The following is a 57,671-nucleotide window of genomic DNA, read 5'->3' as shown; positions in this document are numbered from 1 at the left end:
ATCATCCAGATCGGAGGAATCGATTGAGCCTTGCATTGCAAGGCGTTCGTAAATTTCTGATTAGGCATCCTGTAAATCTCCGGTCCATTGGTAACCGACCCCTCTCACGGATCGAATCGCGTCTTCGCCTTTGTCTCCGAACGCTTGCCGAAGACGTACAATGGAATTATCTATCGTTCTATTTGTGGGGAATTTTTCCTCTCCCCAAAGACGGTCCAAGATTTCGTCTCGGCTTACCGTTCTTTGTCGCTCTTCCACCAACATATTCAGCAAGGCGCAATCCCTCTTAGAAAGATGTATCTCTTCTCCCGAAGGCGTATGGATGGAATACCCCGAAAAATCCAACGTAAATCCTTCATAAGCATATTTAGTTTTCTTAAACGAATGTTTATGAGATTCTAATACGTGTCTTACTCGAATCAAAAGTTCCTTTAAGTGGAAGGGCTTAGGAATAAATTCCTCCGCTCCGAGTTCGAATCCTCGTAATCTCTCCGGTGCGCCCGAATGTGCGGTTAAAAAAAGAAAGGGGGGACAATCTTTGCGAGTTCGCAATTCCGCTGCCAATTCGAATCCGTCTCCGTCCGGCAATCTTACGTCCAGAAGAATCAAATCCGGTTTAGATTCCAGAGCCAAGGCTCTTGCGGATTGCGCGGATACGGTCCAAATCATTTCGTATCCTTCCTTCTCCAACCGCTCTTTTAGGGTTTCTCCCAGGGACCGATCATCTTCCACCAGTAAAAGTTTTGCCTTCATGTCGATTTAGTCCCTTTTCCGGAGGCGGAAAGGGTCCATTCCGCCTTAAATCCTCCGGATTCGGAGGCACGTAAAACGAAATTGCCGCCCATTTTCTTGATAAGATTCTTAACGATATATAGGCCGATACCGGTACCGCTTGTAGAAGTATGTCGAATAAACGGTCTGCCCAATGTGCGAAGATCGCCGCGAAAACCGATCCCATTATCTTGGAACTCAAACTTAACTCTTCCGCCTGGAACCTGCTCCGTAGATATTTTAACTTTCGTCGCTTTGCCGTGCTGAACCGAATTTTCTAAAAGATTTCTGAAAACGCTTTCTAAAGCTTTGCGGTCAGCCTTGACTCTTGCACAGGTCCAGTCGGTTATCAAAGTTAATTCCGACCAGTCGTCCTTAAAACTTTCCTCTAGATCCGGAAGATTAGTATCTTCCAAGTACAATCCCTCGGAGCGCATCAGGCTGGCGAGATAGAGAGCTTTCGTCATTTGGGATTCGATCCGTACGGAATCTTTGAGAAGCCTATGCAGAAGTTTATCTGTCGAAGGATTAGGACTTTCCTCCAGCAGACTTTCCACTTGCAATCTCAAACTCGCCAGCGGAGTTTTCATTTCATGAGTGACGGTGGAAAAGAAATCCTGAATGAGTTTATTACGTTTATATTCTCGGAACGTCAGCCAAACCAAAGTGATCCCGCCTGCAACGAGCATTAAGAGGAAGAACGTTCCTTCCATCTTAATCATAAGACTTTGTCTTTCTAACTTATCCAGAACCTCCTGCTCCGCGACACCGCCGATTCTAGACGCTAATTCCATAGCCATGCGATTTTGACGCAGCCCCAAAAAAAGCCACCAACTTCCCAGCGAAACCGTAATCGCTATCCATGCGAGCGGAAGGAGAATTTTCTTGTATTTAAAGGAGTGCATAAGGTTTACGATCGATTCTTTCTGAAGGCTTCTTCGGCCAACTCCAAGGTTTTCGCGATTACTTCCGTAGTGTGTGCAAAGCTCGTAAACCCAACTTCGTAACCGGAAGGAGCCAGATAGATTCCATTCTCCAATAATAAGTGAAATACTTTCGCAAAAGATTCCTTATGGCCCGCAGGGATCGCATCGACGGTTCGAACGGAGGAGGACGTCTTTTTATGGAACCAAAATAAGGATGCGTGAGTTTCTGCCGCCCAGTCAGTTCCAGGATCGTACTTTCTAAAAATTGAAAGTAGCCCCTCGGATAATTGCCTTGTTCTTTCTTCTAAGATCGAATACACGTTTTCCCGTTCGCATTTTATAAGGGTCGACAATCCGGCTCTCATGCCGAATGGACTCGCGCTTAATGTACCGGCTTGATAAACGGGCCCCTGAGGAGCGACTAAATCCATAAGTTCTGCGCGTCCCGCGTAAGCGCCGACCGGGAACCCTCCGCCGATGATTTTGCCATAAGTCACTAAATCCGGGCGAATTCCCAATTCGCCGCTCATCCCGGTAAGACCGACGCGAAATCCGCTGATTACTTCGTCGAACAAAATCAAAGTTCCGTATTTTCGAGCGACTTCCGCGATTTTTTGCAGGAATTCCTTTCGCTGTATCAATAATCCGTAATTTGCGGGCAAAGGCTCTATCACAAGAGCGGCAATATTCTTCCCTTCCGTCTCGAATAGATTCTCCACAGCTTTCTCGTCGTCCAAAGGAAGGACTAACGTGTTTCGTATAAGTTCCGAACCGATCCCGGCGCTATCCGAAGATGACTCCCCGGCCAAACCGGAGCCGGCTTTTACCAAAAGGGCGTCTAAATGCCCGTGATAACACCCGTCAAACTTCAATATTTTATTTCGACCGGTCGCGGCACGGGCCACTCGCAATGCGCTCATGACGGCCTCAGTGCCGCTATTCACAAAACGGATTTTCTCCACCCAAGGGATTCGCGCGACGATCCATTCGGCAAGTTCCAATGAATAAGGCTCGGCAGCGCCAAAACTCCATGCGAGCGAGGCGGTCTCCAGGACGACTTCTTCCACTTCAGGATCCCGATGACCCAAAAGCAAAGGGCCGAAGCTTAAACAATAATCGATGTATTGCTTTCCTGCCACATCCGTTAATGAGGCGCCTTTTGCGGCTTGAAAAAATACCGGCGTTCCGCCCACGGATCGGAAGGACCTTACAGGAGAATGAACTCCCCCCGGAGCGACCTTTTTAGCACGATCAAAAAGTTCCGAGGAACTACCGTATGATTTCAAGAAAAGATCTCCTTTCCGCGTCTTGCGGCGTACGTAATCAAATACGAAGCCCCGGCCCGACCGAACACTTGCCAGGTCTCCTTCAGAACATCTTCGAATTTGCAAAACCCGTTTTCCGCCAGAAGGGATAATGACGCATATTCACCACTTACCTGGTATGCCCCTACAGGCAACCCGGTTGCGTTGCGTATCGGTTGAATTAAATCAATTGCGGTCAGACCCGGTTTTACCATAAGCAAATCCGCTCCTTCTTTAGCGTCTCTCAACGAGGACAGGAGAGAATCCTCCTTATTACGCACATCGATTTGGTAGGAAGAACGGTCCCCATGACCCGGTGCGGATTCCGCGGCCTCTCGAAACGGACCGTAAAAATTACTCTTAAATTTGGTCGAGTAACTCATGACCGGTAAGGTTTCGAAACCGTGCTCGTCCAAAATTTTGCGATGGCTTGCGACTCGACCATCCATCATATCCGAGGGGGAAATTCCGTCCGCTCCGGAATTCGCATAACAAAGAGCGATCTCCGAAAGGCGACGAACCGATTTGGCGTTATCGATTCTTCCCTTGGCATCCAATAATCCGCAATGCCCGTGGGTAGTTAACGAACAAAGACAAGTATCGATCCAAAGAAAAGTCTCCGGAAAGTTCCGCTTAATTCCCCCTATGACTTCTTCGTAAAATTTCGTCGGAATGGAATCGTTCGACTTATTGCCCGGAACTAAAAAAAGTAAGAAATGCTCTACACCTGCTTTCGAATCGGACTCTATTTGTTTTAAAACGGTCTCCTTCGTATCCCGGAAAACTCCGGGCAGGGAAGACATGCTTTCCCGATCCTTTAGCGATTCCGCGACGAATAAGGGTTGAATCATTTTTTTTGCATTCAAGGATTCAGAAGAAGTCAAATTCCTAATCGCTGGCGAAATCCGATTTCTTCGGAGTTCCATTCCGTAAGATTCTCTCATAAATGTCCTATTTCCTTTTTCAGAAAGTCCGGGATCTCTCCCTTACAAGCATTAACCCAAGACTCATAATTCGGAAATGCGTATACCTTTCCGATCGTTCCTAAGATATTTCTAATATATGAATACGTCGCGCCTGACCCGGTCGCGTGTATTTTCTGTGCGATCGACGGGTCCTTCCTGTATGCACGATCAAACTGAGTTGCGCTCATCCAAAAAAAATGGGAGTACCTTGATAAGTCCCGCAATTGAGTTTCCCATTCGACTTTATATGTGGGCAAACGATCCCAAGTTCCCTCGACGATGCCGCTTTCTTCGTGGGTCAGTTTAACGAAGTTCGGAATTTCTCCCAATAGGGTCCCGAGATTTTTCGCATCACCTTCGCCTAATCCGTCCGTAGACGCGTGCACCCATAGATCGCGGGACGCTAACTTCTCCCAAGTTTTAGTGCCAGCCACAACCAAAATCGTATCGGGCTCGGGATTGGGCCAAGACTCCGGGAATGCATCCGCTCTTGCCACAAACCAAAATCTGCCCGTCGGCGGAGAAGAGGGGAGGGGAAGTCGGGCTCTACCTGAAGTCTGTAGTTTTGTAGGGAAAACATGCGAATCGGAAATCGGACGAGGGAAATCATCGCCTTTCCAACGAATAGCGGAATCCAATTCCTCGCCTGAATCCGTTTTTCCCCGCAGAAACAGCACGGTTCCCGACTCTCCGGAATGGACGGCGACTCCTATTTTTTGATGGCAACCTCCGCCGAATAAAGAGAGCAGCCTACGTTCATCGGCGACATTCCTTTCTTCCGATAGGCTCCGCAACGGAGAGAGAATCTCTCGAACGCAGTCGTCACCCGCTCGAAATTCCGCAGCCAACGCGCCTTGGGCCGGTGCATTCGGATTTTTTGATAAAGGAAGAACCATGAACAATTGCTCGTTCAAAACGGAGCGTAAGTGATCCCGAACTTCGGAATATTCGGGCTGCTCCGCAAAGGAAAATTCCCGAGACAAGAGACGGTCCAGAGCCGCTTTCGCCACGACTATGCCGGAAATAGAATCATCTTCCAACCATTTCCTAACTCTTGTTTGCACATTACCGCGTACAGGGTGAAAATAAATCGGCTTTCCTTGATGACGACGAGGAAGAGCGAGCGGTAAAAAAGCGGAAAGATTATATTCCCTTCGCGGACTAGAAGAATGAATTTTGATTTCATTCGGGGGATTGTCGAATGCTGAACGTTTCCAAAGGAGAACATCCCGTTGGTCCGCTCGCGGAAGAACCATCACCGTCTCCGTTCCGGCATGACCTTCCAAGTCCAAATCCTTATAAGAGTGAATGACTAGATCTACATTTCTGTCCGTTAATTCTTTCGTTAAATCTTGAGTGAATACCCCGCGAGTCGGCATCTTCCAGAGTGGCGTTACCAAATCTTGGTCTCCGCTGGCCTCTTTAAAAAATAGTTCGACGTTGAGGTTCGGATGCGCTCTTAGTAAGGCATCGCGTACGAGACAAGACTGGAGTTTTGCGAGAGAACTTTTTCTAGAGCCGATTCTTAGAACGAAGGACAAGGCAGGTCTTCCCAACCGAATACGAATTGATGCGCTTCTAACTCTCTTTCTTCCAAAAGTCTCGCTAAAACAGAATCCAATTCTTCGCGAACTTTACGAGTACGTTCTTCGGTTTCCTTTAAAGAGGACATCATATCGGCAAAGGAAATATATTTTACGCCTTCGGGTAAGTGAGATTCCAAAGCCTCCTCCCTAAAATCCAAAACCAAATCTCCCGGAGATAGTTTATTCATCCAAGGCTCTAAATTTACGGGAGCAGCGACAATCCAAGCTTCCCCTTTAGGGGACCAGTCTTCCCAAAACGACGTCGAGGCGCCGGAAGAATTTCCTAAGAATTCCAAACGTTCTAGATTGCGACCAACGATACGAACTGTGCGATCCACTCCCTTCAACCAAGGTAGCATTTTTTCGGCGAGCTGTCCTGTACCTAAAAGGGCCACTTCACTTACCGGGCGTGCGGAACTTGCTAAATATTTTTGAGCCAACCCACCGTAGGATTGCTCTCCCAAATTCTGCAAATATCCTGAACGCAATGATCTACAATCTTCGATTAAATTATCTCGCAAACGAGCGATATATTCTCCGAACGCCGAAGCAGGAAGTTCTTGAAAGCGTTGCCTAAACTGGGCCAGCACCTCGGTCTCTCCGAATAATTTAGAACGAAGGCCGGAAATAATTTCTAATAAGAGGCCGTAAGCTTCATACCCCGATTTTACTTCCCATGTATCGGGAAGATCCAAAAACTCGGGATGAATTCTGGAATCGGTAACCCACACAGTTCTCATACAAGTCTTCCATTGAAATGAATCAGACACGGCAAACCCGTCTCTATGGCTAGCTTCGGAATGGAAAACCTTCAGTGTGGACCACATCTTTACCAAATATCATACAGAGTTTCCGCTTTGTTTTGTCAAAATACTGTCAGCGGATTTGGAAAATATTCGAGTTGCCGCAACTGAGAACCATTTTCAAAATGGTTGTATGACCTGGGACACTCGCATTCAAGATTATATCGTTTATGCAATCGTAGGAGCGACCGCAATTTATCTCCTTTTTCCGTTTGTCTCTTCACTCAAAAGCCTTTTTGGAAAATCCGCTTCGGAAGAAATTCGTTATGGATGCTACGAGGACGCCTGCGCATCCTGCAGAGTCGTACCAGTAAAAAAAGAATCCTCTTTAAGGAAAGCGAAGCGCGCCTAACTCCAAGAGAGTCATTGCGATCGCGTCTTCGTCGTTGCTATACCGCGTAATGTACGGAGCGTGATCTCTTAGATAGGAAATCGCGTTCTTCATCGCAAAACCGAATCCGGCATGCGAAATCATTTCCCAATCGTTTTTTTCGTCACCAAACGCGACAACTCCGGCGGAGTCCAACTGGTTGGCTCGTAAAAAAGTGTCTATTGCGGACCATTTAGAAACGTTCTTTTCTAAAACTTCCAAACAGTACGCAACTCCATGGATTCTGGTGATTACAGTTCTGAATTGAACAGATTCCGGCAAAGAAAGCAAATTACTTTCCAATTCGACCAAGTGCTCCTTTTGCTGGGATAAAAAGCAGGCTACCAGAATTCTATCGCTACCGTAATCCAAACAATTTTTCACCACACGACTTCGTTTTAAATCTCCGCCGGAGTAATTATGAAATTTAGGGTCCGTAATCGGCGACTCTGCCAGGATATCGACGCCTTCTTCATAATGATCCACATGCAAAATCGGATCGAACCCGGATTTTTTTCCCGAATCCAAAACGGCAGCCACCGCATTCGGGGAAAGATATGTTTCGGCAACCCTAACCCCGGTCGGGCTGGCCCGCAAAACTTGACCGTTATTAGAAACAACGAATAAGTCTCCGCTAAATTCCAGGGCAAAGGGGAGGGTGGAGGAGAACCTTCTCCCGGTTGCAATGATTAAGCGAATTCCCTGAGAAAGGGCTGCGTTCAACACATAATGGTTCAAACTAGAGATGCATCCGCGAGAATTCAGGAGAGTCCCGTCCAAATCCATCGCAATCGTATGTATTCCCTCGAGCTTCTTTCCGTCGGGAAAGCGCGCTAAACTAGATTCCAAAAAAGCCCCTCTTTACGAAGTTTTCCTATTTTCGAACCGGAAGGCGTGCTTTCTTCCTTTTTTCGTTTTCAAAGAAGCGGAAAGTATTTGGCTGGGAGTATGAAACTTAGCCTCGCGTATTCTCCCTGCCCGAACGATACTTTCATTTTCTATCATTTAATCGCAGGCAAGACAAAGGCCCCGTTTTCCATCCAGGAAGAATTGCATGACGTGGAGCAACTGAACCGGTTTGCAAAAGAAGGAAAATTCCACTCCTCGAAACTTTCATTTGCGGCGTTCTTTCAAGTTGCGGACCGGTATTCCTTACTTGACTCCGGTTCGGCGCTCGGGAGAAATTGCGGACCACTAATCGTAAAAAGGAAGGGGAATCTCGCCTCGAATCCTAAGGGAAAAAAAATTCTCGTTCCGGGCGCCTGGACTACGGCAAACCTTTTGACTCATTTGTATTTGGAAGGCGATTACGAGGCGGTCCCGATCCGCTATGACTTGATTCTGAATCAAGTATTGTCGGGAAAAGCGGATTTTGGAGTCGTCATCCATGAAGAAAGATTCACATACGAAAAACGCGGCCTGGAAAAAGTTCGAGATTTAGGAGAATGGTGGGAAGAAATGAGCGGGGCGCCGATTCCGTTAGGCTGCATCGCAATCCGAAGAGATTTGGAAAAAAGCCTAAAAGAGGATTTGGATTTCTCAATTAAAGAAAGCTTATCGCTTGCGTACGAAAATCGAGAAGATACATACGATTATATTTTCCGCCACTCTCAAGACACGAGCAAAGAAGTCGTAGATGCTCATATCGGCCTCTATGTTAATGAGTTTTCCCAAAGTCTAGGAGACGAAGGTCGAAGAGCGATTTCCACACTTTATAAGGAAGCTCTACGCACCGGCCTTGTGCCGTCCGGGCGAGAAGCCGAACTTTTCACATAGTGGAAGAGAAATACTAAATTATTTCCCTTCTCCCCTAAGTTCCCTCACAATATCGTAGCTAGCGTGGGATTGGTTCAGGGTGTACAAATGAATTCCGGGAGATCCCATTTCGATCAGTTCTCTACACTGTTCCACGCTAAAGTTCAAACTTCTACGGTAAAATTCCTCGGGACGATTTTGCACTTCTTCCAGGTCGGTCAAAAGCTTATCCGGGAATTCGCAGGCAGCCATGCTTCTAAATCTTTCGATTTGCGAGAACGACGTGATAGGCATGATCCCGGGAACAACCGGCACTCGAATTCCCTTCTTTCTAACTAGATTTAAAAAGGATTCGAAAATCTCGTTTTTAAAGAAGAGCTGAGAAACCAAATACTCCGCTCCTGCATCGACTTTTTTCTTCAGATTGTCGACGTCCGTCTCCAGATCGCTTGCCTGCGGGTGCTTTTCCGGATAGCATGCCCCGCCCATACAAAAATCGAAACCCTCCGATTTAATAAACGAAATCAGCTCGCTCGCGTGCTCGAAACCGCCTTCGACTTTTTTAAAAACGCCTTCCCCCTTTGGAGGATCTCCCCGGAGTGCCATTAAATTGCGGATCCCGGAGGATGCGATTTCCTTTAGAATATTATGTATTTCTTCTTTATTTCCTCCGACGCAGGTAAAATGCGCGGCGGCGGCCAGATTGAACTTTTGGGCCAGGTCGGAGGTCAACCGTATCGTTTTGTCCCGAGTGGATCCTCCTGCTCCGTACGTAACCGTAATATACCCCGGATTGACTCGCGAGAGTTCCTTAACGGTTTCGTATAATTTAGCTTCTCCTTCGATTGTCTTGGGAGGGAAGAACTCGAAGGAGTACACAGGCTCCTTGGCATTAGTATATATTTCTAGAATTTTTTTCATATTTCCCTTTCTCCGAAATTTCGGAGGGTTGTATCAACCGCAGCTTAATAAGACCGGAACTATGCCCCGGCCATTTCTTTGCGCGCCTAAGGCCTTGGCAACCAAGGCGCCGGGCTTTAGATTTTCGGAAGTGACTCGAACTGCGTGTCCTCCCGTCAGACCCACAGAAAGCAGATCGCCGGGCAGGATAGGGTGGGACTGGGCCTCTACGTTTGCAAGAACCACTCCCGAGATCGCCACTAACCATTGGCCCTCGACATGCGGCTTTTCCCCCAACACAATCGCTGCCGATTTTACGGCAACTCCGACCACATTAGTGGCGCTGGGATTTTTAGATTTATGAAGCTTTCCTTCTTCTCCCATCACCAACCAATCTCCTTCCGCAATCACATCACCGGACTGGACCGGAAAAAAGCGGGCAATGCAATCGGTGCCTTTTCCTGTCTGCACGTAAATAGTCCCGATAAAATCGGCTTCGCCTTCCGCGAGTAGTGCCTTGCCGGATCCGGTTTCATTTAACTGTGGAATTCCCTTCCCGCTCGCATACACTGCGTATCCGGAACGAGAATGAAACCAGCCTCCGAACCCTCGCTTTGCAAGCCCTAAAATACCCGCCGATTCCCGGTCGCCCGAAGAACTATCCCCGCGAGCCCCGAATTTTTCTCCGTATGCAAGAACTCCAACATGCCGTCCCGATCCTACGATACCGGAACCTTTCTCGGCCTCATTTCTTGCGTAGATAAGCCCGTTATTTTCGGGAGGAGGAGAGATATTCAAATATGGCGCCTCGACCGTTCCCTTTACTCTCAAGAATCCGCTATGCGAACTAAAGTCGTGTTCCAAAGGAGCATACTCATGACTGTGAGGTTTCGGAGTTCTTGCGTCGGACAACCGAGGATCGTCCGCTGATACCGCGTGATTCGGAACCGATTTGCCCTTAGGGGCCAATGCGATAATTCCGGGATATTCCGTACTCGCATTTCTCAATCGTTCATCGTTTCCTTGAACGACTACCCCTTCCTTCGATTCGCCGGATCGCCCAAGTTGCACGATTCCAAAAGTTTGAGTGGTGGCCGATTTTAGGCGTTTATCATTTCCCTGAACTGCGGCTTCTGCAACATCTTCCCCACTGGAAGCAAATCTGAGAATTCCAGGCGTCTCCGTTGTTGAAGCTCTCAATCGAGGGTCATCCGAAGTTACCACCTTCCCTGGAATCGCTTCTCCGGGAAGAGCCAATTGAACTAAACCGAATCTATTAAAGTTAGCATGCTTGAGACGATCGTCGTTCCCCTGGACTGCAACTCCTTCTTTTGTCTCTCCGTTCTCCGCAAGTTCCACGATTCCTTGCGCCTGAGTAGTCGCCGATCTCAGCCGCTCATCGTTTCCTTGAACGACTCGATCCGCTCGGTTCTCGCCGTTCATCGCTAACCTGACAAGACCGAATGTGGTCTCACTTGCATGCTTCAAACGACGATCGCTACCCTGAACTGCAACACCTTCCTTATCCTCACCGTCGGACGCCAACTCTACGATCCCTTTATATTCGGTCGAAGAATCTCGCAAGCGGCGATCATTTGCCTGAACTGCGGCACCTTCGGAAGTTTCGCCGTCGACTGCAAGCCGGACCAAACCCGCGCGAAGAACCGTAGCATAAGGAAGAGGTTCGGCCGTAGGCTTATGCGTTAAGTCGCTCAAATAAGGAGCTGCGTAAAGCTCGACTTCCACAACGCGAGTCACATAGGACTCTTGATTCGTCTTTTTTTGCGGCCGAGACACGAATTTTAAAAATCGAATATTTGCCGGTAAAAATCTCCATTGATACCAAACTCCGAGTTCGGAAAGAAACTGATTTTCCTCTAAAAGCTGATTCCAGGTCAGATCATCTTCGCTATAGTAAACAGTAAACGTTTCTGGAAAAAAAGACGGGGCCTCTTTGGGGGAAAGCAATCGCAGCTCGTTAACCCTACTAATGGATCCTAAATCCACTAGAAAAAATTCCTCTTTAGGCTGAGGCGATACCTGGGAAGACCAGCCGTAATCCGCACGTTGATCGATTAAGTTTTCCTTAACCCAAAACCGATCTCTCTCCGAACTTACGTCCACTTTAACGATGCCGGAAATTCCGACCTCCAGATCTGCGATTGCCACTGTCCATTTCGAACCTTCTTTCTCGGAAACCTTACTGACTAATTTTAGAAAGTTAGCGCGCACCAGAGAGAAGTTCCAATGCCCGATCTTCTTATTGGAACGTCGAAATCCGGCCTCTTGCAAAATAGGCTCCCAAACTTTCCCATCTAACGAAATTTCAAATCGGAACGTATCGGGGAAATAGGCCGCTTTTGATTCGGAGGAATGAACTCGAATTTGATTAAAACTGGACCCTTCTCCCAAGGCTAACGTAATGACTCCGATTCCGGGAGAATCTAAACTCTCAGAATACCCACGGAGTTTTCCTTCTTTTAGATCGAACGTCCCTTTGGTTCGAACCTCGCGAATTTTTACAGGTTGGGGATGACTGATCCGGATGGAGTCTTGATTCATAAAGTTTGGATTGATCCTTTGTTATTACCGAAAAATTGAATGCGAGATGTCAAATCGTCGGCAATCAATCCCGGGTTGTTTTTTTCAAAAAGAAACATCTGAAAAAGCCGCAATACATTCGGTTTCATACTTTTGTACGATTCTCCTCTTGCTTCGCGGAAAATATAACCAGTATCGATGGGTGGATTGTGTCTGTGAAGTACTTTGTAACGATTGTTCTCAAGGCAACTGGCACCGGGTCGACAATCAACAAAGTTCGACCGTCCGGTTCGACTCGAATATTTTGCAATGCCGCAACGCTAGAAGGGGAGAGTAAATCCTTACACCAATCTAAAAATCCCTGCCATGAAGCTTCGTAACCGGGCGAGGAGTTCCGGCTTTGCGAAGGCATTCCGGAGCGGTGCTCAAAATTCGGCTGTTTACCATCGTTTGAAAGATTTCGGCAAATCCCTCGAATATAGTACAAATTTCCTTCTTGGTTCTGGGTCTTAGCGATCTCCATTGCCTCTGCAAGAATACCAGGCCCATATTCCTTCGAGAGGAAGTCCAAAGACAATTTCTGCGCCTCCTTGCGCGGATCTGGTTTTTGGTTTTGGGTATTATGGATGGTTATATTAATATTGTTTGGGGGTATCTCTCGAACCCCCTCGGGGATGCCATCCTGAACCCCTGGGGTCCCCATTCCGGTCCCTCTGGGGTTTCCAAAAATAACCCCCTGGGGTGGAATTTTAGAACCGGGGTAATTGAAACAGAAATAATACATAGTGTTCTTATGCCCGGTGCCTGGTACAAATTGGAGGAGGCCTGCTTTTACCAGGTCTCTCTTGCCCTCGTTAATGGATTTCTTCGTTTTTAGGCCTGTGAGCCTTAATAGGATTTCATTACTAGGCCAAACCGGTTTAAAATTCTGGTCGCTAAATTTAAGCAATACCAAGTATAGAGTCTTCCCAGCTGCAGAAAGGCGAGCCCAAACCCCAGATTCAATGATATCTGATAGGAATTTAATATATGGATAATGCTCGCCCATAGCTCGGATCCTTTTGCTCCCGGAAGCAAAAAATTAATTTTAAGCAAAAAGTCCGAAGGTAGTTGACATTATCTGACATAAGGTTACTTATGTCTCATCCAACAACATTCCTTCGGGAAGGTCCGGCCCCTGGAAATCTCCAGGGGAGTTTTTTTATATCCGGACATAGGACATGCTAGTGCCTTTCTCCACCGGGATGGGAAAAAAGTACTACATTTCCGTTTAGAATATTATGTCACATAGTATTTCCGTTTTTTTCTCTGTCAATCTCATTGACTAGATTCATTTTACTTCTTTAAAAAATCTTTTGCTTAGTACATGTTTGTACTGCAATGACTTCGCTTAACAATAAGGGATAAGAGAAATAGATTCGAAGAGTAAGGCGGAATTTTTAAGAAGATTTTCCGAATTTTTTAGGGATTTCTTTTCGCAGAAATTTATACATTTCCTGGAGAAATTCTTCGTCATCGGAAGATAATAGAATCGAATTTCCTTTTTTTCCTAGCTTATAAGGATGAAGGGAATATTCCTGGGCGGTGGTTGAATCATGAGGCTTCGCTAACGTAGGGAAGAGGGTATCTTCCGATCTGTTAAAAGACTTTGCATCTTTTACGGTTTTGAGTTCACCCGAATTGAATCTTTGGATAAAATCCTGAAATGTCCCTTTTTTGGAGGCACTAGCGGCTTGGATGAGTAAGTTTTTAGTTTCAATTCCGGAATCTTTACAAATTTTTAATTCTTCTTTATTTAATCCGGAAATTCCTAAAAGTTCAGTCATATAGCTCCTGCTTTTTCCGAACAAATTTCCGAGCTCCAGATCGGTATAAGAGAAGGTCAATTTTAAGTGGCTCATGGCTTCTATTTCCTCATAAGGAGATAGGTTTTCTCTTTGAAGGTTTTCTATAATTGCTAACCGGAAGGTTTCTTTTGCATCCCGGTCTAAAATTTTACATTCAACCTCGGCCCAGTTCAGGAGAGTTGCAGCATGAAATCTTCTTTCGCCTGCAATGATAGTATAGTATTCATCATTGGATTGTTTTGTGACTAAGATCGGTTGAAGTAGACCGTCTTTTTGAAGGCTTTGGGCGAGTTCTTCCACTCCCTTTTTTCGTTCCTGTCTAGGCTGGCTTTCCGAAGGCCGAATCTTATCTAACCTTATTTTTCGAATTGTGCCTTCTAGCTTTTCCGCTTGAAAGACATCCGCTAGCGACCCAAGGCGTTTACTTTTTGAGCTCATTCAGGAACTCCTCTACAAAACCTTCATATTCCTGCGCTTGTCGACTTGCCTTATTGTATTCGAAGACCGATTTTTTGGCCAAGTGGGATTCGCCCACGGCTACGCCGTCAGAAATACTGTTTTCAAAAATTCTAAAATATTTTGTAAGAACAGGAACAATCGTTTTGGTCAACAGGGTTTGAGGTTTTAGCTGAGTTACTAATGCTCCCAGGATTTCTAGACCCGGATTAATCCTTTTTTTTATACTATTGATTGTCTGTTGTAATCCGAGAATTCCATCTACAGAAAACTTTTCCGCCTGCAAGGGAATGATCACATAGTTGGAAGCGACTAGTGCGTTAATTGTGAAAATGGAAAGGCTCGGAGGGCAGTCGATAATACAAAAATCCAAATCCTTTTCAAGATCGGCTAAAGCGTCTCGAAGAATATATGGGGCATCTACGATGGCTGCGACGGTCTCCGCCTCTGCGAGTGCGAGTCTAGACGGCGCGATGCTGAGATTTTCCACATGTGTAGGAACCATAACGTCCCTTACTTTTGCCTTCGCTTGAAAGATATTATGCATGGATTTTTCAAGACTGTCGGGATTCAAAAAAATTCCAGTGGAGTTTGCCTGAGGATCGATGTCTATGATAAGAGTTTTTTTACCACGGCGCGCGAGGCCCCATGCGAGATTCAAAGAGGTGGTCGTTTTGCCTTCCCCTCCCTTTTGATTTGCGATAGATACTACGATCATTCTGGTCCCTTGTATTTCAATTGTCGGATGTCCGACATCCAATCCTTTACTAAGAGGTAGCCACTCTTTCTTTTAAATGGAGGTTATAAGGAAAAAAGTGAAATCTTAGTGAGTGCGATTGCTGTTTGTCGATCACACTGATGGCGGCTTAAAAAATCAATTGCCTTCGAGTTCCATTCAACCTAAAGGCCGGGCGGGTTCAACTCATTCTCCAAAAAAAAGAAATTTAGCATCGTTTTTTAGAGAAAGCGCACTCGAAGAAAATATAATGTCGGATGTCCGACATCTTAGCAGAAAAACGACGGTACATGGTTGACGCCATGCTTAATTTTAAACAATCTCCCTTCATGGAACCGGCCATACAGGAGATATTTTACGGAAAACCCACTACTGCGGATCTCCGCCTCCTCCTCCCTTTGGCCTTTCCATTTCTGCTCAAGATTTTAGGGAGCGCCGCAGGTTTGGCGACACTTCCGGCCGAGGGCGAGCAGGACGCCCTAGAGGAGGTGGCCTCCTGGGGATATTCTGAAGAGGGGTTCTTCTATTCTTTTTTGGCCAAAGGTTCCGAGACACGGAAAAAATTGGAATCCGGTTCTCCATTCTATCTCTCAAAATCGGCGACAGCCGAATTCTTTTTGCCCGATTCGTCCGGTGGACTTTTGGGCAGTATTCTGGTTCAGGGGAAAGTTCAGGGGTTCTTGCTTTTAGAATTGGAGAATCCTCCGTCCGAATGGCAATCGCTATTCTTGGCTTTGTTTTGCCAGAAGCTATCTTCGATTTTGGAAGATGCGCCAAGTATCCCTATAGCCTCAAAGGGCGAGGCCGGCTCCGAAGATCGAAAAGATCGGCTCGGACAGATTCTTTTCCGTTTAAGTAACAGCGGAGACGCGGTCTGGGAATTATATCGGAAATTGGGTATTCTTAAAATTCGAGGCCCAAAAGGATCCGGCAAAAAAACTTTGGCTAAATGGGTGCATCGAAGGGAGTCTGCCGGCCGTGGATTATTAGTGATCGGTGTGCTTCCTGAGCACGGGGGCAAGCTTGAAAAATCACTGGAAGAATGGGGTGCTATGGCTCAAGGCGGGACCCTCGTTTTTGAAAGGATTCAAGAATATTCTGCTCTGCAGCAGAAGCTTTTATATGAATACGCAACGAGTGAAAGAAGTCGCCGTCCAAGATTAATTTTCTTAGAAAATTCCGAGAGTTCGCCTGCCGAGGAGCTCGTTTTCTTTCGAGCTTTATTGGAGTCTAATTCTCTCGAGATTCCTGCATGGAAGACCTGGTCAACGGTAGATAGGCGGAATGCAGTTTCGCTTATCTTCGAAGATGTCAGGGAAGCCCAGGGAAGGCTTGATTTAAGTCTTTCAGAAGAAGCGGGTCGATCGCTGGCGACTTCGGAATTAGATCGTAATTTAGAAGACCTTAGGAATTCTATAGAGGAAGGAGTATTGCATTCCTCGGGCAGAGAAATCCGAGAATTCGCAATCCAATCGGAGCGACCCCAGGGGGTTTCGATGCCGGAAGCGGACGATCTGGATCTTCGGAAAGCCGTCGAAGCATTGGAACGTCAAAAAATACTTTTGGCCTACAAACTTTTTGGGGGGAACCAGATTCGCATGTCCAAGGCGCTTGGAATATCAAGAGGTTCGCTCCAATATAAATTAAAGAATTTGGGATTAGGATAGAATTTTGGAATTAGATTCCTTATACGAAGAGAGAAAAACTCCAGCAGGGTTTCTCGTAAAGGTCAGGTTGGCAAAAATGACCTATGTAGTCTTTACTACGAAAGGCCCCGAGATTCCAAAGGGCGCCAAAAATCAATCCATAGTTGTGCCTGTTCCTCGCGTGGCTTTTTTGGGGGAAGAATTCGATCTCTCACACTTCCGCTTAGGGGAGCTCAGTTTTGTAAATGTTCGGCAGGGAAAACTGGTAATCCCTTACCAACATACTAGCTCCGGCAACGAAGTTCGAACTATTTTTTTAAATAGCGGAAGTGAGTGCGATATCCTTCCCGTAATTATCTTTCACTATAAGGAAGTGGAAGAATTTCTGAGAGCCAAAGAAGAGGGCGTGGAATTACACCATTTGGTTTTGGATGAGGAGTTCCCACGCCAGGATCTGGTGACCCTGAAAATCAGATTTCCTTCCCTCAACATGTTGATTATTAAAAGGAAAGTCGCTCAAAAGCTTGAGGCACCGGGCGGAGTTATGCCGGGCAAAGAGGAGCTGGAAAGGAGCCTTCGGGAAGAGTCCAGTATCGTTGATTTTAATAAAGTTCGGGCTACGGACCTTCTCGAAAAAGGAAACTTAAATATGCATTCCATGAACCCGGTCTTTTTGGCTCGGGTTCATCTCAGAAAAGTAGAGTTAGAGAAAGTAAAACAGCTCCTGCTCGATTTTTCTCTCCGTCCCGAAGAAGTGGTCTTTATAAGAACGTTTTTGGAAGTGATGATCCGAAACGATGAAAAAAAAGAAGAACTCGTAAGTTGGAAAGTCAAACTGCAGAATCTCGACGAAGGGTTTCGCTTAGCCGGACTTATTCTCGAGATGAAAGAGATGGAATTCGAAGTTGAACTCGATAAAGGCTTTTCGAAAGAAATAGCAAGCATGGTCTATGCGCTTTTAGAGAAGGAACAGTCGGAGGCCGATACCAAGGAGAAAGAAATCATTCTCTGGGAGTGGAAACTCAGGACAAAGCGGCTCTTCCGAAAAATGGCTTAAAATTCCTAAAAAAGGGGAAAAAATGCTTCCTTTTTTAGCAAAAAGGGGTGATTCTCACTTATAAACCTATGATTTTCGGGGACAAGAATAAAAATCTGGCACAGTTCTTGCTTATCACAGCTCTTTTGACTGTGAGCTCGACCGCTTTCGCTCAGACCGAAAATTTTATGGCCAACGGAGATGAGTCTCTCGTTTCTGCGAACTTGGACTTATCTCAAGAAGGTATTTTAGATTCCTCTAATATTCATCAGGCGGAAGTGGACTCGGTTCTTGCCGAGCAGATATCTTACTCGGATGCCGAGCGTGAAGCGGACTTTCCCGGCCTAATCGATTTATTGAATTCGAAAAGAGTGCAGAATAAGAAAATTTTCGCATCGAAATCCGGACAACAAAGGCTTGAATCCTCCCAAGCTGAAATTATTAACTCCGCTTTTAATAAGAAAAATGGCTGTGAGGTTTCGCAGCAGTTTGCATTCGAAAATTCGGAGTTAGAAAGACGCTTCTGCTCGGAGCATTTTATTTACGATAATGATAGTTTTGATTCTTTAGCGGATAGCGGTTCCTCCCGTAAAAAAAGGAAAAAAACAACGATTCTTACTCTGAATCAACCGCTCGCTACTAGTAAGGGAAGTTCTATCATATGCCCTGCATCCATTACCGTTCCTCAAGGCTCCGAGCTTTCCTATGCAGATTTGTATTGGGAAACTAGATCTACTTCTACTGTGCATTCTCCCGAGGGCGGGGTGACCTCAACTGCCCGGCGTCAATGGTTTAACCTCGAGAAGAATGCATTTGCTAGAGTGGCTGCGATAGGGGCCGGCCGGAATGGGGCAATATCTATCGGAAGCCGTCTATCGTCGCCAGAGGGCTTGATTCTCCCTCGGGCGCAGCAAGCGGGGTCTCCGATTGTGACCGCGGGTGTGATCGGACAGCATGGAAATAGTCGCTATGGATTCTGCTCTCTTGTCTTACCTTCGTCCGTAGGTTTGCTATCCTCCGAAAATAAGCGGATGGGCATTTTCTCCAAGATAGGAGATCGTTTAAATTCGGGAAGTTCCGGTAATCATAGTATAGCTTAAGCGCTCTCCATATCTCTCCCGAAAATTCTAGAAATTCTTGTGATTTCCGACTCCTTTGAAATTCTAAGCCATAATATGGCTGCCAAAATAAAGCGGACTTCCTTTCAGAAGCTTCTTAATGCGATGAAAAAACTTATTATGGAAGTGAATGATAACGAAATTCTGCGTAGGCTTGAAACCCTTATGGCTACGAGCAAGGAAGATCTGAACCAGGCGGTTGTTCGTTCTCTTTTGGAAAATCCTCTGGAATTCGATCCAAAATCAGTGCCGGAACCTTATGCCCAATACGTCCGACACTTCGTTTATATGGTTAAACGAAATAAAAAGCGAGGTCTAGATGTCACGTTTGACGCCGGCAACCTCGACTCCAAGAGCCTAAAAAAATCTCCGTCAGTTAAGCCGCAGGAAGCGGCGAAAAAAAGCCCACCGAAACGCAAACGAGCCTAAAAATCGAAAATTGCCCTGTATGTAGCACAGGGTGATTTTTCGCTGCAGAAAAGCGGCAACCATCATCACTAACTGCCGAATATCCGGCTGTTACGTTCAAATATTGACATATCATGCCTGTAATAGGGCAATGGCGGCCATGCGACGGGCGTTTACATAACTGACTATTTTTAAGCAATACCAAGCGCCTTCTGCCATTCGAATTTTATTTCATCTTTCTCCGAATATTTGCCAGAGCTTCCCGAAGAGAAAGCTTTTAAGGATGAAGTAAATATGTGAACGCCTCGATTTGAGCAGTTATACGGAGATTTGAGGGCCTTTCTTTGGGGTAGAAAAGATTAAAAATCAGCATTTTTTGGATTCTATCTGCCCATTGCGCTATTTTCTGCTGCCGCACACAGGGCTTTATTTGGAAATACGCAGCGTGGCGTAATAGGGCAAAAAGGAGGTATCTGGCGAAAGGTTAGGAATCAATCGTCCTTTGCAAGTTGCCCAATATAGCCTGTAGAAGATTTTTCAGTTCTCTTTCTCGGATGCCGGCAATTCTATGAAAGATGCAATGCCCCGCCTGTGAATGGGCGGTAGTGTCCATTCACAGATAGTAAATAACGCAAGATCGCTTTTGGCCTATTTTGCCTTGAGGCGTTTTTTCGATGGGGAACTCAGTTCGACCAAATAACTATTCAAATTCTGCAGTATTGTCATGTGTAGGAATATTTCCTTAGCATGAAGGAATGTCGCTCTGGGCCTATGCTTTCTGCTTGCCTATGCGGCATCACGCTTCACTATGATCCCTATGGCCGAGGTAATTAAATTAAGAGTAAAATGCCATGCCTGCTCAAATTTAATCGAGGGTTCCGCGAAATACGGAACCGGTCATTATGTTCCCGAGGGAGTGGACTTCGAGTTTGTCGCAATTGGTAAGATTGAAACGCCGAAAGGAAAGAGAGTGAAGGCCGAAATCATCGCAATTTGCCCCAACTGTGGCGTAAAATGCAAATGGACAATATAAGATTAAAAATAATCATTTTTAATAGATTTAAATTAATCTTTATTTGATAAAATACTTAAAAATAATCTTTATGGCTCAGTAAATTTGATTAAAATTTATCTTATATTGAATTTTATATTTATGCTTAAAAATAATCGTAAATTTTTGGAATGAATTTTACCACTTCGCTTTATACTCTTTTCTTTGTTTTTCTCTTTTTATTGAGATGGCTCCTTCCTCGATTTCGTTTTTTTCCGGAATGGATTCCATTTCCTTTCCTTCTAGTCGGCAGCTATTTATTCTATTTTTCCTGGAGTCCGAAGTTTGGGAGTTTAATATTCGCGACTACGATTTTGGATTATTCCGTCGGTAAGGCCATGGGCGGGTCTTCTTTGGGAAAAAGAAGGCTTCTTTTGCTTCTCTCACTTACTGGAAATTTAACCGTCCTAGGTTTCTTTAAGTATTTCGGCTTTTTTGTGGAGAATGGAAATGCCCTTTTATCGGCACTTGGATTGGACTCTGCTATCCCGTCTTTAAAGGTTGTCTTACCTGTCGGCATTTCCTTTTACACGTTTCAATCTCTTAGCTATACGATTGATGTTTACCGTAAGGAAATACAGCCCGAGCCAAGTTTTTGGAGATATGCGCTTTTTCTTTCTTTTTTTCCGCAGCTGGTTGCAGGACCCATTGTTCCTGCGCGTGAATTTCTTCCCCAGCTGAAACAATGGGTGGCCTGGGAAAATTTAGCGTTTCGAGAAGGTATCGTACTGCTACTTGTTGGATCTTGGAAAAAGGCAGTTCTAGCCGATAATATTTCAATTCTGCCGGACACACTGTTCCAATCTCCTGCTATCGTATCTCAATTCTATGCTTGGATAGGAATATTTGCATATGCTCTCCAAATTTATTTTGACTTTAGCGGTTATACGGATATTGCCTTGGGTTCGGCATTGCTATTAGGGTTTCATCTTACTGAAAATTTTAGAATGCCTTACCTAGCTTCAAGCTTTTCCGATTTTTGGAAACGGTGGCATATCTCTTTGTCTTCTTGGCTGAAAAACTATCTCTACATTTCTTTGGGAGGAAACCGGAAAGGAGAGCTTCGGACGTACGTGAATTTATTTATAACCATGCTATTGGGCGGTCTTTGGCATGGGGCTAGTTGGAATTTCGTCGTATGGGGCGGGATTCACGGGGCTTTACTCGCGATAGAAAGGGGGTTTGGCTATTTTTTTAAGACGAAAGGAGCCGGGCTCGAGATCCCTAGGATCTTCTCATATGCCTACCGAATATTCGTCGTTCTGGCGATCGTATTGGTTTGGGTCTTTTTTCGATCTCCTAGTTGGGAAAAATCCGAGATCGTATTCGCGAAATTATTTTTCGGTTCCGGCGGAATCAATCCGGGAGACCCAGCCCTAAGGATATTTTTTCTTTGCGTTTTGCTCTTTTTCGTCTCAACCTGGATCGGCCAAAGGGATGAAGCATCAGGAGTTTTTCGTCGTTGGGTTGAGAACCTCCCTGGATGGGCCTTTGCCATTATTGCGAGTTTGGGGTTCCTCTTAGCGGTCTTACTGTCGGCCGAGTCTCAGCCATTTCTTTATTTCGTTTTTTGAAAGGGTCTCTGTAGGAGTGTCCGAATTTTTGCAGTATCTTCGTAGAGCAAAACGTGCTTTTTTGTGTTAGGGCATTCCAAAATTTTCGAGGGTTCTCCGTAAAAAGAACGGATTCTTGCTTCTCCCAATCCTTCTGTTAGAACCGCAAAAGGGCCCTCGGGTGGAAAAATATACCATTCCCGATTGGAAAGTGAATGAGAGCCTTCCAGCGTACTAAAATCTACCGAAAGCGCCCTTACGTTCTTTTCCGAATAGACTAGGATCCTCTTAGCTTTTTTACCATCCGTCAAAACTAAAACGAAGCTCTCCGTTGAAGAGAGGCTGTCCACGCATTTTGCTTCCGGCGGTTTTGGAATTCCTTGAAATCCCCAGCTTCCTTCCGGAATCAAGGGGCCAAATAATGCGAGAGAGCTCAATCCTAGGATCATTCCCAACATTGCGAAATTTCTGGAATTCTTTCTCTTACCCAAATCTCTTGAAAGGATCAATGTTCCGAATAGAGCTGGGGCCAAATAGAAAGCTGGAGCACAGTAACGTAGGCTATATTCGTCGATATATAGCCCCGCCATAGGCGCGATTCCGAGCAAAATCAGTTGCAAATACGCCACGAAACCGAAGCTAAATCCGCGCTCTTTGCCCCTAAACAGCGCCCAAATACCCGCAATTAGGGCCAAAATGAAGAAAATGCCGGGCAGATCACCCTTGGATAACCATCCGATTAGGTCTTCCGAGATTCTTCGGAATGATTCGATTACGGATATTTTGTTGGAGGCTTCCATGGATAGGAATGTTCTTAGAAACGTATGAAGTCCGAACCCTATCACGCCTGAAAAAAAGAAACGCAGAGAGAGCTGGGGGAAAATCGTTCCCCATCTTCCGTATCTTCGAGTCCAGGCTAGAGCCGCTGTAAGATATAACTCTAAAAGTAGGATGCGATCGGACATGACAAGCAAGCAGAGAACCGGGAAGAAAAAGAAGCGCGGAGTCTTTTCATTGTATAAGTAAGGCCAGGCCCAAAGAGTCGCCAGAAATGCGCTCGTATGCATTGCGGGAAGTAAGAATAAATACAGGATCGGAAACTTTTCCGAAACTAACAGAAGAAACGAAGCTGTGAGAAGTGAGAACGAGTAACTATACCTTGCTGGAACCTGGGGCTCCAACGTTCGTAAAAATCTTCCAAGCGCCCATACAAAAAACGAGGCCTGAAGAACTGAAAACGACACCAGAGCCCAGAAAGGTTGTTTGGTAAATAAGCTTAAAATAAATACAAGCGGTAGGTCGGGAAATATATACGGAGAGGACGCTAAGGACCAACCTCGAAGAGAACCACCGTAGCGTAATATATCCGTAAGGAGAGTGGGAATGTAAAGGACGTCCGGATTCCAGTATATCTCGACAGGAAATCTCGCCAGTGTCAAACTTAAGCTACCGACAAATAAAAATCCAGAAACGAATATCCAATACACTCGGGAACCTTGGTCTTAATGCGAAGAAACGTAAAGAAGAAAAAGGAAACTAATTCTGGACAATCCGCACTTTGCTATGAGCTTAGGAGAGAAATAGCCAGCGAAATGTTTTTTTCCCGAGTCGTCTCAAGTTTCCGAAAATCATCCTCTTCTCGTCTTGGAATCCTAATCGGGGGGCTGCTCCTCATTTTTGGCTTGGATTCCCTTTTATTTCGACACGCTCTTTGGGCTATCCCTAATGAGTCCGCTTGGAGCACGAACCATTTCTATAATTTTCTCTACGAATACTTTCAGATTAAATCGAAACCTAAGACAAAATTCAGAATTCTTTTGGTGGGTTCAAGTATCGCGCATTATTCCTTAGATCGGGCTATGTTGAACGAGGAAATCCTCAGGCTTACCGGCAAAGAGGTAGAGTCCGAGTTTCTTTCCTACGCCGGGATGACTCCTTTGGATGCGTATCTCCTTAGGAAAAAAATTATAGATCTGAATCCGGATCTGGTCGTATATCCGATCAATTTTATCGATTGGAGGCTACATAGAACCTATGTCCTGGATCCGGTATCCGGGAGGAACGATTCTTTTCCGGAAGATCGCTTGATTCTGGATGCCTTGAACTACGGAGAAGCTCCTCAATCCCGTTATATTTTCCCCGCCGAATCCGCGTTTACTTTCTGGAAAATACTTGGTCCGGAAAAAACAGCCGAATTTATGATGGCGGCGATTTTCGACTTTTATCGATACAAGGACATTTATTGGAAAAATATCCGATCCCTTTTCGATCATCGTTTCGGTCGAAATACCAGCTACCACGGTTATAACGGGGCCCAAATCCCGGAAAGAATCTCTTCCCTCGGCTGGACGGGCCAATCTTTCTCCTTTGCTCCGAAGGAATATATGGCCAAAAAAGGATTCTATATCCAAGTCGTTCGAGAAATTCTCCGGGACGGAAATTTGCATGTGTCGCTTAACAATGCGAGGGGGGAATCACAGAATTTCGACTTCGACAGTCCCGGATGGAAGAGGATTTTGTTGGATAAGAAATTTTTGGAGAATGACCTGCCTGTAATTACGGCAAAACTTTCTATAACTTGGATTCCTTATTATGCGGAGCCCGAAAACAAGGACTGGGTTTACGACCGACTGGGAGTTCGCCTTCAACAGACTTTCGGAGATGAGCTTCCTCGCTCGGGAATGCAATACACTCGAGAGGAACGGAGCGAAGATTTGCGTTACGTCGGGATGAACGAGTCGGAATACAGAAAGTATTTTTATTTCCGACTGTTGGCCGAGCCGGAACACAGACCGGGGATAGGATATTTGATCGCACTAGCGGAAGCAAAAAAGAAAGTCGCAGGAGAATCCTTCCGGCCAGCTATGCATTTTCGGTATATGTCCGAATTTTTAGATTCCATGAGAGCCTCGAGCATCCCAGTTCTTTTAATCAATAATCCCGAAAATCCGATCAGTCTAGATTGGTATCGGAATTCTAGATGGTATCAAATTCATTTGGAATATCTTCAAAGCATTTCCGGGAGAGGAGTTATATTTTCGGATTTTAAAGACCGACTCGAGCCGATCGATTTCAGCGACTATCACCACTTTACTTATCCCGCGATGAAAAAGATGAATCCGGTTTATGCCAGGGAGATCATTAAATTTGTCGAATGACAGCGGTTGGGTTGGGAAAAAAAATAGATAAATAAGGGACCTGGCTAAAGTAGAGGTCTAACGACGGAAGGATATGAGCAAAGTAAACGTAGCTGTACTAGGAGCCACCGGCTCTGTCGGACAGAGGTTCATCCAACTTTTGGAGAACCATCCCTATTTCCAAGTTACTCATCTATGTGCGTCCGAGAATAGTGCGGGCAAAACATACGGTACTGTAATGAAGAAGCGATGGAAGATATCGTCGGATATCCCCGCGTATGCTAGGGACATAATCGTTACAACGCCGGAGCCTTCGAAAACACCGGGAGCCAAGCTAGCCTTTTCCGGTTTGGATGCTAGCATTGCGGGAGAAGTCGAAACCGCGTATGCCAATGCCGGCGTGCATATCATTTCCAATTCTAAGAATCATAGGATGGTGGAAAACGTTCCGTTGCTTTCTGCGGAAGTAAACGCGGCGCACCTCTCTGTTCTTCCCGCTCAAGAAACATCGGGTAAGATCATTACAAATTCTAATTGCACTATCATGGGAGTTACGATCTCTTTAAAGCCTCTTTTCGATCTTTTTGGAATAGAAGCGGTTATGCTTTTTTCGATGCAAGCCGTCTCCGGAGCCGGATATCCGGGAGTTCCGAGTATGGATATACTCGGAAATGTCGTCCCATTTATCGGTGGAGAAGAGGAAAAGGCGGAGATCGAACCGCTGAAGTGCCTAGGGAAAGTCGAAAACGGCAGGATTATCAATGCTGATTTCCCCATTTCCGCACATTGTAATCGCGTGCCAGTGTTTGACGGACATACGGTTTGTGTTTCCGTGAAATTGAAAAAAAAAGCAACGGAGCAAGAGATACGCACTGCCTGGTCTTCCTTTAAAGGAGAACCTCAGGAACTCGGCCTACCGTTAGCCCCGTCTTCTCCCATCGTTTATAGAGAAGAAGAAGATAGGCCGCAGCCAAGGTTGGATTTGGATACCGGAAAAAGTATGTCGACCGTCATAGGTCGTTTGCGTCCGGACCCTCTCTTCGATTGGAAATATGTGGTCTTGAGTCATAATACCATTAGAGGAGCAGCCGGCGCTGCTCTTTTGAACGCGGAACTTATGTACAAGAAAAACCTACTGTAAGAGGAAACAAACGTGCTGGATCCCCAATCCCCGGAACTGAAGGTTGCGGATTACAACTCTACGTTACAGTTGGCCCAAGCTCTAGAAGCTCGAGGCGACTTCCAGTACAAGGGCATCTATAAGCTTGTTCTCATCGTTGCGGACTGGACTGAAAAATTCGTCGCAAATAAAATTCTACCTACGACGGAACAATTAGCGCGCGAACTGACTCTGGACAAGGAAAGAGTCTTCGCTTATCTAAAGGAAGTTACGTCTCGACACAATCCGCCTTTGATCAAAAAGATCTCGATGGTGGATTACGATCCTACGGGCGATTTGTCGGACGGAAAATTGATCGCTTCCTCACTTCGCTTAATGACGGTTTTTGCAAGACCGTCTCAGGCGGATGCCGGGTCCAGTCATCGTTACGTGGAAGGAGTCAATCAGACTTCCTTTAGCTCCATCCAACGGTGGATCAAGGAAAGACGAAAATTCCCGGGGACGGAAAACTTCCAAAAATGGATTTGGGAATGCATCGATACTAATCGGTTAAGCGAAACATATGCATCTTCCGAAATAGGCAGTCTTTTCCAGGATTTGTACGATACTACTCCGGCGCTCAAACAAACGACGATAAACATCAATTTAAAACCGGTCTTAAAACGACTTGTGGACTCGAAGAATCTGTATTTCTTTCGGAATGAACGTGCGCTAAGTCCCGGTAACCGGTCCGTTTTCTATTATAATATTCAGGAAGAAATCATCGCCCGCCTGGATCTATATAAGAAATATCTGAAGGATAAAATTATTCCGGAACTTCAGAGAATCGGAGTTTTAGGGAACTTCAGTCAGGAAGAACTGAATAACACGAGGGCCTTGGCGGTGCAGGTATTGCCTTTTTTAAGTCCAGCGTACGGGGATCAGAAGACCGCGATGGAAGAGCTTTTGGCTCTCATACATTTCGAAGAGGAAGAAAAGGAAAAAAAGGAAAAGCGAGCCAAACTTTCGGAGCTTTTGGATTATGTGCGATCCGCAAACCGACTTGTCGACTTGAATTATCTTAGATTCCGGGGCGAACCTATCGAAGATGAAATTCGCAATCTTATCATAAATCATGAAATGATTCTGCACTCTGAATTCGCCGATAAAAAGAATATGTACAATTTTGTGTTACATAAGGATTGCATTCAAGGCGCCATCGAGAATGCGAAACGGATTCTTGCGGCCACCGGGAATGACAGCGAAATTCGCGTACTCGGGAAAATGAATATCAAGGATTTTCTGGAATCGAGAGAGGCCGCGGGTCAATTCGAAAAATTAGAATATTCGTCTTTGTTTAAGTATCTTCCTTTCTTTACCAGATTTTGGCGGTCGCTATTCGGCAATAATAATATGGTTCATCGCTTCGAGGCCGAAGAAATTCGGGCAAGACTCGCTGCGGAACAGAATAAGAGAGTTCTCGAAGCCAAAACGAGAGCCGCCCAGGAAGAAAAACTGAGAATTGCGGAGAAGCGCGTAAAAGAGAAGGACGCGGTGGAATCCGGATCGAAGGCTAGGGCTGCAGCCGTTTTTGCGGCGGGAGAAGATGCCGCTATGACTCGGTCAGGCGAACAAGAAGTGGATCCTCAGGCAAAGAAAATGCTTTCTTCGGTTTTGGATATTTTGGATGCCGCCTGGACCAGAGGAGAATACCCGGATCGAAATTACCTTTTAACGATGCTAGGCGCGGATGCGGATGAAAATACGCTCCTCAACTTTCTGAAAAAGAATGCAAAAAAGGAAATCCATTCCTTTATGGTAAGAAATCAGGAAGAAAAATATACGTTTCCGATTCTGATTACGCGTAGATTTTTGAAGAAGAACGGACGGTCTCTTTTGGACAAAGCTAAAAAGATCGTGGACGAGCAGAAAGTGGCCGGCATGCCGGAGCAAGAAAAGTTCGATTTTTATATCTCGTTCGAAGACTTCCTGAATAGGACGCTTGCGAAAATTTAACCCAATCCGAACGATGTCGGCTTTTTACAGCGCGGGCAAAGATTCGGGATTTCTCTTATTCCTATGAAAAACGAACTCGTTAACTTTAGAAAAACAAAAATTATTTGCACGATCGGACCCGCGACAGCGGATAAAAAAATGATCCTAGCGCTTGCGGAAGCGGGGATGAATGTGGCCCGTCTGAACATGTCGCACGGGAACCACGAGTTCCATAGATCGATTATTAAAATTATTAAATCTCTAAACAAGGACGTATTAAAACATCCGATCGCGATTCTGCTGGATACTCAAGGTCCTGAAATTCGAACGGGGGATCTCCAAGTGGATCATTTGGATCTCAAAGTCGGAGAATCCTTTACTTTTCATATTATTCCGGGAGTAGAATCGGAAGAACAATCCGTTTTTGTAAATTATCGAGATATCGTAAACGACTTGAAAGTCGGCGATCGAGTTACCGTAGATAACGGTTTGATCAATTTGGTAGTAGAAGAGATTCAAGAAACCGCGTTGAAATGCAAGGTCGTTGACGGCGGTAAGTTGGGCTCTAGAAAACATATCAATCTTCCCGGAATTCGGGTGAATTTGCCCTCCATCACTCAGAAGGATCAAAAAGATATTCTTTTCGGCTTGGAAGAGGATGTGGATTTTATCGCTCTTTCTTTCGTTCGATCCAAGGAGGATATCCTACAGCTTCGCAAGATCATCGAGGAGAACAACGGTCATTCGGCGATTATCGCTAAGATCGAAGATCAGGAAGCCGTTAGGAATATGGTTGAGATCGTCGAGGTTTCCGACGGAGTGATGGTCGCGCGAGGTGACTTAGGCGTCGAACTGCCCATCGAGGAACTTCCGATCATTCAACGCGCGATCATCCGGGAATGTGCGGTTCGTGGAAAGCGAGTTATCGTGGCGACTCACCTTCTCGAATCCATGATCAATAACCCTTCCCCCACGAGGGCGGAGGTTACCGACGTAGCTAACGCAGTATATGAGGAATCGGATGCGATCATGCTCTCAGGCGAAACGGCTGCAGGAAAATTTCCGGTTCGTTGCGTGGAGATGCTTCATAAAATCGCAGAGAGGGTGGAAAAAACTCCGGGTGTCGGCTATGTCAGCGATCGAATCCCTTCTAATAAAAAAGAAGAGATGGCTAAATCGGCGGCAATGCTCTCCGATTCGATTAAGAGTCCGGCTATTATCGTGATTACTCGTCGAGGGACTACGGCGCTGAATGTGGCCTCGTTCCATCCTAGACAACCCCTGATTTATGCATTTACCAACATGACGACGGTTCGACGCAAGCTTTGGCTGACAAGAGGTGTCATTCCTTATAGAATCGATTTTTCGAGCGATCCGGAAAAGACGATTAAATTAGCGATCGAAACTTTGAAGGCAAGCGGACGAATTAAGGACGGAGATCAAGTCGTGATTCTTTCGGATATTATCGCAGGAGTGGATCGCGTGGAGACCATTCAGGTGCGAGAAGTAAAATAAACAGATCTTACTCGGAATTAGGTTGTTGTTTCGGGGTTTCTCCGCCGAAAGCTTGTTTTTCAACCCAAGCCAGGAGAGCGTCGCGTATTCCTAGACGATCTAAGGCTTCGAATAACATTCCCGTATAATTTAACGAGGATTGAAACCTTTCGAATTCCAGCCTTACTTTCAATTTTTTAATATGAAGATAAAGTTTTAACTCTTCCGAACTCATCGTTTCCGGATCTTTTTCTAGAAAATCATCGGAGCCTAAAAAAGGATTTAGGCCTAATCCGGCGACTTTTTCCTGCTTACTCTTCCTCGGCATAGTCCGGCTAACCTTTCAATCTAGACGCGACAATAGCCAGGGAAAAGAGCGAAAAAAATAAACAAAGCCCCCCGGTTCCGAGCGCGGCAAAAATAGGATCACCAAACGTCTTTAATAGATAAAGAAAGAAGGCACCTATAAAAAGAAGCGATGCTAATCCCAGAAAATAAAATCCGATCCTAAGGAATACATAAGCTTGTACTCCTCGTTTAACTTTTTCTTCCGCAGATTTTCGAAGATATAGTAGAAGAGTTTCGATATATTCGAGAAAGGAATCGACCAAAGAAAGGAGATGGCCTTTTAATTCGAAGCTATTAAAAAAACCATCGCCATTTTGTGTTTCGGATTCCGCGGTTTTAGTCTGAGAGTTCTCCTTTTTACGCGCCAAAGAAGTTTCCTTTATTTCCTACGAATTAGAAGACCGATGATCAGGCCTAATCCGACGCCAACCCCGAGTCCGATTAGGGTCGCTTTTTGGGGGTTTTCTTTGATATAGACTCCCGTTTGATCGATGATCTGCTTTGCTCTCTCGCTTGTTTCGCCTGTGACTTGCTTCAGACGTTCTTTTAGATCTGATACGTGTTCCAAGTATTCCTCTCTAGCTTTCCCTGTGATTTTTTTAGCCTTTTCTTTGAGGGATTCCAACTCCTCGTTGAGGCTTTCGGCATTGGACATAAAAGCGGTCCTCCAAGGTCTCTTATTAGAGAACTCTATTCCTATTTCAAGAACTTTCCAAAAATGTCAAAAGCGTCCATAAAATCATTTTTATGGCTTTTAATTCGGGAAGAATTCAGTCGAAAATTCTAGTATAATTGTCAGAGTGGTCAATCAGGGACTCTGCTCTTCCGAGTAGTTCTCTTAAAGCGAAACCCGATTTGACCTTAAGATTTTCAGTAGGGGAAACGTTATGAATTTCGTTTCAAAAATCGCCAAAATTCGTCGTAAACAACGCCAGAGAATTTATAATAGAGCCTATCGACAAGCCCTAAAGCACCTCAAGCGGGAATTCAAAGCCGAAGCAGACCGCCATGCTCAGGCGGAGAAAGAGCTGGAAAAATATTACCGTAAAGACGTAGATACGGAGGCCAAGAAGACTCGTAAAAAAATCCAAGAGTTGGAAAATTACAAACTTCTTTTGGAGAGAAAGGAAATGGAGATAGAATCGAAATTGGCATTTCTCAACGATCAACTTCACAAAATCGAAGAATTAAAAGCCAGGATGGACGGAGCGGTAAATTTAATGGCAAGAGCCGGATCACTTTCAAACGGAGCGATCGATGACGCCGAAAAAATCAAACAGGCTTTAAAGAAAGTTCTGTAGATTTTTCCGTTCCTGTCGTAAAACATGAGTATGAGTTCTACGCGCAAAATGGACCCCGAAGAGATTCGGAAGAATCTTCCCGATTCATGGGAAGTTCTTCCTATTGACGGAGTGTATAGAATCCGCAAAAATTTTCAGTTTTCTACCTACTCGGAAGGGATTCGTTTCGTAAACGAAATCGCTCGAGAAGCGGAAAGATTGGATCATCATCCGGATCTGAGAGTCAGCTACGGAAATGTCGGTCTGGAAGTTTTCACTCATTCTCTTAAAGGCCTTTCGAATTTGGACCTAGAGTTGGCTTTGTTTTCTGAGAAAGCTTACAAACACGACATTTCTTAAACGGTGTTCGTAAATCACTTCGAGATACTGGCAACCTCTTGGCTGAATTTCGGTTTTCTTCTTTCTAATACGGCCTTTAAGCCTTCGTCGAAATTTCCGGAAACGAACGGTTTGAATTCTTGGATCAATAAATCCGTCGGAGCGTCGAACTCCTGAATCAGATCTTTTCTGATGCCTCGCTTAAGAGACTCAAGGCTTGCCTGAGGAAGATTCAATACATCTAACATATAGTCTTCCGATTTTTTATGTAATTCTTCGACAGGGAAAACGAGATCGACGAGTCCGATCGCTTTTGCTTCTTCCGGTTTATAGGCCGTTCCCAACATTGCGACGTCCCGTAATTTAGCTTTGCCGACCACCGATCCTATGATATTTAGTAGAGTAGGCGGTATCGTCAGGCCGACCAATACTTCCGAGAAGCAGTATCGAGATTTTCCGTTTCCCATAAACCGAAAGTCGGTTAGAATTCCGAGTACCGCGCCGCCAGCCATCGCGTGTCCGTTAATGACGGTTACCTGCGGCTTAGGGAACGTATAAATGATTCGCATCATATCGAACAATTTTGCGAACACTTTGACTCTATCTTCCGCGGAGCGTTCCAGCATATAACGAGGATCTAAACCGTTCGAAAAAAATTTTTCGTTTTGAGAACCGATTAAAACCGCACGAACGCTTTTTTTTGCGCCAAGAATTTTATGCGCCTCGATCAACTCGTCCATCAGTTCCTCCGTCATTTCGTTGGAAGGAGATCGATCCAGCCATATCCACGCCAAGGGTCCTTTTTCTTCGATTCTGATATTTTTCATGATACTTCGTTTTTCCTCTAAACTGATAACGATCCCATTTCGTAGAGATTCGTACGATTGAAATCTTTGACAATATTATGAACCCGCAGTCGACTTATTCTTTCAAGTTGAATCTGATCCATTCCGACGACTACCGAATGATGTTTGCCAGGAAATTCCGAAAGTTTGTCCTTCGAACAAATCATATTTAATTATAGATATTTAATATATCTTCGGATAGTTCGCTTTAAGAGCTGGGGAAAATGACCCGAAATATTTCGTGCATCCGGAATGCCTAAGTATAAAAGAAAGGCCCTGAAAGAGGGCCTTTTCTCGATAGGAGTTATAAGAATAAAATTCGCTTAATCCGGAATTACTATATTGTCGTAATTATCGGAAAATCTATACCCGATTCCCCAAATCGTTTCGATCCATTCCGGTTGGGCGGAATTCTTTTCGAGTTTCGATCGGATCCGTTTGATATGAGAATCGATCATTCTTTCGAATCCGTCCCATTCCATTCCCCATACCGCTTCCAGGATCATTTCTCGAGAGAATACTTTTCCGGGAGAGGTCGCCATTAGCTGAAGGATATCGAATTCTTTACGGGAAATATTGATGACTTGGTCTTTCAGTGTTACTCTACGTCGGACCGGATCGATTTTCAAGCTGCCTCGGATAATTTCACCGCCGCTTCCGATATTCGGTTTAATACCCGCTTTTTTGTCCCATCGGCGGAAGAATACATCCACCCTGGTTTTAAGTTCTCTAACGGAAAAGGGCTTCGTAATATAATCGTCCGCTCCGAGTTCCAATCCCATTATGCGATCGATTTCTTCATTGCGCGCGGTTACGATAAAAATAGGGGTATTTTCGTCGGTTCTTCTTACTGTACGGCACACGTCCATGCCGTCGATGTCGGGAAGAGAGAGGTCTAAAATTAGAAGATCCGGATGGTTTGCTTTATAGTATTTCAACCCTTCTTCACCGGATGTTTGTATGGTGGTTTTATAGTGGGCCGAATCTAAAGACTTTCGTATGAGATTTCCGATATCCGGATCGTCTTCGATGACCAAAATGTTCTTCATAAATGCCTCAGATGAATTTGATGGAAAAAATAACCTGATTACAACATATTATTCCCATGAAAAATGCTTCAAAGAAAAAATTAAGACTTGGGAAAATCGGGTAAAAATGCGCTCATTTTAAAAAAAATCGATGTTTAAAGAACTAAATTCGAGCGATTTTAGGATTAGGTTGTGTCATTTTTTTTCGTAATTCAACTTAGAATCGCAAAATAAAGGCAGGTATTAATTTCTAAATGAAATCTCCCTTAATGATTCCTCGCTCTTGGGCCTTGATTGCCATATCTGAACCTGGCCTGGACGTACATGGAATAACTCGAGAGACTGGAATTCGACCTGATCTACCTGTTCCCGAAACGGTAACGGCTATCTCGGGGGAGCCGGTCAGTTCTCCATTATGGCAAATCCATTCCAAGAAAGACGCTAATCTTCCCTTAGAAGATCATGTTTGGGAACTTATAGAACGCATCGCTCCTCATCGCAAAGAATTTCAAAGCGTTTGCGAAAAGCATACGGTAACGTTATATTGTTCCGTCGAGTATAATGACGGCAGTTTAGAGGAAGCTTCCTTAACTCCTAAATTACTTTTACTGTTGGGAAATCTTGGACTTAAAATCAGTTTCCAAGCTTGGAAGCTACCGGAAAAGAAGCGTAGGTCAGAGGATAAGAATCACATCCGTTAAACGAAATCTTTCCAAGTATTTTCTAACCGACATAGCGGGATGCGAAAAAATAAGAACTCGATTTTTCTCCCGTAGATCTAGAGCGAATTTGATCAGCTTTTCTAAAACCGTGATCGATAGGAATTGTACGTTTTCCAATTCCAGTTTAACGTGCCGATTCGATTCGTAAAAAGCCATCGCCAATGCCGATTGTAATTCTTTGAAGGAGTCGCCTTCGATTTGATCGGTTAAGGGTTCTATTTCGACGACTTTGTTTTTTTTTCGGATTTCGAAATAAGTGTATCTACGAATTTGTTCCAAGGGACGAACTTCCTCGAAACAAGGTAGGATCTCCTTATTGGATATTGCAAGTCGGATATTAAGGGGAGTTATCGGATGAATCTCACTTCCAAAGAAATTATAAAAGCTAGGGGAAGATTTCTGCGGTCCGTCCGGGACTTTTTTCATTCGGACGGATTTTTAGAAATAGATACCCCCGCCTTAAAGAAGGTTCCGGGAATGGAGCCCCATTTGGATCCCTTCGAAGTCCGTTCTCCTTCGGGAAAAGAAATCGGGTACTTAGTTACCTCGCCGGAATATTCCTTAAAGCAAGCCTTATCGTTAGGTTTGGACCGCGTATACGAAATCTCGCATACGTTCCGCTCGGGAGAAAAAGGAAGCCCGCTTCATACCGCGGAATTTCTTATGTTAGAATTCTATCAGGTGGGGGCGGATTTGAACGACCTAATGGATACGACCGAACGTCTAATTCGGACCTTAGAGAACAGAATCGGGAAATCTATTTCGGATATGAAGTTCCCTAGGTATCGTGTTCGGGATTTATTGCTTCAATACGCGGGTTGCGATTGGGATCGCGCATCTCTAGAAAGTAAACTAAATCAGGCGTCCCTGACGAATCTCTCAATACAGGAATTGGAATATGAGGATTGTTTTTATCTAGTTTTTTTGAATTTCGTTGAGCGGCGACTCTTACCCGAGTTTCAATTTTTGTACGATTATCCTCCCGAAATGGCCGCATTGGCTCGAATAGAAAACGGGGTTGCAAAGCGTTTTGAAACGTACTACGGAAATATCGAACTCGGAAACGCTTTTTACGAGTTATCCGATCCCGCCGAACAACGACTTCGCTTTTTTAAGGAGCAGGAACTGCGGAAGAAATTAGGGAAGGAAGTCTTTCCTATCGACGAGGATTTCCTACTTTCGCTTGAAAGAGGTCTCCCCGCCTGTTCGGGGAATGCGATCGGGTTGGATCGCTTGCTTTCTGTATTTCTAGGCGCGAATTCCCTATCTCAAATCAGTCCGTATTGGGGCCGCCTCGACTAGAAAGATTCTAGACTTCCGGAGTAAATTGGTTCAAGATTCACCTTACTACGGTTCGATATTCAAAGGAGAACCGTAAAACTTTGGTTGCACGGAAACTCTCACGTAGTACCCTACTACGCGAGAGTTGATTTTCCGTATACGAGACAAGGCGAAAGAATCTTTTTTCACCTGAGTCGATCGGGAACCTGAAGGGACGGACGGAAACATGGCTAAAAAACAGAATTATTACGTCACTATCAACGGGAAAAAATACGATCGTGGTTTGATCGAAATTGCGGATGCTTCCGTTTCCGGTAAGCGTGACGGTCGTATTTCCGTAAACGACGCGAAAAAGCTTCTGAATGCCGTGAAAGATAATAATACGTACACGGATATAGAAAAGAAAACCATAGAGCATATCCGAGAGAATTATAAGTTTACGGATAAGGCGGACGAATGGTTTCGGTCCGAAATTAGAAAATGGGCCGCCGAAAAATCCGCCAAGACCAAATCCGCAGAACCGGAAGAATTGCCTCCTGCCGCCGAAGAAATCTCGGATCTTTCAATCGCTCCCTCTGAAGAGGACGACTCTTATTTAGGTTATACGAATTACATTCCCACGCCGTCTGCCGGAAAACCTCGCACAAGAAGCGGCATTCCGATCCTACTTCTTTCCATATTAATTTTAAGCGGAATCGGTATCGGGATTTATTATGCTTTCGGTTCCTCGAAAGAAGTATCCAAATCGTCCGCCTATAAACATTCTGCAGCTAAAAAGAAGGAAGAGAATATCGTAGAAAAGCGGGAACCGAAAAAGGATTCGACGCCGGACAAAGCGGAAAAAGGCGTATTCAGTTTATTTTCCGGTTCGGGTGCAAAGTCGGCCAAACTGGAAGGCACGAACGCGGAGCTAGCTAAGCAAATCGAATCGAGCGCCATTCATTTTGATAAGAATAGTATCTCCGTTTTACCCTCTTCTCGCAAAACTCTGGACCATCTTTCCAAACTTCTAAAAAGAAAACCCGAATTGAAGGCGTCCCTTACCGGTCATACTTCGAACGAAGGAAAGGAAGAGGCGAATCTAAAAGTTTCTAAACTTCGTGCGGAAATGGTCCGCGACTACCTAATCGGAAACGGTATAGCCAACGAGCGTGTTTTAATCCAGGCCAAAGGTGCGACGGAACCGATCGCCGAAAATTCCTCGGAAGCCGGAAAGGAAAAAAATCGTCGTGTAGAAATCCGGATCGTCGAATAGGCGAATCACTACATAAGAGAAGTTTAACCTATAGTATTAGTTCCCTTCCTCGAGCGTAGCAGGCCGATCAAGACTCGACGATATGGCTGCGGGCTAAGCGAGTGCAACGTCGGCGCGGACAGCTAGGTGATCATAAAGCGCTTGGATAGGAAGAATTATGTATTTTTATTGCGTTGAGTAAGATCGTCATTACCAAGATGTAAACCGGGGATTCTAATATCTTCATCAAGTAAATTTTTTGAGCTTTTGCTTCGGATCTTAAAGAAACCGTTCCCTTTGCCTTGAATTATATCTAAATTCTTTTCAGTCTCTTCTTCAGTCCGATTTAATTCTTTCGAACCGAATGTGAAATTATCATCTAATTAAAGCATTCCGCTTTAGCCGAAATTTAGCTAATTTCTCGCCCTTTCTTATCTGAAAAATCCTATACAAGTACACTATACCCGAGAGACGATGAAACCATCCCGGAGATGACAAATGGCATTTGATATAGATATGATCCGCGCTCGGTACGAGAAGATCGGGACCCTGGTAAAGAAGGCTAGGGAAGTGGTCGGGAAACCGCTTACCCTGACTGAAAAAATTCTGTATTCCCACCTATGGACTGGAGAACCGAAACACCCTTTCGATAGGGGAAAGTCGTACGTTGATTTTGCTCCGGATAGAGTTGCAATGCAGGACGCAACGGCTCAGATGGCGTTGCTTCAATTTATGTCCGCGGGTCGGGATAAAGTTGCAGTTCCTTCCACCGTACATTGCGACCACTTGATTACTGCGCAGGTGGGATCGGTCGCGGATCTGAGCAAAGCCTCTACCGACAACAAGGAAGTCTACGATTTTCTCTCCTCGGTTTCCAACAAATACGGAATCGGTTTCTGGAAGCCTGGGGCGGGAATCATTCACCAAGTAGTTTTGGAAAATTACGCTTTCCCAGGTGGAATGATGATCGGTACAGATTCTCATACCGTGAATGCCGGCGGATTAGGGATGATCGCGATAGGAGTCGGCGGCGCTGACGCTTGCGACGTAATGGCTGGCTTGGCTTGGGAATTAAAATGGCCGAAATTAATCGGAGTAAAGTTAACCGGAAAACTTAACGGTTGGACCTCCCCGAAAGATATCATATTAAAAGTCGCAGGAATTCTCACCGTTAAGGGCGGAACAGGCGCCATCGTGGAATATTTCGGCGAGGGTGCTGCGGCATTATCCTGCACAGGAAAGGGAACCATTTGTAATATGGGTGCCGAGATCGGCGCGACTACTTCCACATTTGGATACGACGAATCCATGGAAAGATACCTGAGATCTACGGGTCGTGCGGCAGTAGCGGATCTCGCTAACGGAATTAAGGAGCATTTGAATGCGGATCCGGAAGTTTATGCGAATCCGGATAAATTCTTCGATCAAGTGATTGAAATCGATCTCAACCAACTAGAGCCCCATCTAAACGGACCGTTTACTCCCGATTTGGCGACGCCTATTTCTAAAATGAAAGAAGCAGCAAAGAAGAACGGTTGGCCGACGAAAGTGGAAGTAGGTCTCATCGGATCTTGCACAAATTCTTCGTATGAGGACATTTCCCGTGCGGCTTCTCTGGCTCATCAAGCCTCTGAAAAATTTCTGACCCCAAAATCGGAATTTACGATAACTCCCGGATCGGAGTTAGTTCGGTTTACGATCGAGCGGGACGGATTCATCAAGACTTTTGAAAAGATCGGAGCGAAAGTATTTGCGAACGCTTGCGGACCTTGCATCGGAATGTGGGCTCGCGTAGGCTCGGAAAAGAAAGAGAAGAATACGATCGTTCACTCCTTCAATAGGAATTTTCAATCCCGAAACGACGGGAATCCGAATACGTATGCGTTCGTCGGGTCTCCGGAATTAGTAACGGCTCTCGCGATTGCCGGAGACTTAACATTCGATCCTAGCACTGATACGCTTGTCAACGATAAGGGCGAGAAAGTAAAACTGGATCCTCCGGACGGAGACGAATTACCGAAGCGCGGGTTCGACGTGAAGGACGCAGGATTTCAGGCCCCAGCGGCGGACGGTTCTAAAATTCAAGTCGTTGTGGATCCGAAATCCAATCGACTTCAACTATTGGCCCCATTCTTGAAATGGGAAGGCACGGATCTGAAAGGGCTGCGCCTCCTGATTAAAGCCAAAGGAAAATGCACTACGGATCATATTTCGATGGCCGGGCCTTGGTTGAAGTTCCGCGGGCATTTGGACAATATTTCCAATAACCTGCTGATCGGTGCTACTAATTCGTTTAACGATAAGATAAACTCCGTTAAAAATCAGTTGGACGGTTCTTACGACGAGGTCCCGAAAGTTCAACGTCAGTATAAGGCGAAAGGAATCGGATCGATTGTAGTGGGCGATGAAAATTACGGGGAAGGTTCCTCCCGCGAACACGCGGCGATGGAGCCTAGACACCTCGGAGTGCGTGCCGTTTTAGTGAAGTCTTTTGCGAGGATTCATGAAACCAACTTGAAAAAACAAGGAATGCTTGCGATTACGTTTGCGGACAAGACCGATTACGATAAGATCAAGGAAGACGATACGATCGATATTCTCGGTTTAACCTCGTTTAAGGAAGGAACTCCTTTGACTCTAGTCTTACACCATACGGACGGAAGTAAAGACGAGATCAAAGTAAACCATACGTATAACGAACAACAAATCGAATGGTTTAAGGCGGGAAGCGCTTTGAATCTTATCGGCGGTAAGAAGTAAAAATATCGGCAGGAATGCCTTTATAATAACTATGGCGGAAGGTTTTGTTCTGACGGAACCTTCCGCCGACCAACTGCCTGTATCTCTATTTTCAAAATTCGCTAGATTCAATTCGCTAATTTTTCCTAACGATCTTGTATTTTAAGAATACGGATGATCTTTTTAGGAAACGAATCAATTTCGTCAACTTCCTCAATGCCTCGTTCCACTGAGACTACTTCGATTAAACGTAGCGTCGTCTTCATATTTTCCATCTCTCCGATATCTCTATTCAGGTTTTGAGAGTTTCTGAATTCCGGCCCGCTTTAGTTTCTTTTATAGTGAGAAGATTCAATTTATTCTATTTTAAACTTTAGAGTAAACGCCTAAAGGTTGGAGACTTGCGAGAACTTAGTGATTGAACCGTGTCTGGCATTTCGGCATAGATTTAGGCATTCTTCCGTTTAAAATTTTCTTTCCTGGGCTTGACATTTTAAAGTTACATGTTAATAATTATAGAACTTGTAACTTTTGGAGATAGATATGAAGTTAAAGAAATTGGGAAAAAACGGTCCGGAAGTTTCTTCGGTCGGCCTTGGTTGCATGGGGATGTCGGATTTTTACGGTTCGAAACAGACCCGAGACGACCAGGAAAGCATCCATACGATTCACGCCGCATTGGATGCAGGAATTAATTATTTGGATACTGGAGATTTCTACGGAATAGGGCATAACGAATCTCTGGTAGGAAAAGCGATTCGAGATCGTCGAGATCAGGCTTTTTTGAGCGTTAAGTTCGGAGCTCAACGCTCTCCTTCGGGCGCTTTTTTGGGCTTTGACGCTAGACCTAATTCGGTAAAAACATTTGCGGCATACTCACTTCAAAGACTTGGAGTGGATGTCATCGATTTGTACCAACCCGCTAGAGTCGATCCGTCAGTTCCGATTGAAGAAACGGTAGGTGCGGTCGCCGATTTGATCAAGGAAGGGAAAGTGAGATATCTCGGGATTTCCGAAACCAATTCGGAGCAGATTCGTAGGGCAAATAGTGTTTACCCTGTGAGTGCATTGCAAATCGAATATTCTCTCGCGACCAGATTGATCGAATCTAAAATTCTGCCTACGATTCGTGAACTCGGGATTAGCTTGGTTCCATACGGAATCGTGGGAAGAGGATTGCTGACCGGTAGTATCACAGGCGAGATCAAGACGGATTATAGAGCTCATCTTCCTCGATTCCAAGGCGAAAATCTTTCTAAGAATTTGGAAAAGGTTGCGGTACTACAATCGATAGCTTCGGCAAAAGGACATACTCCGTCTCAGATCGCAATTGCCTGGGTTCTGTCTCGCGGGGAGGATATCATGCCTTTAATAGGCACGAGTAAGCGATCTCGCTTGTCGGAAAATTTAAAAGCACTTGATATCATCCTGACTTCGGAGGAGCTTGAGAAATTAGATCGTACTTTTTCGGAAGGAGCTATCGTAGGAGATCGCTATCCTGCTCCGCAAATGGAGATGGTCGCCAAATAAAATATGCCAAGAACCGGCCTTTCCCCTGAAGAATTAAAGCAAGTCGCATTGGATTCGGCCGAAAAAATGATCCGCAAGTTTGGGTTCGATAAGACCCATCTTGTGGATATTGCCAAGGAAATCGGAGTAAGCCATCCGATTCTCTATCGTTTATTTCCGGATAAAGCCGCGCTTATTGATGCGGTATCTGAGCGCTGGTTGAACAGGATCGACGACGAGTTGGCAAAAATCGTCTCAAAGAAAGGCAGTTCTAAATCCAGACTTCATGCATGGTTCTTAACTCTACATCGTTTAAAGAGAGAAAAAGTTTCTATGGATCCGGAATTGTATCGAGCTTTCAATTCTTCCGCAGAGTTACGCCGCCCCATAGTGGTTCGACATTTGGAAACTACGATGAACCAACTTGTCTCTATTTTGGAATCGGGGGTTCGAACCGGCGAATTCTCTAAAAAAGATCCGAAGTTACTCGCAAATTTGTTGTTTCATGGGATGATCACTTTTCACCATCCTAAAATGGTTCTCGATCATCTGGATTTCGATCGAGAGCTTCTTTTGAAGCAGGTTTTAGATCTTTTGCTAGCGGGAATTCTTCGAGCTTAAAGACTTTGTAAATTCGTCTCCTTATTGAAAAAAGGATGTTCTCGCCAGAATAGTGAATACCGAAGTTTCCAATTCGGATATTCGTTCGTAGTCCCCGGAAGATTCGTCTGTTTATATTCCCCCAAAATATCATGCATAGCAAACATTCGGATTTTTGAATTTGCAGAAGAGAGAAGTTTAAATAGGGCGTCCTCAATTTCAGGACTTTGAATCCCGTTTCCGTTATGCGTAACCAAAATTCCCTCCTTATGCATCAACGCGACGATCATTTCTTTATCCGATTCTCGCTCGGCAAGCAATGTTTCGTATTCGGCCCAGCTTAACATACCTATTCTGAAACGTTCCTTTATGTCCTCCGAATTCCAGTAACCCTTTAAGGTAGGAAGATCATGAGTATTTAAGGACGCAACGGTTCGTAACTGATAATGCGAAGGAGAGCTATATTGGTGGCTATCATGTTTTTCGAAGTACAAAATTTTAGTCAGATAAATTCCGAATTCGGAAAGGATCTTTCGGATTTCTAGAGGGACCAAGCCTAGGTCCTCCGCAACGACCGCGCATCTGCTTCGTTGGCTTTCCAAAGCGAGAATTCTGAGTAAGTCCTCCCACGGATAGAGCACATATCCCCCGGCTTCCCCTGTATTAGGAATCCAGAATAAACGAAATAATCCTACAGCATGGTCGATTCTTAGGATACCGTCTTTGGGCATATTCGCTCTTAGTAATTCGATAAAGTGTTCGTAATGCTCCTCTTTTAATCGATCGGGAATCAACGGTAGAATTCCCCAGTTTTGACCGTTCGGTGAAAATTCGTCCGGCGGGGAACCGATTGCTGCCCCGGAGGAAAAAATTCGCCCGGCAATTTGAACTTCGGATCCACCGGGATCGGGTCCGACAGCAAGGTCCGTATATAAGGATATTTGCATGTTAAACAGGGAGTCGGCTACTTGGGAGAATTGTTTTTCCGCGATCCATTGAATAAACTGGTAAAATCTTACTTCGTTCGTTAAATTTTTCGATTTTTCATCGATCTCAGTTTCGAGTCGATCCGATTGCATATGCCTTTCCTTTAAAGGCGAAGTTTTTAAGGTTTCAATGATGATTCGACTCGCGTCAAAAAGGCAGTGTCTGAAAAGTAAAGTTCCCCCGATTTCGGTAAATGTTTGAAATAGGGAAAAGGTTTCCGGATTCTCCGAAGGAACCGATTCCATAAATCTCTGATAAATTACTCTCAAGAATTTCATCTTAAAATCGGAGATTTTCGCGTAATCTATATGTTCGTCGGAAATCGATTCTAGGAACGTTGCTTTGCTTCTTTCGATCAAATATTCGGATTCTAGTTCATGAAACCCGAAATCTCGAAAAACCCAAGGCAAGTGAATATATAATGGATTTTTAAATAAACGATTCGACGGAGAGTAAGGGCTTCTTTGTTCCGGGTCTAGGGGAAATAGGGCATGTAGAGGATTCACTCCAAGGATGGAAAATCCGTTTTTTGCACAATCTGACCCGATTTCCTGAAGATCTTTAAAATCTCCGATGCCGTCGTTCCAAGGAGATCGGACCGAATATAATTGAAGAGAAATTCCTTTGCGTTTCCAATGATCGGACCAATCGTAGCAGGTCTCCGGATAAACGATAAGAACCGATTCTAGAACATCGGAAGTCGAGTAAGATTCAGGTAGGCCTTCTAATTGCAATTTGTGATATCCAGGAGGGAGAGGTTCTAATAACGAAATCGTTATGAGACGAAGACTATCGGCGTCGTTCTCTTCCGATGTTAGCTCTTGTATTCGAACATCGAATATAGGTCCTTCCTCGAGTATGATGCGAAAGCGAAGTTTTTCTACGCTTTGGTCCTTGGCCCAACGAATCCTGATTATTCCGGGTTGAGAATGCACGGGAATAAAATAGGCCGGTTCTAGAATTTTCGAGGAACTGCTCGTCGAATTCTTTTTTAAAATAGATTCAGGATCCGAAACTTCTTTAGGATCATATCCTAAGGCGACGAGTATTCCTAAGAAAGTTTTTGTCTCTAAACGATGCACTTGACCGATTAAATCGTTATATTCCGGAAGGATACCGAAGGCTTCGTAAACGGACGTTTCATTCATGCGAGGGCCTATTGCCTTTCTTACTCTGGCTCGTTTGGGGGGTCGCAGAATAAAATCCCGCCATGCTTTCTTCCCTTAGGCTGTATTTTTGTCCAATGTTAAACGACAATGCTTCCCGATCGAACTCCGCCTCCCATGTGTCGAATACTCGTGTCCAGATTCCGTCTTTTAAGTAATTCGGTAACAGAAAATCGATCGGTTCTTCCGAAGCGTTTAAGAGAAAAAGAAGCGAAGGATTTCGGTTCGAATCATCTTTGTTTAGCGGCTCACTGCTATCAAATTGAGCAGGCAATAGGAATCCGAAACTCTTTCTCGTTTCGGATTCCCATTCCGATTTCACTAACTCCTCGCCGGTCTCCGAGATCCAAAGAATATCTTTTAAAAACCGATCCGATCGTATTTTCCCGTCGAAGAATCGATCTCGCCGCAGAAAAGGGTGCCTCTTTCTGAAGCGAATTAAATTAATTGTATATTCCAAAAGAATTTTATATCTCGGATCTAGATCCCAGTTTATATGACTCGTTTCGTTATCTTGACAATAAGCGTTGTTGTTTCCTTTCTGAGTCTTACCCATTTCGTCTCCGGCACTAATCATCGGAACACCCTGAGAAATAAATAATGTCGTTAAAAGATTTCTTTTTCGTCTGTCTCTCCTTGAAAGAATTTGACCGGAAATTGTCGGACCTTCCGCTCCGAAATTAGAGCTGTAGCTATAATTCCAGCCGTCCTTATTCTGCTCCAGATTTTCCTCATTGTGCTTTTTTTCATAGGAGACTAGATCTTCCAAAGTAAAGCCGTCATGGCATGCCACATAATTGATGCTAGAGTAAGGACTTCTCCCTTCCTGCTGGAACAAATCGCTGGAACCTGCGATTCGAGTCGCGACTTCGCCTAACATTCTGCGATCTCCTCTCCAAAACTTCCGGGAGCAATCCCGAAACTGCGCGTTCCATTCGCTCCAAGGTTTGGGAAAACTTCCGATCTGGTAACCGTCTTTGCCTAAGTCCCAGGGTTCTGCGATAAGTTTAACGCCGGAAAATATCGGATCGGAATTAATGGCTTTGAGGAACGGGTTCTCCAGATTAGTGGGAAATTTTTCGTTTCTTACTAAAGACCGGGCTAGATCGAACCTGAACCCGTCGATATGCATTTCGGTTACCCAAAATTTCATACTGTCTAGGACCATTGCGGTCACATACGGATTTTCCATATTAAGGCTATTTCCCGTCCCGGTGCTGTCGTCGTATTTCGTTAAATCCAACTTGTCTAATTTATAATAGGAGAAATTATCGATTCCCCTAAATGACAGGTTCGGTCCGAAATAAGAATTCTCGCAAGTATGATTATAGACCGAATCCAGGATTACTTCGATTCCTGCTTTATGTAAGCATTTGACCATATTTTTGAATTCGTTTATACATTCGATACCCGAAGAGAAGCGGGAAAATCTTCTGTCCGGAGAAAAGTAGGTTAAGCTATTATAACCCCAGTAATCGGTCAGCTTATTATTATAAAGTCGTAATGAATCGAAGCATTGATGTACCGGCAACAACTCGACGGCCGTAACGCCTAACTTGACTAAATGTCTTACGATCGATTCGGAAGCGAGACCTGTAAATGTCCCTCTTAACTCGGGAGAAATGTCCGGATGCAGAGCGGTCAATCCCTTAACATGGGCCTCATAAATGATCGTATCTTTCCATGAAATATTCGGGTGCATATCCTGTTCCCAATCGAACTCAGAATGAATTACTTCCGAGAGTGCCGCGACAGGGGCGCTATCTCTCAAATCCATTCGCAGGAGCTCCTCTCGGGAGACCTCTCTAAACTGTAAATCGCTTCTATAATATGAGAATAGGGAGGAGTGCCAGGTAGGAAGTCTAGCAATCCATTTCGAATAGGGGTCAGATAGAATCTTATTCTCATTGAACCGATGTCCCTTTTCAGGTAGGTAAGGTCCGTGCACTCGATAGCCGTAGAGCTGCCCGGGTTTGATTTTAGGTAAATAGCAATGCCAAATAGATCCGGTTTTAGAGGTTAATCGTATTCTTTGAGACTCGCTTTGTGCATCGATGGAATCAAATAAACATAAATCAATCGACTCGCAAAATTCGGAATAGACCGCAAAGTTTACGCCTCCATCCGTGAAGGTTGCTCCTAACGGCTCCGGTTTTCCTGGAAATACTTTCAAGCTCACCATTCATCATCACTCTGTGAGAGTTTAAAAGTCAATATTGTTACAAAGATCTCTCTTCAATAATATCATTAACGTTCTTTGATAATTATCAAGTAATGGAATAGAACAACCAAACATATATTAGATTGCATCTTTGATTTTTTTAAGGAAAATTTATCAAATGGAATTCATATGTTTAAAGTCTTAATGATAGGCTGGGAGTATCCGCCCAAAATTACCGGAGGATTAGGAACGGCCTGTTATAATATTGCCAAAGCTCTCTCGGATTCAGGCAACGAGATTTACTTTATCCTTCCTCAAATCTCCGGAGAGGAACCAAAATTATCAAATGTTAAAATACTGGATGTGGAAAGTAGTGTAGTTAAATTCGAAGAAGAGGAGAAGAGAATTCTTTTTAAATTTCAAAAAGAATCGATTTACAAAACCTTAAGTCTTCAGGCATTCCATCCTTATGAATCTTCTCGAGAGATTAGCCTACAAGACGCCGAGCCTATAACTACTGAAAAGACGACTATACTTTCGGAAACGATTCGACGTTCTCCCGGTGACGAGTCCATGAAAATTCAATCCGGTTATACTAAAAATATCATAAATGATATCCAATTGTATGCGAGATTTAATTCCATCCTGGCATCTAAATTAGATTTCGACATAATTCATTGTCACGATTGGATGACCTTCCCTGCAGGTGTGGAGACGGCGAGATCTACCGGCAAACCGCTAATCTGTCATGTACACGCGACCGAATTTGATAGGAGTGGAGATCGAGTGAACCAGCAAGTATATGATTTGGAACGTAATGCTTTTAAGGAAGCTGCCGCAATCATTACGGTTAGCAATTATACTAAAAGAATTCTAATTGAAAGATATTCCGTACCGGAATATAGGATTTACCCTATTCATAACGGAGTCGAATTCGAGTTGGATAGAAATCTGCTTCGGAAGGATAAAGCCGCCGATAATCGGGAACGATTAGTTCTTTTCCTGGGAAGAATCACGTTTCAGAAAGGTCCGGATTACTTCGTAAGAGCAGCTAAGAAAGTCCTGGAAGTTATCGATAATGTGCGATTCGTTATGGCAGGAACCGGAGATATGTATGCCCGAATGATCGAGATGGCTGCCGATCTGGGGGTTGGAAAATACTTTCACTACACCGGGTTTTTATCCAAGGAAGAAACCCGGCAATTATATTCCATGGCTGATTTGTATATTATGCCGTCGGTTTCGGAACCTTTTGGACTCTCCACATTAGAAGCGATGAGCGGAGGAGTACCTGTCATATTATCGAAGCAGTCCGGGGTCGGAGAAGTGGTGAATCACTGCATTAAGGTCGATTTTTGGGATGTCGACGATATGGCGAATAAAATCGTAAGTGTTCTATCCGATCGTAATTTACATGCAACTCTTCGCGACGGAGGTCTCGAGGAAGCGACTAAGAATTCCTGGTCCAAGACCGGAACACGAATCGAAGAAGTTTATGCGAAGGTACTAAATCGCACGTAGCGCTATGACTTCGATATGTTTTTATTTTGAAGTTCACCAGCCATATCGCTTGAAAAAATATCTTTCGAGCGATATAGGGACCGGCATCGGTTATTTTGATGACGCCAAAAATCGGGAAATCATTCGCAAAGTCGGGGAAAGATATTATATTCCTACGGTCGATAGGTTATTACGACTCCGTAATAAGTATGGAAATGAATTTAAAGTAAGCTTTTCGTTAACTGGAACAGTTATAGAGCAATTGAAGGAATGGTGCCCTGAAGTCTTAGATAAAATCAAGAAGTTGGTATCTTTAGGAGGAGTGGAGCTTCTATCGGAGACATACTATCATTCTTTGGCCTCACTCTATTCGGCGCGGGAATTTTATCGGCAAATCGAAGATCACGATCGACTGATGCGGATAGAATTCGGCGTTTCTCCGAGAATATTCAGGAATACCGAACTAATTTATACTAATCGCGTTTCTAACCTTGTTAATAAAGCCGGTTATCGGGGAATATTAACGGAAGGAGTGGACAGATTGCTCTATGGTAGAAGTCCGAATTTCGTATATTCCGCAAAACATATCCCTACTATGCGGATTCTGGCGAAGAATTTCCAATTGAGCGAAGATATCGCATTTAGATTTTCCGATAAAGAGTGGGGATATTTGCTTTCACAGCCGGATGAATTTTCGAGCTGGATTCGTTCGCTTTCGAATAATGGCGAAATCGTTAATCTATTCATGGACTTCGAGAATTTCGGGGACCATCGGTGGATCGATACCGGTGTTTTTGAATTGTTAGAAACCATTCCTGAAGAGATTTTTCGCCAAGCTTTTCATCGTACCGGTTTCCGTTTTTCCACGCCTTCGGAGGCAATTAATCTCTACGACTCTCGAGGCACAATAGATACGGGTGATATCGCTTTATCTGAAAACGACGAGCAAGATATTTCGGTTTGGGCCGGAAATTCCATGCAGCAGGAAGCTCTAGAAACTCTATACGGGCTGGAAAAAGATGTCTACCGGAAGGGTGCCGAGGAATGCTTGGATTTATTCGGTAGATTGCAAACGTCGGATAATTTTTACTACATGAGCAATCAATTTTTCGATCAAGATCAAGTCGGGCAGAACGCAGCCTCTTCGTCCTCCACTCCAAATGAGGCATTCGAATCTTATATGAACGTACTTCAAGACTTTAAACTAAGAATACTTCGATAAGGCACAGAGTTATTTAATATGCGCGGTCGTCACAATAAACTTTGGAAATTATTCGAATCCAATTCGAAAATAAATGAGAAATTATTAAGGAGATCCATCGCTCGAAGGCTCGAGTATGATTTGGGTAAATATAAGCGAACAATCAGAAATCAGGATTTATACCAAGCATTGGCTTTGAGTATACGCGATATTCTTATCAGCCGGTGGAATGAATTCCAGGATTCCGTTCGTAGCGTCAGAGGCAAAAGAGTATATTATATATCTATGGAATTCCTTATCGGGACGCTTCTTGAAAGTAATCTTATTAACCTGGGCTTGAAGGATCTGACTACGAAAGTATTGCGAGATTTCGGATACAATATGGGAAAGATCGCGGCAGAAGAACATGATGCTGCGTTAGGAAACGGAGGTTTAGGCCGTTTAGCGGCCTGTTTTTTAGAGAGCATGGCTACGCTTAATATTCCTTGCCAAGGGAATGGAATTCGCTACGAGTACGGAATATTTCATCAGAAGATAGAAGATGGTTATCAAAAAGAAGCTCCGGACAATTGGTTAAGTCAGGAAAATCCCTGGGAAATTTCCCGTTTCGATTTATCGTACCCGGTGCATTTTTACGGCTCTGTCGCTCAGAAAAGTCTGCCCGATGGCAGGACAAAATCGATCTGGGCTCCGGGAGAGACGATTATTGCGCAGGCTTACGATATACTTATCCCCGGTTATAATACTAAGTCCGTCGCAAATCTTAGGTTATGGAAGTCTAAATCGAGCGCCGAGTTCAATCTTGATTACTTTAACCATGGAGATTATATGAAAGCGGTCGAAGATAAGGAAAAAGGAGAGAACATTTCTAAGATTCTGTATCCGAACGATAATATCATTCAGGGAAAAGAACTTAGACTAAAGCAGGAATATTTACTTACCAGCGCGACTATTCAGGATGCATTGCATACGTTTATAGAAGAGGAGGAAGGCGATCCGGTTTGGGAACATTTACCGGAGAGAGCCTTTTTTCAGATGAACGATACCCACCCCTCCTTAGGAGTTCCTGAGCTTATGAGGTTGTTAGTGGATAAGCACGGACTTGAATGGGAAAAAGCCTGGTCGATTACAAAAGAATGTTTCGCTTATACGAATCATACGGTAATGCCTGAGGCCCTCGAGACTTGGAATGTGGATCTTTTAGGGTGGTTATTACCGAGGCATCTTGAGATTATCTATTCGATAAATTACTATTTTATAGAACATTTGAAGAAAAGAGGCGAAAAGCAAGAGGTCATTACAAACCTTTCTCTGGTTACGGAGTCCATCCCTAAAAGTATTCGTATGTCTCATCTGGCAATCGTCGGATCCACATCGGTTAACGGAGTATCCGAGCTGCATACTTCTATTATCAAAGAGAAATTATTTCCCGACTTTGACCGTATCTATCCGGGCAAATTCCGAAATGTAACGAATGGAATTACTTATCGTAGATGGCTTCTCGTATCGAATCCGGGTCTAACAAAGCTAATCAGCGATTCGATCGGAAAAGAATGGCAGGCAAACTTAAACATATTACATAAATTGGAATTTTTTAGTTCAGATGCGGGTTTTCGGGAGAAATGGAGGCTTTGTAGAAGAGCGAATAAAATTCAGCTCGCCTCGATTATTTCCCGATCTTGCGATTTGAAAGTCGATCCGGACTCTATTTTCGATGCTCAAGTTAAACGGATTCACGAATATAAGAGACAACTGTTGAATGTTCTGCGGATTATACGGGATTATAGGCGAATTCTGGACGATCCTAACTGGGATTACACTCCTAGGACGATTATTTTTTCCGGCAAGGCCGCTCCGGGCTATTACAGAGCAAAGAATATCATCAAACTTATTCATTCCGTCGGGAAGGTGATAAACGAGGATCCGAAAGTGCGAGATAAGTTGAAAGTGGTTTTTTTACCGGATTATCGAGTAAGCTTAGCGGATCGAATTTTCCCGGCATGCGACGTTTCCGAACAAATTTCTACGGCCGGTACGGAAGCCTCTGGAACCGGAAACATGAAGTTCGCATTAAGTGGAGCGATTACGATCGGAACCTTAGACGGGGCAAATATTGAAATATTAGAATATGTTAAATCTGAAAATTTTTACGTGTTTGGAAAAACAATTTCTGAATTGGGGAAAATGAAAGCAGAAGGTTATTCTTCCGCTCTATTATACAAGAACGATGTTTTGATTCATGAATTGGTAGATTCGCTTCGGGACGACTTTCTTGCAGGGAATCCGGCAGACTTATTCGAGGATTTGGTCTCTTCGATTACGGATGAAGGAGATCGATATTTCGTTCTGGCGGATTTTCATTCGTATTTGGAGCAGCAAGATTTAATTTCGAAGGATTTTAAGGATGTAGAAAACTGGACGAGGAAATCGATTGTAAATACTTGTAAGAGCATAAGATTTTCGTCCGACAATACCGTTCAGAAATATGCCGATCAGATTTGGAAAGTTCGTCGAGTGGTTTGTTAGAATACATTTTTCGACGGTAGGATAGTCGACTTCGCGATTTTTAAAGAGTCGGGTTTACCCTTTAAGATTTCCCACCATAGGACGCTCAAAATACCTGTTATGGTTACTAGTAGTGCATCTTGAAATTTCACTTGAGCGAATCCGAATAATCTTGTTAGAAACTCGACCTTTATAGTGGATATCATGAAAATTAAAGTGAACAATAATAAGTAATAGAAAACGGGCGAAATTGATTTTGCTCTTCGATAGAAAGGTTCGGTCCAGGAGAGATTAGTGAGTATCAAAAACACATTCCCAGACACGATGCATATGAATCCTAACGTTCTACTTTCTTCCTGATTGAGCCCTTTGTATCTTGCATAAAAATAAACGAATAAAACCGCGCTCAAGGAAACGAGTCCTCTGATTATGCTAGCCGTCGCCGTCTTCAAATCGATAATGCTGTCTTTGGAAGGTCTTGGGGGTCGATTCATCCTGTTCTTTTCCCCTTCTTCTCCTTCAAAGATCAGGGAACATGCAGGATCGATTATAAGTTCGAGAAAAAGTACATGTGCAGGAAAAAGAAAGAGTGGAATATCGAATATTGCAGGTAGTAACGACATCCCGACTATAGGTACATGGACCGATAGTACGTATATAATCCCTTTTCGGATATTATCGTAGATTCTGCGACCCAGACTGATCGCATCTACAAGTGAGGAAAAACTGTCGTCTAACAAAACGATATCGGAGGCTTCTCTAGCAACGGCTGTTCCTCGTTTGCCCATTGAAATTCCGATATGGGCCGCTTTTAATGCCGTAGCATCGTTGACACCGTCTCCGGTCATGGCAACAATTTCCCCGTTGGATTGAAATGCCTGGACGATGCGCAACTTTTGATCGGGAGTGATTCTTGAAAAGACTCCCACATCTTCGATTCTTTTGCTAAGAGCCTCATCATTTAGGGCGTTCAGGTCGGCTCCCGTCAAAGCGGAGTCTACGAAAGGAATTCCGGCTTTCTTTGCAATACTTTTCGCAGTTCCAAGATGGTCACCGGTGATCATTACCACTTTTATTCCCGCGCCGATACATTTTGAAATCGCCTCGGGAACTTCTCGTCTAATCGGGTCTTCCAAACACACTAATCCTAAGAATTCGAATATAAAATCATGTTGCTGTGGCGGTAATTTTTCGGGCGAGATATTCGCTTTGGCTACGCCTAAAATTCTTAGACCTTCCCGAGACAGTCGTTCTACTATTTCGGAATAGTCTGCGACCGCCTTAACGTCTAAATGGCAAAGATCGAAAATCGCCTCGGGAGCTCCTTTCGTTCCGATCACAAGATCCCGGTCGTTGGCTCGTTTCCAAGCGTAACTGAGCGCAGCAAGCTTATCGGAAAGAGGGTATTCCTTTTCAAGATCCCAGTTCGTATGCAAATGTTCCGTTCCGGTTAATGTCGAAATTCCTAAATTTCGGATCCCTTTTTCCATGGGATCAAAAGGATCTTGCTTGGAAGCTAATAAAGAAAATTCTAATATGGAATGAAAGTCTTCCGGGACCATCGTCATATTTGAATTGCAATCCAAATAGGCCCCGCCCCAAGAGTTCGGGACAAATAATTTTCGGACTTCCATTTTATTTTCCGTAAGTGTTCCGGTCTTATCAACGCAAATAACCGTTGCCGCGCCCAATGTCTCGATAGCTCCCAAGGTTCGAGTTAAGACTTTTACTTTTGAGATTCTCCAAGCACCTAAAGACAAATAAATGGTCAGAATAATAGGGATTTCTTCGGGTAGGATGGCCATCGAAAAAGTTAAGCCTGCCAGAAACGCTTCCAACCAATTACCAGTTCGGACGCCTAATCCGGCCACGATCAAACAAAAGAAAACCGCGGCGAAGATAGTTATCCTTAGAGTTAATTTCTTTGCTTGCTTCTGAAGAGGAGTATCTAGGGTCTTAATTTTTCCGAGAGCCTGACCGATTTTTCCGACAAGAGTAGAGGGGCCGGTGGTCGTGACAGTAAAAATACCTTCGCCTGCTACAACTAAACAGCTAGCGTAAACTGATCGAGTGGAATTCCCGACAAGAACATCCGAATCAATCGCCGCTTTATTAATCAAGCTTCGCTTAATAACCGGAACGGCTTCGCCGGAAATTAGGGATTCGTCTATCTGTAAATTTATATCTTGAACTAAAAAGCCGTCAGCAGGTATTCGTTCCCCTTCTCGGATGAATACCAAATCCCCCGGGACTATTTCCTTTGCGGAAATCGACGACTTGATCGAATCCCGTATCACTATAGCGGTTGGAATCGAAAAATCCCGCAATGCGTTTAAGGCTGTCTCGGTTTTATTTTTTTGAAAGATTGTTATGCAGATTACCGCAATGACCGCTATGCAAAGCGCTATCGCTTCTTCGGGTTTTCCGAGCAGAATGTACAAACCTCCGCATGTCAGCAGTAGAAAAATCATAGGTTCTTCCAACACGGACAGGATTGTCCGCAAAAGAGAGGACGATTCCGATTTCGGCAATTCGTTGGGACCGATCTCCGAAAGCAATTTCCTTGCGTCGTTAGAGTTTAGACCTGCTAACTTACCGATGTCGGCGATTGACATGCAGATGAATCAATATATTGTCGATTTTAAAGTCCGTCGGCCTATTAACCGACGGGACAATTTTATTTTATTTCTATCTTCTTTGTCTGACCTTTTTCTTCTTCCGACTTGGGAAGAGTCAAGGTAAGAATTCCGTCTTTCATCGAAGCGTTTATTTTATCGGCAAGAACAGATTCGGGTAATTTAAAAGAGCGATAGAAACTTCCATGCACACTTTCGTGAAGATGGTATTCTTCCTTCTTTTCATCGTGCGATTCTTTCTTTTCGCCTTTTAAAGTTAGGACATGTCCTTTGATTCCGATTTCGACTTCTTTGGAATTATATCCGGGGAGTTCCGCCTCTAAGATATAAGACTCCTTATTCTCTTTCAGATTTACTTTTGGAAGGCCGCTTTTCATAAACGTAGGCCTAGCCCAAAGTTTAAAATTTCCAAAATCCATAAAGAGATCCTCTAAAGACCGATCGATCTCACGACTGAATTGTTGGAAAGGCTCTAGAAATCTAGAGTGTTCCGCATTTCCTTCCTTCGGTTTAACTTGATTGACTTCGGCATTTGCCATATTTCTATCCCTCAATTACTCCTTCTGTTTAACGATTACCAGAAGTGAATTTCTAATATAATATACCATTAAGTCACAATTCCATAAAATGATAAATATCTCGATTTCTTTATGATTTTTATCAAAATTGAGTATAAGCACTGCGATTAGGTGTTTAAAATTTTAAAGAATCATTGTAGCTATCGATTTGAACCGACGATTTGCTCCGATAAATGTATTCAAAATAGATAAAGTTTTTACTTTGACGAATCTCCGTTCTCCCTGATTATACCCATGAGGGTATATAATAATGAAGGAAATCGACGTCCGCACGCAGTTAGTTCATAGAATTCACAGGATCAAAGGTCAACTCGAAGCCATTGAAAAGGGTCTTTTTGACGAAGAGACGGATTGCGAGAAGACTCTTATGCAATTGAAAGCCGCTAGTCAGGCTTTAAAGAAGTTCGGCGAAGCTTATATGCACGCTTATATGGAGAAGTGCTTTGTAGAAAGGAAGGGGGCCACGAATATTAAAGAGAATGTCAGAAAGGCGATCAAAACCGCATTTTCTTTATAATAAAAATATTATATGAAAACGAGTCTAGTCCAGCCGAAATTCACGTAAAAAATTCGATAGAGTATCTCCAAAGGGAGTTATCAAGAGTCTTGCCCTCGCTAACCTTAACCCTCGGAAGGTAAGGCCAGCAAGTAAAAGATCGGACTTTCAGGATTTTTTAACCGGACAAGTATTTAAGTGGAGCACCGAGTAGAGCGGGCACCATCCGATCAACCCGGTGGCAAGCGGAATGATTCCGATTGCTCCTAGCCAATTTTGGGCTAAGAATCCCCAAGCAATAATGGCAACCCCTGCCACTAATCTTAAAATCCTATCCAGATTACCTTCGTTGATTTTCATATAAACCTCCGTTTATAATGGTAAGCAATAGAGATATAGAATCTATTTTCCACTTTTAATCTTAAGTAAGACAGTTGATAATTATCCTATTTATTTTTATATTCGATTGCGTTAATTCTTCTTTGATATGTGTCCTCGATTCATTAAGAACCAATAATAGATTGCGGGAATGGCAAAGCGACTTAGTAACGTTGCGGCAACTTCGCCGAAGATTAATGAAATTGCTAATCCTTGAAAAATTGGGTCGAATAACATTACGGAACTTCCGACGACCACGGCAGATGCGGTCAATAGCATCGGTCTAAATCTTACCAATCCTGCGTTGATAACCGCTTGTCGGAGTGGAGCCCCGCTGGATATCTCGGTATTGATAAAATCGACTAGGATAATCGAGTTACGAACGATAATTCCCGCTCCAGCGATAAATCCGATCATTGAAGTGGCAGTGAAGTATGCGCCGAGAAGCCAATGTCCCGGTAGAATTCCGATTAGCGAGATCGGTATCGGTGCCATTATGATTAAAGGAACCAGATAATCTTGAAACCAACCTAGCACTAGTACGTAAATGATCAGCATGACTATCGCGAACGAAATACCCAGATCTCGAAACACTTCGTAAGTTATAAACCATTCTCCGTCCCATTTCACGACGGCCTGGTTTAAAACCGACGGAATCTCCGAAGTAAAAGTCGGATGCGTAACTTTATCTGAAAGATTTAAAATTCCGTAAACCGGAGATTCTTCCGCTCCTGAAAATTCCGCAGTAACATATTCTAAAGAGCGCAAGTTTTTTCGATTTCTAATCCTGTTCTCATGTATCGTCGGTTGATCCAATACTTGATCCGCTCGAATAGAACCGCTTTCTAACGTAGTAACATTAAGTTTTGCAAATGGAGTTTTGGAAGCCCTAATTGAATCCTTTAAGGAAAGCGAGATGGCGATATCTTCCGGACGGCTTGTTTCGGATAAGGTGGACAAGGAAGTTTCCTGAAAAACATAATTTGAGGCCTGCGCGATCGTTACGGCTTGAACTCCTAAATTTCCGGCAGAAACATAATCGAACGGGAAAACGATGCTGGGTCTTTGAGCTCTTAAGCTTGAATCAATGTCTACGACTCCTTGTTGCAAGGAGAGAGATTTTTTAATTTCAATCGCGACATCTTCCCGCTCCTGTTCCGTCGGTGCATACACCTCGGCTACAAATGTGGCCAACACCGGAGGTCCCGGCGGTATCTCTAAGACTTTAGTGATTGCGTTGTTCTGTTTGCCGAAATCCGTTATACTAGGTCGTAATGATTCGATTATATCGTGGCTTTTTTTATTCCTTTCGTTCTTGTTTTTGAGGACGATATGTAAGTCAGCCTGCCACTCCTTGTTTCGTAAAAAGCTGTGCTTGACCATACCTGAAAACGAAAAAGGTGCCGGATCTCCGACGAAGATTTGAATTTTTTGAATATTCGAATTTTCAATAAGAGAATTCGCCAAGACTCGAGTGTATTTGGTCGTTTTTTCGAGAGGAGTTTTCGGATCATAGTCGATCAATACTTGGAACTCCTCTTTGTCGTCGAAGGGAAGCATTTTTACCTTAACGAATTTTAAAGCAACCAAGCTAAAGGATGCCAGTAAAAGGATAATGATCGAAAGTCCGAAAAGGATCGCATTTTTCCTGGAATAGAGCAGCCAGGCAGTAAAACTTTCATACAATAAATTTAGCTTCGAATCTTTGACGGATTTCTTTTCGACCTTTGAATGCAACTTTAAGAATCGAACGGAAGCCCAGGGAGTTACGATAAAAGCTACCAGCAAGGAGAGAATCATCGCTAAACTCGCACCGACCGGAATCGGCTTCATGTAAGGACCCATCAATCCTCTCACGAATGCCATCGGCAAAATTGCGGCTATCACCGTAAATGTCGCCAATATTGTGGGATTTCCTACTTCGGATACCGCTTGCAGAGTCGTTTTTACGATTCCCTGTCCCGGCTTTAACTTTAGATGTCGCTCGATATTCTCAACCACTACGATCGCATCATCGACTAAAATTCCAATGGAGAAGATGAGCGCAAACAGAGTCACTCTGTTAAGCGTGTATCCTAAAAAGTAGTAAAGAGCGAGAGTTAAGGATAGAGTGACCGGAATGGAAATAGAAACTACGAATGACGCTCGAATCCCCATCCAGACCGCGATCAGTACGGAAACCGAAAACGTCGCGATCAACAAATGTTCGATCAATTCGCTTGATTTATCGCCTGCCGTAGCCCCGTAATCCCTTAACACCGTCATCGCGATATCCTTAGGAAGATCTTTGGTGAAAAATTCGGAACGTTCTAGTATTTCTCGGGAAAGTTTCGATATATCTGTTCCTTTCCGTTTTGAAAATAAGATAGTCACAGCATTACGATGGTCAGGTCCTAAGGATTTATCGAGAATCGAGGATTGTCTTACTTTTTCTTCCGCTCCGTCGTGCACTTCCGCTACGTCCGAAACGCGAACAACATTACCTCCTCGTCGAACCAAGGGCGTTAGCATGACTTGCTTTGCATTCGAGATCGGTGTTCCGATTTCAATATCATAAAGGAAATCTTTTCCCCAATTTTTGCCAGAAGGCATGAATCCTTGGTTTGCGCGGATTCCGTTTGCAATATCAGAAATACTTAAT

At 44.2% G+C, this 57,671-nt stretch carries 50 protein-coding genes (2 of these 50 only partly in view); 24 read left to right on the top strand and 26 right to left on the bottom strand.

Annotation, left to right across the window (positions count from 1 at the left end):
• The 7 genes in view from LEP1GSC050_RS04670 to LEP1GSC050_RS04640 are tightly spaced (at most 14 nt apart) and all read right to left on the bottom strand, a layout consistent with a single transcriptional unit that may run on beyond the window.
• Positions 1-68, bottom strand: partial view of a uroporphyrinogen decarboxylase family protein gene (locus LEP1GSC050_RS04670; RefSeq protein WP_010568363.1) — the 5' end (the start) only. The gene continues 955 nt to the left of window position 1, outside the view; 68 of the gene's 1,023 nt are visible here — the first part of the coding sequence; the start codon lies at positions 66-68; the stop codon falls past the left edge of the window.
• A complete protein-coding gene (locus LEP1GSC050_RS04665; protein ID WP_010568364.1) occupies positions 61-753 on the bottom strand; it encodes a response regulator transcription factor in 693 nt (230 codons plus the stop codon). Before LEP1GSC050_RS04665 ends, LEP1GSC050_RS04670 begins: the two co-directional genes overlap by 8 nt.
• Positions 750-1,676, bottom strand: a complete 927-nt coding sequence (locus LEP1GSC050_RS04660) for a sensor histidine kinase (protein ID WP_010568365.1) — start codon at positions 1,674-1,676, stop codon at positions 750-752. Before LEP1GSC050_RS04660 ends, LEP1GSC050_RS04665 begins: the two co-directional genes overlap by 4 nt.
• Before the next feature lie 5 nt (positions 1,677-1,681).
• On the bottom strand, positions 1,682-2,983 hold the full coding sequence (hemL, locus tag LEP1GSC050_RS04655) for a glutamate-1-semialdehyde 2,1-aminomutase (RefSeq protein WP_010568366.1): 1,302 nt from the start codon (positions 2,981-2,983) through the stop codon (positions 1,682-1,684).
• Positions 2,980-3,927: a porphobilinogen synthase gene (gene hemB / locus LEP1GSC050_RS04650; protein ID WP_040911126.1), complete on the bottom strand. Its 948-nt coding sequence runs from the start codon at positions 3,925-3,927 to the stop codon at positions 2,980-2,982. The genes hemL and hemB overlap by 4 nt, the downstream gene beginning before the upstream one ends.
• Before the next feature lie 14 nt (positions 3,928-3,941).
• Positions 3,942-5,507: a hydroxymethylbilane synthase gene (locus LEP1GSC050_RS04645; protein ID WP_010568368.1), complete on the bottom strand. Its 1,566-nt coding sequence runs from the start codon at positions 5,505-5,507 to the stop codon at positions 3,942-3,944.
• The gene (locus LEP1GSC050_RS04640) at positions 5,492-6,379 is read right to left on the bottom strand and encodes a glutamyl-tRNA reductase (protein ID WP_040911037.1); all 888 of its coding nucleotides are present in this window, start codon (positions 6,377-6,379) and stop codon (positions 5,492-5,494) included. The genes LEP1GSC050_RS04645 and LEP1GSC050_RS04640 overlap by 16 nt, the downstream gene beginning before the upstream one ends.
• Here LEP1GSC050_RS04640 and LEP1GSC050_RS21285 point away from each other — a divergent pair.
• Positions 6,369-6,707 carry a hypothetical protein gene (locus LEP1GSC050_RS21285; RefSeq protein WP_010568370.1) on the top strand — a complete coding sequence of 113 codons (339 nt, stop codon included), beginning with the start codon at positions 6,369-6,371 and terminating at the stop codon, positions 6,705-6,707. The two genes, LEP1GSC050_RS04640 and LEP1GSC050_RS21285, sit on opposite strands and share 11 nt — an antisense overlap.
• On the opposite strand, the gene LEP1GSC050_RS04630 is transcribed toward LEP1GSC050_RS21285, so the two are convergent.
• Positions 6,684-7,574: an HAD hydrolase family protein gene (locus LEP1GSC050_RS04630; protein ID WP_010568371.1), complete on the bottom strand. Its 891-nt coding sequence runs from the start codon at positions 7,572-7,574 to the stop codon at positions 6,684-6,686. The genes LEP1GSC050_RS21285 and LEP1GSC050_RS04630 overlap by 24 nt on opposite strands.
• Before the next feature lie 99 nt (positions 7,575-7,673).
• On the opposite strand from LEP1GSC050_RS04630, the gene LEP1GSC050_RS04625 reads away from it, so the two are divergent.
• Complete coding sequence (locus LEP1GSC050_RS04625; protein ID WP_040911124.1) at positions 7,674-8,501, top strand: 1,4-dihydroxy-6-naphthoate synthase; 828 nt, start codon at positions 7,674-7,676, stop codon at positions 8,499-8,501.
• 18 nt (positions 8,502-8,519) lie between these two features.
• Here the strand turns inward: LEP1GSC050_RS04625 and metF are convergent, their stop codons facing one another.
• The 5 genes from metF to LEP1GSC050_RS04600 form a co-directional block, all read right to left on the bottom strand.
• Entirely contained in the window at positions 8,520-9,401 is an 882-nt protein-coding gene (metF, locus tag LEP1GSC050_RS04620) for a methylenetetrahydrofolate reductase [NAD(P)H] (protein WP_010568373.1), read from the bottom strand.
• Between the two features lie 33 nt (positions 9,402-9,434).
• Positions 9,435-11,942: a discoidin domain-containing protein gene (locus LEP1GSC050_RS04615; protein ID WP_010568374.1), complete on the bottom strand. Its 2,508-nt coding sequence runs from the start codon at positions 11,940-11,942 to the stop codon at positions 9,435-9,437.
• Positions 11,943-12,066: 124 nt separating this feature from the next.
• Positions 12,067-12,969, bottom strand: coding sequence for a helix-turn-helix domain-containing protein (locus LEP1GSC050_RS04610; protein WP_010568375.1), 903 nt, complete (start codon positions 12,967-12,969; stop codon positions 12,067-12,069).
• Between the two features lie 391 nt (positions 12,970-13,360).
• Positions 13,361-14,206: a ParB/RepB/Spo0J family partition protein gene (locus LEP1GSC050_RS04605; protein ID WP_010568376.1), complete on the bottom strand. Its 846-nt coding sequence runs from the start codon at positions 14,204-14,206 to the stop codon at positions 13,361-13,363.
• Positions 14,190-14,942 carry a ParA family protein gene (locus LEP1GSC050_RS04600; protein WP_010568377.1) on the bottom strand — a complete coding sequence of 251 codons (753 nt, stop codon included), beginning with the start codon at positions 14,940-14,942 and terminating at the stop codon, positions 14,190-14,192. The genes LEP1GSC050_RS04605 and LEP1GSC050_RS04600 overlap by 17 nt, the downstream gene beginning before the upstream one ends.
• 275 nt (positions 14,943-15,217) lie before the next feature.
• Here LEP1GSC050_RS04600 and LEP1GSC050_RS04590 point away from each other — a divergent pair, with 275 nt between their 5' ends.
• The 6 genes from LEP1GSC050_RS04590 (at position 15,218) to LEP1GSC050_RS04565 (ending at position 21,793) form a co-directional block, all read left to right on the top strand.
• Positions 15,218-16,627, top strand: coding sequence for a helix-turn-helix domain-containing protein (locus LEP1GSC050_RS04590; protein ID WP_232225653.1), 1,410 nt, complete (start codon positions 15,218-15,220; stop codon positions 16,625-16,627).
• 4 nt (positions 16,628-16,631) lie between these two features.
• On the top strand, positions 16,632-17,663 hold the full coding sequence (locus LEP1GSC050_RS04585; RefSeq protein WP_010568380.1) for a hypothetical protein: 1,032 nt from the start codon (positions 16,632-16,634) through the stop codon (positions 17,661-17,663).
• 47 nt (positions 17,664-17,710) lie between these two features.
• Positions 17,711-18,742 (top strand): hypothetical protein, encoded by a 1,032-nt coding sequence (locus LEP1GSC050_RS04580; RefSeq protein ID WP_156895935.1) that lies wholly within the window; start codon positions 17,711-17,713, stop codon positions 18,740-18,742.
• 75 nt (positions 18,743-18,817) lie between these two features.
• A complete protein-coding gene (locus LEP1GSC050_RS04575; RefSeq protein WP_040911120.1) occupies positions 18,818-19,189 on the top strand; it encodes a phosphatidylinositol phospholipase in 372 nt (123 codons plus the stop codon).
• Positions 19,190-19,985: 796 nt separating this feature from the next.
• A complete protein-coding gene (locus tag LEP1GSC050_RS04570) occupies positions 19,986-20,201 on the top strand; it encodes a hypothetical protein (RefSeq protein ID WP_039935323.1) in 216 nt (71 codons plus the stop codon).
• A 149-nt stretch (positions 20,202-20,350) separates the two neighbouring features.
• Entirely contained in the window at positions 20,351-21,793 is a 1,443-nt protein-coding gene (locus tag LEP1GSC050_RS04565) for an MBOAT family O-acyltransferase (RefSeq protein WP_010568385.1), read from the top strand.
• Here LEP1GSC050_RS04565 and LEP1GSC050_RS04560 read toward each other — a convergent pair.
• On the bottom strand, positions 21,778-23,211 hold the full coding sequence (locus tag LEP1GSC050_RS04560; RefSeq protein ID WP_232225652.1) for a hypothetical protein: 1,434 nt from the start codon (positions 23,209-23,211) through the stop codon (positions 21,778-21,780). The genes LEP1GSC050_RS04565 and LEP1GSC050_RS04560 overlap by 16 nt on opposite strands.
• 153 nt (positions 23,212-23,364) lie before the next feature.
• Here LEP1GSC050_RS04560 and LEP1GSC050_RS04555 point away from each other — a divergent pair, with 153 nt between their 5' ends.
• The 4 genes from LEP1GSC050_RS04555 to pyk all read left to right on the top strand — a co-directional run bounded on the left by LEP1GSC050_RS04555 (position 23,365) and on the right by pyk (position 29,518).
• The gene (locus LEP1GSC050_RS04555) at positions 23,365-24,930 is read left to right on the top strand and encodes a hypothetical protein (RefSeq protein WP_040911116.1); all 1,566 of its coding nucleotides are present in this window, start codon (positions 23,365-23,367) and stop codon (positions 24,928-24,930) included.
• A 73-nt stretch (positions 24,931-25,003) separates the two neighbouring features.
• The gene (gene asd / locus LEP1GSC050_RS04550; RefSeq protein ID WP_010568388.1) at positions 25,004-26,050 is read left to right on the top strand and encodes an aspartate-semialdehyde dehydrogenase; all 1,047 of its coding nucleotides are present in this window, start codon (positions 25,004-25,006) and stop codon (positions 26,048-26,050) included.
• 12 nt (positions 26,051-26,062) lie between these two features.
• A complete protein-coding gene (locus LEP1GSC050_RS04545) occupies positions 26,063-28,024 on the top strand; it encodes a hypothetical protein (protein ID WP_010568389.1) in 1,962 nt (653 codons plus the stop codon).
• Between the two features lie 63 nt (positions 28,025-28,087).
• Positions 28,088-29,518 (top strand): pyruvate kinase, encoded by a 1,431-nt coding sequence (gene pyk, locus LEP1GSC050_RS04540; protein WP_010568390.1) that lies wholly within the window; start codon positions 28,088-28,090, stop codon positions 29,516-29,518.
• A 7-nt stretch (positions 29,519-29,525) separates the two neighbouring features.
• Here the strand turns inward: pyk and LEP1GSC050_RS04535 are convergent, their stop codons facing one another.
• The 3 genes from LEP1GSC050_RS04535 to LEP1GSC050_RS04525 are packed head-to-tail and all read right to left on the bottom strand — an operon-like array spanning position 29,526 to position 30,500.
• Positions 29,526-29,825, bottom strand: coding sequence for a hypothetical protein (locus LEP1GSC050_RS04535; RefSeq protein ID WP_010568391.1), 300 nt, complete (start codon positions 29,823-29,825; stop codon positions 29,526-29,528).
• 7 nt (positions 29,826-29,832) lie between these two features.
• The gene (locus LEP1GSC050_RS04530; protein ID WP_010568392.1) at positions 29,833-30,213 is read right to left on the bottom strand and encodes an LBF_4227 family protein; all 381 of its coding nucleotides are present in this window, start codon (positions 30,211-30,213) and stop codon (positions 29,833-29,835) included.
• An 11-nt stretch (positions 30,214-30,224) separates the two neighbouring features.
• On the bottom strand, positions 30,225-30,500 hold the full coding sequence (locus LEP1GSC050_RS04525; RefSeq protein ID WP_010568393.1) for a DUF883 family protein: 276 nt from the start codon (positions 30,498-30,500) through the stop codon (positions 30,225-30,227).
• A gap of 232 nt (positions 30,501-30,732) precedes the next feature.
• Here LEP1GSC050_RS04525 and LEP1GSC050_RS04520 point away from each other — a divergent pair, with 232 nt between their 5' ends.
• The gene (locus LEP1GSC050_RS04520) at positions 30,733-31,146 is read left to right on the top strand and encodes a TraB/GumN family protein (RefSeq protein WP_010568394.1); all 414 of its coding nucleotides are present in this window, start codon (positions 30,733-30,735) and stop codon (positions 31,144-31,146) included.
• 30 nt (positions 31,147-31,176) lie between these two features.
• Complete coding sequence (locus LEP1GSC050_RS04515; RefSeq protein WP_010568395.1) at positions 31,177-31,485, top strand: 4a-hydroxytetrahydrobiopterin dehydratase; 309 nt, start codon at positions 31,177-31,179, stop codon at positions 31,483-31,485.
• Between the two features lie 14 nt (positions 31,486-31,499).
• On the opposite strand, the gene LEP1GSC050_RS04510 is transcribed toward LEP1GSC050_RS04515, so the two are convergent.
• Both LEP1GSC050_RS04510 and LEP1GSC050_RS04505 read right to left on the bottom strand, forming a co-directional pair.
• On the bottom strand, positions 31,500-32,291 hold the full coding sequence (locus tag LEP1GSC050_RS04510) for an enoyl-CoA hydratase/isomerase family protein (protein ID WP_010568396.1): 792 nt from the start codon (positions 32,289-32,291) through the stop codon (positions 31,500-31,502).
• 341 nt (positions 32,292-32,632) lie between these two features.
• A complete protein-coding gene (locus LEP1GSC050_RS04505; protein WP_010568397.1) occupies positions 32,633-33,358 on the bottom strand; it encodes a response regulator transcription factor in 726 nt (241 codons plus the stop codon).
• 233 nt (positions 33,359-33,591) lie between these two features.
• On the opposite strand from LEP1GSC050_RS04505, the gene LEP1GSC050_RS04500 reads away from it, so the two are divergent.
• Positions 33,592-34,038 carry a DUF4279 domain-containing protein gene (locus LEP1GSC050_RS04500; RefSeq protein ID WP_010568398.1) on the top strand — a complete coding sequence of 149 codons (447 nt, stop codon included), beginning with the start codon at positions 33,592-33,594 and terminating at the stop codon, positions 34,036-34,038.
• Here the strand turns inward: LEP1GSC050_RS04500 and LEP1GSC050_RS04495 are convergent.
• A complete protein-coding gene (locus LEP1GSC050_RS04495; protein ID WP_020987085.1) occupies positions 34,012-34,338 on the bottom strand; it encodes an STAS domain-containing protein in 327 nt (108 codons plus the stop codon). The two genes, LEP1GSC050_RS04500 and LEP1GSC050_RS04495, sit on opposite strands and share 27 nt — an antisense overlap.
• 75 nt (positions 34,339-34,413) lie before the next feature.
• Here LEP1GSC050_RS04495 and epmA point away from each other — a divergent pair, with 75 nt between their 5' ends.
• The 5 genes from epmA to LEP1GSC050_RS04470 all read left to right on the top strand — a co-directional run bounded on the left by epmA (position 34,414) and on the right by LEP1GSC050_RS04470 (position 41,443).
• On the top strand, positions 34,414-35,361 hold the full coding sequence (gene epmA, locus LEP1GSC050_RS04490; RefSeq protein ID WP_010568400.1) for an EF-P lysine aminoacylase EpmA: 948 nt from the start codon (positions 34,414-34,416) through the stop codon (positions 35,359-35,361).
• Between the two features lie 205 nt (positions 35,362-35,566).
• Complete coding sequence (locus LEP1GSC050_RS04485; RefSeq protein ID WP_010568401.1) at positions 35,567-36,595, top strand: OmpA family protein; 1,029 nt, start codon at positions 35,567-35,569, stop codon at positions 36,593-36,595.
• A gap of 477 nt (positions 36,596-37,072) precedes the next feature.
• Positions 37,073-39,334, top strand: a complete 2,262-nt coding sequence (locus LEP1GSC050_RS04480) for an aconitate hydratase (protein WP_010568402.1) — start codon at positions 37,073-37,075, stop codon at positions 39,332-39,334.
• Positions 39,335-39,856: 522 nt separating this feature from the next.
• Positions 39,857-40,843, top strand: a complete 987-nt coding sequence (locus tag LEP1GSC050_RS04475; protein WP_010568403.1) for an aldo/keto reductase — start codon at positions 39,857-39,859, stop codon at positions 40,841-40,843.
• A gap of 3 nt (positions 40,844-40,846) precedes the next feature.
• Positions 40,847-41,443 (top strand): TetR/AcrR family transcriptional regulator, encoded by a 597-nt coding sequence (locus LEP1GSC050_RS04470; RefSeq protein ID WP_010568404.1) that lies wholly within the window; start codon positions 40,847-40,849, stop codon positions 41,441-41,443.
• Here LEP1GSC050_RS04470 and malQ read toward each other — a convergent pair.
• Both malQ and glgX read right to left on the bottom strand, forming a co-directional pair.
• Positions 41,440-43,557, bottom strand: coding sequence for a 4-alpha-glucanotransferase (gene malQ / locus LEP1GSC050_RS04465; protein WP_010568405.1), 2,118 nt, complete (start codon positions 43,555-43,557; stop codon positions 41,440-41,442). The two genes, LEP1GSC050_RS04470 and malQ, sit on opposite strands and share 4 nt — an antisense overlap.
• Positions 43,550-45,757 (bottom strand): glycogen debranching protein GlgX, encoded by a 2,208-nt coding sequence (glgX, locus tag LEP1GSC050_RS04460; protein ID WP_010568406.1) that lies wholly within the window; start codon positions 45,755-45,757, stop codon positions 43,550-43,552. The genes malQ and glgX overlap by 8 nt, the downstream gene beginning before the upstream one ends.
• A gap of 168 nt (positions 45,758-45,925) precedes the next feature.
• Here glgX and LEP1GSC050_RS04455 point away from each other — a divergent pair, with 168 nt between their 5' ends.
• The 3 genes from LEP1GSC050_RS04455 to LEP1GSC050_RS04445 are packed head-to-tail and all read left to right on the top strand — an operon-like array spanning position 45,926 to position 50,963.
• Positions 45,926-47,257, top strand: coding sequence for a glycosyltransferase family 4 protein (locus LEP1GSC050_RS04455; protein ID WP_010568407.1), 1,332 nt, complete (start codon positions 45,926-45,928; stop codon positions 47,255-47,257).
• A 4-nt stretch (positions 47,258-47,261) separates the two neighbouring features.
• Entirely contained in the window at positions 47,262-48,458 is a 1,197-nt protein-coding gene (locus LEP1GSC050_RS04450) for a glycoside hydrolase family 57 protein (RefSeq protein ID WP_010568408.1), read from the top strand.
• 18 nt (positions 48,459-48,476) lie between these two features.
• Positions 48,477-50,963 (top strand): glycogen/starch/alpha-glucan phosphorylase, encoded by a 2,487-nt coding sequence (locus tag LEP1GSC050_RS04445; RefSeq protein WP_010568409.1) that lies wholly within the window; start codon positions 48,477-48,479, stop codon positions 50,961-50,963.
• On the opposite strand, the gene LEP1GSC050_RS04440 is transcribed toward LEP1GSC050_RS04445, so the two are convergent.
• On the bottom strand, positions 50,960-53,557 hold the full coding sequence (locus tag LEP1GSC050_RS04440; protein WP_010568410.1) for a cation-translocating P-type ATPase: 2,598 nt from the start codon (positions 53,555-53,557) through the stop codon (positions 50,960-50,962). The two genes, LEP1GSC050_RS04445 and LEP1GSC050_RS04440, sit on opposite strands and share 4 nt — an antisense overlap.
• A gap of 62 nt (positions 53,558-53,619) precedes the next feature.
• Positions 53,620-54,117 (bottom strand): Hsp20/alpha crystallin family protein, encoded by a 498-nt coding sequence (locus LEP1GSC050_RS04435; RefSeq protein ID WP_010568411.1) that lies wholly within the window; start codon positions 54,115-54,117, stop codon positions 53,620-53,622.
• A 289-nt stretch (positions 54,118-54,406) separates the two neighbouring features.
• Between LEP1GSC050_RS04435 and LEP1GSC050_RS04430 the strand changes: the two genes are divergently transcribed.
• Complete coding sequence (locus tag LEP1GSC050_RS04430) at positions 54,407-54,673, top strand: metal-sensing transcriptional repressor (RefSeq protein WP_010568412.1); 267 nt, start codon at positions 54,407-54,409, stop codon at positions 54,671-54,673.
• Positions 54,674-54,820: 147 nt separating this feature from the next.
• On the opposite strand, the gene LEP1GSC050_RS04425 is transcribed toward LEP1GSC050_RS04430, so the two are convergent.
• Positions 54,821-55,012 carry a YgaP family membrane protein gene (locus LEP1GSC050_RS04425; RefSeq protein WP_010568413.1) on the bottom strand — a complete coding sequence of 64 codons (192 nt, stop codon included), beginning with the start codon at positions 55,010-55,012 and terminating at the stop codon, positions 54,821-54,823.
• Positions 55,013-55,123: 111 nt separating this feature from the next.
• On the bottom strand, positions 55,124-57,671 hold the 3' portion of the coding sequence (locus LEP1GSC050_RS04420; RefSeq protein ID WP_010568414.1) for an efflux RND transporter permease subunit. 620 nt of this gene lie beyond the right edge of the window; only the last 2,548 of its 3,168 coding nucleotides appear in the window; its start codon lies beyond the right edge, outside the window — the gene reads right to left on this strand; it ends in the stop codon at positions 55,124-55,126.

This window comes from Leptospira broomii serovar Hurstbridge str. 5399 (assembly GCF_000243715.2).
In the GTDB taxonomy this organism is placed as follows: domain Bacteria; phylum Spirochaetota; class Leptospiria; order Leptospirales; family Leptospiraceae; genus Leptospira_B; species Leptospira_B broomii.
This window is presented reverse-complemented; position numbering and strand designations above follow the sequence as displayed.

Bases quoted from the DNA above. Each gene is read 5' to 3' on its own strand.
- LEP1GSC050_RS04665 (WP_010568364.1), bottom strand. From the start codon at position 753: ATGAAGGCAAAACTTTTACTGGTGGAAGATGATCGGTCCCTGGGAGAA.
- LEP1GSC050_RS04660 (WP_010568365.1), bottom strand. From the start codon at position 1,676: ATGCACTCCTTTAAATACAAGAAAATTCTCCTTCCGCTCGCATGGATA.
- hemB (WP_040911126.1), bottom strand. From the start codon at position 3,927: ATGGAACTCCGAAGAAATCGGATTTCGCCAGCGATTAGGAATTTGACT.
- LEP1GSC050_RS04640 (WP_040911037.1), bottom strand. From the start codon at position 6,379: ATGTGGTCCACACTGAAGGTTTTCCATTCCGAAGCTAGCCATAGAGAC.
- LEP1GSC050_RS04625 (WP_040911124.1), top strand. From the start codon at position 7,674: ATGAAACTTAGCCTCGCGTATTCTCCCTGCCCGAACGATACTTTCATT.
- metF (WP_010568373.1), bottom strand. From the start codon at position 9,401: ATGAAAAAAATTCTAGAAATATATACTAATGCCAAGGAGCCTGTGTAC.
- LEP1GSC050_RS04615 (WP_010568374.1), bottom strand. From the start codon at position 11,942: ATGAATCAAGACTCCATCCGGATCAGTCATCCCCAACCTGTAAAAATT.
- LEP1GSC050_RS04610 (WP_010568375.1), bottom strand. From the start codon at position 12,969: ATGGGCGAGCATTATCCATATATTAAATTCCTATCAGATATCATTGAA.
- LEP1GSC050_RS04605 (WP_010568376.1), bottom strand. From the start codon at position 14,206: ATGAGCTCAAAAAGTAAACGCCTTGGGTCGCTAGCGGATGTCTTTCAA.
- LEP1GSC050_RS04600 (WP_010568377.1), bottom strand. From the start codon at position 14,942: ATGATCGTAGTATCTATCGCAAATCAAAAGGGAGGGGAAGGCAAAACG.
- LEP1GSC050_RS04590 (WP_232225653.1), top strand. From the start codon at position 15,218: ATGTCCGACATCTTAGCAGAAAAACGACGGTACATGGTTGACGCCATG.
- LEP1GSC050_RS04575 (WP_040911120.1), top strand. From the start codon at position 18,818: ATGGCTGCCAAAATAAAGCGGACTTCCTTTCAGAAGCTTCTTAATGCG.
- LEP1GSC050_RS04570 (WP_039935323.1), top strand. From the start codon at position 19,986: ATGGCCGAGGTAATTAAATTAAGAGTAAAATGCCATGCCTGCTCAAAT.
- LEP1GSC050_RS04565 (WP_010568385.1), top strand. From the start codon at position 20,351: ATGAATTTTACCACTTCGCTTTATACTCTTTTCTTTGTTTTTCTCTTT.
- LEP1GSC050_RS04555 (WP_040911116.1), top strand. From the start codon at position 23,365: ATGTTTTTTTCCCGAGTCGTCTCAAGTTTCCGAAAATCATCCTCTTCT.
- asd (WP_010568388.1), top strand. From the start codon at position 25,004: ATGAGCAAAGTAAACGTAGCTGTACTAGGAGCCACCGGCTCTGTCGGA.
- pyk (WP_010568390.1), top strand. From the start codon at position 28,088: ATGAAAAACGAACTCGTTAACTTTAGAAAAACAAAAATTATTTGCACG.
- LEP1GSC050_RS04535 (WP_010568391.1), bottom strand. From the start codon at position 29,825: ATGCCGAGGAAGAGTAAGCAGGAAAAAGTCGCCGGATTAGGCCTAAAT.
- LEP1GSC050_RS04525 (WP_010568393.1), bottom strand. From the start codon at position 30,500: ATGTCCAATGCCGAAAGCCTCAACGAGGAGTTGGAATCCCTCAAAGAA.
- LEP1GSC050_RS04520 (WP_010568394.1), top strand. From the start codon at position 30,733: ATGAATTTCGTTTCAAAAATCGCCAAAATTCGTCGTAAACAACGCCAG.
- LEP1GSC050_RS04515 (WP_010568395.1), top strand. From the start codon at position 31,177: ATGAGTTCTACGCGCAAAATGGACCCCGAAGAGATTCGGAAGAATCTT.
- LEP1GSC050_RS04510 (WP_010568396.1), bottom strand. From the start codon at position 32,291: ATGAAAAATATCAGAATCGAAGAAAAAGGACCCTTGGCGTGGATATGG.
- LEP1GSC050_RS04505 (WP_010568397.1), bottom strand. From the start codon at position 33,358: ATGAAGAACATTTTGGTCATCGAAGACGATCCGGATATCGGAAATCTC.
- LEP1GSC050_RS04500 (WP_010568398.1), top strand. From the start codon at position 33,592: ATGAAATCTCCCTTAATGATTCCTCGCTCTTGGGCCTTGATTGCCATA.
- epmA (WP_010568400.1), top strand. From the start codon at position 34,414: ATGAATCTCACTTCCAAAGAAATTATAAAAGCTAGGGGAAGATTTCTG.
- LEP1GSC050_RS04485 (WP_010568401.1), top strand. From the start codon at position 35,567: ATGGCTAAAAAACAGAATTATTACGTCACTATCAACGGGAAAAAATAC.
- LEP1GSC050_RS04480 (WP_010568402.1), top strand. From the start codon at position 37,073: ATGGCATTTGATATAGATATGATCCGCGCTCGGTACGAGAAGATCGGG.
- LEP1GSC050_RS04475 (WP_010568403.1), top strand. From the start codon at position 39,857: ATGAAGTTAAAGAAATTGGGAAAAAACGGTCCGGAAGTTTCTTCGGTC.
- LEP1GSC050_RS04470 (WP_010568404.1), top strand. From the start codon at position 40,847: ATGCCAAGAACCGGCCTTTCCCCTGAAGAATTAAAGCAAGTCGCATTG.
- malQ (WP_010568405.1), bottom strand. From the start codon at position 43,557: ATGAATGAAACGTCCGTTTACGAAGCCTTCGGTATCCTTCCGGAATAT.
- glgX (WP_010568406.1), bottom strand. From the start codon at position 45,757: ATGGTGAGCTTGAAAGTATTTCCAGGAAAACCGGAGCCGTTAGGAGCA.
- LEP1GSC050_RS04455 (WP_010568407.1), top strand. From the start codon at position 45,926: ATGTTTAAAGTCTTAATGATAGGCTGGGAGTATCCGCCCAAAATTACC.
- LEP1GSC050_RS04450 (WP_010568408.1), top strand. From the start codon at position 47,262: ATGACTTCGATATGTTTTTATTTTGAAGTTCACCAGCCATATCGCTTG.
- LEP1GSC050_RS04445 (WP_010568409.1), top strand. From the start codon at position 48,477: ATGCGCGGTCGTCACAATAAACTTTGGAAATTATTCGAATCCAATTCG.
- LEP1GSC050_RS04440 (WP_010568410.1), bottom strand. From the start codon at position 53,557: ATGTCAATCGCCGACATCGGTAAGTTAGCAGGTCTAAACTCTAACGAC.
- LEP1GSC050_RS04435 (WP_010568411.1), bottom strand. From the start codon at position 54,117: ATGGCAAATGCCGAAGTCAATCAAGTTAAACCGAAGGAAGGAAATGCG.
- LEP1GSC050_RS04430 (WP_010568412.1), top strand. From the start codon at position 54,407: ATGAAGGAAATCGACGTCCGCACGCAGTTAGTTCATAGAATTCACAGG.
- LEP1GSC050_RS04425 (WP_010568413.1), bottom strand. From the start codon at position 55,012: ATGAAAATCAACGAAGGTAATCTGGATAGGATTTTAAGATTAGTGGCA.